Here is a 53,082-nt window from a genome sequence, read left to right on the forward strand (position 1 = left end):
TCGGTCGGCAGGGCGTTGGCGGCGGTTTCGGGCAGCTTGACCGGCACGCCGACGACCATGAGCGGCGCGGCGACCATGAAGATGATGAGCAGCACCAGCATCACGTCCACGAAGGGCGTGACGTTGATTTCGGCCATGGGGCGGGCGCGGCCGCCGTGGCGACGCCCCCTGCGGCCCCCGCCGCCCTGCTTACCAATGACGCCAGCGCCCATTCGTCAGGCGTCCAGCTGGCGCGAGAGGATGGTTGAGAATTCGTCGGCAAAGGCCTCGTAGCTGCCGACCAGACGGTCCGCATCGGTGGAGAGCTTGTTGTAGAAGATCACCGCCGGGATCGCCGCGACAAGACCGAGCGCGGTGGCGAGAAGCGCCTCCGCGATGCCAGGCGCGACGACGGCGAGGGAGGTGTTCTGGCTTTCCGCGATGCCGATGAAGGCGTGCATGATCCCCCAGACCGTCCCGAACAGCCCGACAAAGGGCGCAGTGGAGCCTACGGTGGCCAGCACCGGCAGGCCGGATTGCAGCCCCTCGGCCTCTTTCGCGATGGCGACGTCCATGGAGCGGTCGATGCGGGCCTGGGCGCCGGCGATCATCTGGCCGTCCTCGCGCTGCGAACGGTGCCATTCGGTCATCCCGGAGGCAAAGACGCGATGCGCGCGTCCGGGCGGGTTCGGCCCGATCTGTTCGTAGAATTCGTCCAGCGGCTCACCGGACCAGAAGGCGCGGTCGAAGGTGTTCGCCTCACCGCGCGCTGCGCGGTAGGTGATGATCTTCTGGATGATGATCGACCACGACCAGAAGGACGCGGCGATCAGCATCAGCATCACCAGCTTCACGGTGAAGGTTGCACGTGCAAATAGCGCCCACATGGAAAAATCCGCGTGTTGCGCGAGGGCCAGGGTTTCGCTTTCCATTCCGCCTGCTCGTCAGAAACAATCTATCGGGCCGTTCTTTGCGGCCTCGTTGACCCGTTACATACCGGATCTCAAGCGGGATCGCCAACACATTGGCGCGAGCGCACGTTACATCAGGGCATTAATGCATCAGCAGGCGGATATTCGCCGGGAGCCGGGCGGGATGGCCGGTTTCGTTTATGGCGACAACGGTGACATGGGCGGTGAAGAGCGTCTCCCCGCCCCGCATGACGTCCTGTTTCAGCATGATGCGCGCGCCGGTGACGGCTTCGGTGGAGGTGAGCACCTCGAGTTCGTCATCGTAATGCGCGGGGTGGAGGTAGTCGGCCTCGATCCGGCGGACGGCAAAGACCACGCCGGTGTCCTCTTTCATCCGCCGCTGGTCGATGCCGAGGGTTCGGATCCATTCGCTTCGGGCCCGTTCGATGAAGCGGAGGTAGTTGGCGTAGTAGACGATCCCGGCAAGGTCGGTGTCCTCATAGTAGACGCGCAGGGTGAAGCGGTGAGTCATGCGGGGGGCCTTCCGGGGGGTGTTCTGGGGGGGGGTGTCCTGGGGTTACGCCGCCAAGCGTGATGCAATTACCGGGCAAACAGTCGGCACGATCCGACGTGCCGGCGGGCGGGATTTATCATCCGTAGGGTTATTCACGATCTTCCTACCCCTCCATCCGCGACATCCGCGCGAACAGCCGGAGCGCATGCACCGGGTCCGTCGCACTTTCCGGCATAACCGGATCATAGGCCGATTGCAGCAGCCCCGCCGTGTTCGGGTGCAGCCGCGCCACCGCGTCGCTGCCCCGGATCAGGGGCGAACGGGTGGCGAAGGCGTGCGGACCCCAGTCGAGCAGCATCTTTGCGGCCTGTTCCAGACCGATCTCCTCGGCCGGCAGGCGGGCGCTCTCGGCGGTGAGGCGCAGGAAGACGAAGGCCGCGCGGATCGCCCCGCCCTCGTCGAAGCGGAACAGCCTGTACTGGGTCGCCTGCGCCGCGATCAGTCGGGGGACCAGCGCACCGAGTTCGGGCAGCATCCGGTCCAGGTTATCGAGCCCCGTCAGCTCCTCCCAGTCCTTCAGGAAGAAGATCATGAGATTGGTGCCCAGCTCCGGATCAACCTCGGCCATCTGGTGACCGGCGGCCATCACCACAGCCTCGATCGCGCCCTTGAGCGGGGGGAGGCTCTGTTCCTCGACGCCGAAGATCACCGGCACGATCGGGCGGCCCCATCTGGCGAAATGGTAGCTGCCATCGTCACGGGTGAAGAAGCGTGCGATTTCCTCGGGTTCGGGCGGGGACATGACGGTCATCGGGCGGTCCGGTTCCTGCGGGTCCCCGGACTTTTGCCCGCTGTGACGATGCGCGCAAGCGAAACCGGGATCAGCCGTCGAACAGCGTTCCCTGCCCTGCTGCCCGCGGCGGTTCCAGCCCGATGTGCCGCCAGCCCTTTGCCGCAAGCATCCGACCCCGCGGGGTGCGCTGGATCAGGGCCTGCTGCAGGAGGTAGGGTTCGATCACCTCTTCCACCGCGTCGCGGCTTTCCGACAGCGCGGCGCAGAGGGTTTCGATGCCGACGGGGCCGCCCTGGTAATCCTCACCAATCATCTTCAGATAGCGCCGGTCCGCGCCGTCCAGGCCCAGGTGATCGACGCCGAGCCGGGTGAGAGAGCTGTCGGCCAGTGCGCGGGTGATGGTGCCGTCCCCCTCCACCACCGCGAAGTCGACGACACGGCGCAGCAGGCGGCCGGCGATGCGGGGGGTGCCCCTTGCCCGCCGCGCGATCTCGCGCGCGCCATCGGGGTCGGCGGGGGCACCCATCTTGCGGGCGTTGCGGGTGACGATCTCGTGCAGTTCGTCCTCCGTGTAGAACTGAAGCCGGGTCGGGATTCCGAAACGGTCCCTCAGCGGCGTGGTCAGGAGGCCGAGCCGCGTGGTCGCACCAACCAGCGTGAAGGGCTGAAGTTCGATGCGCACGGTGCGCGCGGCGGGACCTTCGCCGATGACGAGGTCGAGTTCGAAGTCCTCGAGCGCGGGATAGAGCACCTCTTCCACCGCCGGGTTCAGGCGGTGAATCTCGTCGATGAAGAGAACGTCGCGGGCTTCGAGGTTGGTCAGAATGGCGGCAAGGTCGCCCGCCTTGGCCAGCACGGGGCCGGAGGTCATGCGGAAATTCACGCCAAGCTCGCGCGCCATGATCTGCGCCAGCGTGGTCTTGCCGAGTCCGGGGGGACCGTGGAAGAGCGTGTGATCCATCGCCTCTCCCCGCTGCCGGGCGGACTGGATGAAGACCTTCAGGTTCGCGCGCGCCTCCTGCTGGCCGATGAAGTCGTCGAGCGTCTGCGGACGCAGCGCGCGGGTATCGTCGGCGTCCTCGGGCAGGCGGTCGGGGCGGAGGGTGGGATCGGAGCTCATATCAGCGCGACTATAGTCCTTCGGCACGAGCGGCGCGCCATCCCATCACGCAGAAACCGAGCATGGCGAGGTTGGCAACGAAGTCGATCGCCATCCCGGCCGAAAACAGCGGTTCGACGTAAAGGAACCAGTAGTTGAATACGAAGAAGGGCAGCAGGGCGAGCCCGTAAGCCAGAAAGCTCCACCGCGTGAACCGGGAGGTCAGGATGAAGATGGAGCAGAGCACGGCCTGAGCGCCGAACGCGCCGAGCGCGACACTGAGGATGCGATCGTCCAGCCGGACCTCGGGGCGGAAGGCGACCCACTGCACCGACGTGGGACAGAGCAGCGCCCAGGCCCCGAGGATCAGGAAGGGAACGGCAATCAGGACCTGCCAGGTTCGGGCCGATCGCGTCATGCCGTGTCCTTTGGTGCAAGCGCCTTGAGCGCCAGCCTGATCAGGGCCGGGGTTTCGGCGTCGGGGCTGTCTCCGGCCGCCTGCGCCACCGCCGTCGCGGCCTCAGACGGGGAATAGCCGAGGTTGGCGAGAGCCGAGAGCGCTTCGGCCTGTGCTGCGCCCGAGGTACGGGGCGGTGTCGCCTTTGCCGCCGGGGTGACGGGCACCGGCTCGATCACCGCATCATCGTCGGCGGGGGAAGCGGGGGCGGTTCCGCCCATGGCCATGACTGCGGGGGCCTTGTCCTTCAGTTCCAGCACGATGCGCTGCGCGGTCTTGGGGCCGATCCCCTTGGCCGCCTTGACGGAGGTCTGGTCGCCGAGCGCAATCGCGCGCGACAGCCCGTCCGCGCCAAGCGCGCCGAGGATCGCCAGCGCGCCCTTGGCCCCGACCCCCTGCACGGAGGTCAGCAGGCGGAACCATTCCTTCTCCACCAGCGTCGGAAAGCCGTAGAGCTGAAGCAGGTCCTCGCGCACGATCAGGTCGGTGTACAGCGCCGCCGCCTCTCCGGCGCGGGGCAGCGCGGCGAGGGTTCGGTCCGAGACGAAGACGATGTAACCGACGCCGCGCACGTCGATCAGGACGTGATCGGGGCCGCGCATGTCGATGCGCCCTGCGAGACGGCCGATCATGCGCGTGCCCCGGCGGCGCGGGACAAGGCGGCGGCCGACCCGAGGTGATGGGCGTGGCAGATCGCGATGGCCAGCGCGTCCGCGGCATCGGGGCCCGAGAAGTCGACGCCGGGAAGCTGCAGGCGAACCATGTGCTGCACCTGCTCCTTCGCCGCATGGCCGACACCGACAACGGATTTCTTGATGGTGTTGGGCGCGTATTCCCCGACACTCAGCCCGTGCTGCGCCGGGACCAGCATCGCGATTCCCCTCGCCTGCCCCAGCTTCAGCGTGCTGGCCCCGCTGGAGTTGACGAAGACCTGTTCGACAGCGGCGGCGTCGGGGGCGTGCAGGGTGAAGACCGCGCTCAGCGCGACATGCAGGGCGTGCAGGCGGTCAGCCATGTCGGTACCGGTTCCGTGGCACTGGCCATTGGCCACGTGGCTGATTCGGCTGCCCTGGACGGAGATCACGCCCCAGCCAAGGCTGCGCAGGCCCGGATCGATGCCGATGACTTTCAAACTGCCCCCTCGCTGCCCTGCGGCGTTGTCCTTTTGGCAACAGATAGCACGAAACGGGAACATCCGCCAATAGCCAAGCTGCGGTCCCCGCAGGGCGGAAAAATGACCCTCGGACTGCGGCTCCGGCGCGGGCGGCTGAATTGCGACCCGAGAAGGCACAAAAACGACTCGGCCGAGGCCTATAAATTAACCACCCGTCAATGCTTTAGGCAAATCTGCGAGCCATGCAGCCATGGCATGGGCGTCATGCAAAAACGCTGCTTCCATGGGCGCATATGCTCCAATATTGGGCGGTTTGAAAACTTAGCGCATCACCAGAGAAAGACCTGCATATGTCCGTCTACAACATGACCCCCAAGGCCAGCACCGGCCTCGTTTCCGTCTACGGCCACCTCGGCCGTGCCGTATCCAACATCCACCTCGCCATCCGCGACTGGAACGATCGTCGCATCACCCGCAAGCTGCTTGGCAGCCTGACCGACCGCGAACTGGCCGACATCGGCCTGATGCGCGGGGAGATCGACAGCCTCTCCTGACTGTCTCTCCACATCTGGCGATGAGTTCGGACCGCGTTCCCGCAAGGGACGCGGTCTTTGCTTTTGCGGCGTGTGGTGGATCGCGGATGCAAATGCCCGGCGCGGGGACCGGGCTGCACGGGTGTCAGGCGAAGAAGCGGATGATGTCGTAGACCAGGATGGTCACCGGATCGATACGCATCAGATAGGCGCCGATGCGGTCCATCGCGTCGCCGGCCTGCATCGCATCCAGCTTGGCGCCGTAGACCCCGAAGCCAAGCGTATAAAGCAGGAAGCCTTTGAAGGTCAGCAACACGAAGGCCATGATCATCACCGCGCGCAGCGGGATCATCCTGCCAATCTTGCGGCGGCGCACCCCGGTCGGGGTGAGCTTCATCAGGCCACTGGAATCGACCTCCAGCCGGTGCCCTTCGTCGAGCGCGGCCTTCTTCTCGTCCAGCCGCGCAAGGCGGCGGTCGAAATGCGCGAACCCGTCCTTCATATCCGTCCTGCTCCTGCGGATTTTTCTCTGACAGGCAGGTTAGGTAAGGATTGCGGCCAGAATTTGACCGAAGCGGGTCAGAGCGGGCGTTGCAGAAGCAGTGTGGTCCAGTCGCCGATCTGCTCGGCCTCGACCTGCGCGACTCCGGCGGCGGCATAGGCGGCGGCGACCTCCGCAGCCTGCTCGTTCAGCAGGCCGGACAGGATCGCGTGGCCTCCGGGTGCGAGGTGCCGCGCGAGGTCGGGCGCAAGGTCGATCAGCGGTCCCTTCAGGATATTGGCGAAGATCAGACCATAGGGCGCCTGCGCGGCGATTTCTGGATGGTCGAAGCCGGTCGCCTCGAGGCAGGTCACGCGGCCGGCCATGTCGTTTGCGGCAAGGTTGGCCTCCGACACCTCCACCGCCACCGGGTCGATGTCCGACGCAACGGGCGTGCCGGGCCAGACCTTCGCGGCGGCCATGGCCAGCACGGCGGTGCCGCAGCCGATGTCCGCGACGCGGTCGGTGCTGACGCCCCGGGTGACCAGCCGGTCCAGCGCGCGAAGGCATCCCTGCGTGGTGTCATGGTGGCCGGTGCCGAAGGCCATTGCGGCCTCGATCAGCAGGGGGACGCAGTCGTCGGGCACGGTATCGGCGTCGTGGCTGCCGTAAAGGTAGAAACGCCCGGCGCGCACGGGGGCGAGTTCGCGCTTCACCTTGGCGACCCAGTCGGTTTCCGGCAGTTCGGAGACGACGAAGGGCTTCGCCCCGTTGATCGTCGCCAGCAGGGCCAGCCCGGCTTCGTCCGGCTTCTCCGTGAAATAGCCGCCGACCTCCCAGAGACCGGAGTCGTCCTCGATCTCGAACACGCCGACCCCGTAGGGTTCGGGAGTCAGGGTCTCCATCCCCTCGCCAAGCGCCTCGGCCGCCTGTTTGCCGGTAAGGGTGGTGTAGGCGGTGAAGGTGGGCATGTCGGATCCTCTCTGGTCGTCCCCGCGCCTAGTCGGGACGCCGCGCGGCGTCAAGCGCCGCTCACTCTGCCGGGGCGGGCAGCGCGGGGGTGAAGATCGTCTCGTGTCCGGGCTGCGGGTGCCGCGGGATCAGCAGCGCCAGCAGGAAGGAACAGGCGGCAAGACCGGCCGCCAGAAAGAACACCGCGCCGGGCGACAGCAGCCAGAGCGCGCCGAGCGCGGCGGGCAGGAAGACCGCGGCGATATGGTTGATCGTGAAGGCGACGGCGGCGGTCGGCGCGATGTCACCGGGATCGGCGATCTTCTGGAAGTAGGTCTTCAGCGCCAGCGCCAGTCCGAACAGCAGGTTGTCGATGACATAGAGCGCCGCCGCCAGGGCCACGCCCCAGGCAAAGTAGTAGATGCCGCCATACAGCAGGAAGACGATGACCAGCCCGACGTATTCGAACCGCAGCACCCTCGCCTCGCCGAAATAGGCCACGGCGCGGCCCATCTGGGGGGCGATCAGCATGTTCGCGACGAGGTTGATGAGAAACAGGCCCGTGACCTCGTGCACGTCGAAACCGAAGCGTTCGACCATCATGAAACCGGCGAAGACGACGAAGATCTGCCGCCGCGCGCCCGCCATGAACTGCAGCAGGTAATACAGCCAGTAGCGGCGGCGCAGGATCATCTTCTTGACCTGCGGATTGGGCGCCTCGAACTGCGGATAGGCGATCATGGCGAATATGGCGATGGCCGCCGTGACCCCGCCGGAGATCAGGTAAACGATGTTGTAGGTCAGCCCGAGCGGATCCCAGAGCAGCATGATCAACCCGTAGGACACCAGCGTCGCCGCCGACCCGGTGGCCAGCAGCTTGCCCAGAACCTTCGGCGCCTCGGCCCGCGTCAACCACTGCAGCTGCAGCGACTGGTTCACCGTCTCGTAATAGTGGAAGCCGATGGAGCTGAGCATGGTGATCGTCAGGATCCCGCCAAGCGACGGAAACCAGGCGGTGATCGCCGTCGCCACGCCGAGCAGCGCCAGTGAAACAAGGCCAAGCACCTGTTCGCGCACGAAGATGATGATGGCGATGACCCCGATGGCGAGAAATCCGGGGATCTCGCGCACCGTATGCAGCCAGCCGATGTCCTGCCCGTCGAACTGGGCGACCTCGATGACGAAGTTGTTCAGCAGCGCCGACCAGGTCGCGAAGGCGATCGGCATGGCGGCGGCCATGAGGAACAGCAGGGTCCGGGGCCTGCGCCAGAGCGGCAGGTTGCCGGCATCTTCGAGTTTGATTGCGCGAGTCATGTATTTTGCCTTACGCCCATTTTCCGGGCTTGGCGAGTACTCGCGCACGCACACCGGCCTCTTTGGTTTTGCAAATATCCTGGGGGGAGCCGCAGGCGGGGGGCAACGCCCCCCTCGCTATACGCAGGCCGTCAGAAGAACGATTGCGGGTCGATGTCGACCGCGACGCGCAGGTCGCGGTCGGGGCGCAGCTGGCCGACCCATTTCGCCATGGCCGCCTGCAGTGCGACGCCCTTGTCGGCCTTGACCAGCATGCGCACCCGGTGGCGGCCCCGGACCCGCGCGATCGGTGCGGGGGCGGGCCCGAAGACCTGCGCGGAGATCGCAGCCAGCGGCGCGGTGCGGCGGGCGAGGTCCTGTCCGGCGCGGAAGGCCGCGGCCTCGTCCGTGGCCGACAGGATCACCGCGGCGAGGCGGCCGTAGGGGGGCATGCCTGCCAGGCGGCGGGCCTCGGCCTCGGCTGACCAGAAGGCCTCCTCGTCTCCGGTCAGGATGGCGCGGATCACCGGGTGGTCGGGCTGGTGCGTCTGGAGCAGCGCCTCGCCCGGGGTCTCGGCCCGCCCGGCCCGACCCGCAACCTGGCGCATCAGCTGGAAGGTGCGCTCGGCAGCCCGCAGGTCCGAGCCCTGCAGCCCGAGGTCGGCGTCGATCACACCGACCAGCGTGAGCCGGGGGAAGTTGTGCCCCTTGGCCACCAGCTGCGTGCCGATGACGATGTCGATGTCGCCTTCGGCAATGTCGGCAATCGCCTGCTTCAGCGCGCGGGCAGAGGTGAAGAGGTCCGACGACAGCACAGCCGCCCTGGCCTCGGGGAAGGCCACCGCGACCTCCTCCGCCAGTCGCTCGACGCCGGGGCCGACGGCGGCGAGCTTGCCCTCGACCTTGCAGGAGGGGCAGGCTTCGGGCAGCGGCTTGGTCTCACCGCACTGGTGGCAGACGAGCCGCTTGAGAAAGCGGTGTTCGACCATGCGTGCGTCGCAATGGTCGCAGCCGATCTGCTCCCCGCAGGCCCGGCAGACGGTGACCGGGGCATAGCCGCGCCGGTTCAGGAACAGCAGCGACTGTTCGCCCTTTTCCATCCGCGCGGTGACGGCGCGGGCGAGGGAGGGGGAGATCCAGCGACCGGGGCTCAGGTCCTCGGCCCGCATGTCGATGGCGCGCATCTCCGGAAGGACGGCGGCACCGAAACGCGCGTCGAGGTCGACACGGTCGTATTTGCCCGCATCGGCATTGGCCCAGGTTTCGAGCGAGGGCGTGGCGGAGGCCAGCACCACCCGCGCCCCGGCGATGGAGGCGCGCAGTACCGACATGTCACGCGCGTTGTAAAGCACCCCGTCCTCCTGCTTGTAGGAGGTGTCGTGTTCCTCATCCACGACGATCAGGCCAAGGTCGCGGAAGGGCAGGAACAGGGCGGATCGCGCGCCGACCACCAGCTGTGCCGCCCCCTGCCCCACCATCTTCCACGCCCGGCGGCGTTCGGTCATCGTCACGCCGGAATGCCATTCGACAGGCTTCGCGCCAAAGCGCTGTTCGACGCGGGCAAGGAACTGTTCGGAGAGCGCGATTTCTGGCAGCAGCACCAGCGCCTGACGCCCGGCGGCGATGCAGGCGGCGATGGCTTCAAGGTAAACTTCCGTCTTGCCGGACCCGGTGACACCGCGCAGCAGAGTCGTGCCGTATCCGCCCCTGCGGACGCCCTCGGCGATGCGCCCGGCGGCCTCGGCCTGACCATCGGTCAGGGCGTTGCCACGGCGGTCCGTGTCCATCGGCGGATAGGGGGTGTCGCGGGGGGCCTGTTCTTCCCGAACCGCGCCCTGCTTGACCATGCCCTTGACGACGGAGGAGGTGGCGCCGGCCATGTCGCTCAGTTCCTTCAGGGTGAAGGAGAGGCCGCCGTAGTCGTTCAGCACGTTCAGCACGCGGCGACGGGCGTCGGTCATGCGGTCGGGATCGGTGTCGCCAAGGCGATAGACCTTCTGCATCGAGGGCGGGTCGGACAGGCCCGGCGCGCGGGTGGCGAGCCGCAGCATCTGCGTCATGGGGGTCAGCGTGTAGTCGCCGGCGCGGATCAGGAATTCGCGCATTTCGTCCCGCATCGGGGCGGCGTCCAGCACGCGGGTCACGGGACGGATCTTCGCGGGATCGAAGTTGCCCTGTCCCGGCCCCCAGATCACGCCGAGCACCTGCCGCGGACCAAGCGGAACCTGAACGAAAGCCCCCTGCGCGCAGCCGCCCTCCGGCGCGCGGTAGTCGAGCAGCCGGTCCAGTGGCTGCGTCGTCAGGACGGCAACGAGGTCATCCGTATCGTAGAAATCCGGCTCCACCTGCCCCCCGGTCCTGCGCGCTGCCCTGTTCTAGGCAACCGGGACCCGGGGGACAAGCGGACCGAGGGAGCGGGTGCTCAGCGTCTCCGCCGAAGCAAGCCGAGGCCGAGCAGCGCGGAAGCGAGGATCGGCAGGCCCGCGGGCAGCGGCACGGCGGGCGTCGGATCGACGGCCCAGGACCCATTGGCACCGGTCCGGCGCCCTTCGTCCCAGTTAGCGAAATTGAAGCCGACACAGCCGGTCGGCTCCGTGCAGGCCAACTCGATTCCCTGATCCCATTTCGGCGTTCCAACCTCACCCGCAAAGAAACCGGAGCGCGTGATCAGGCGCTTGAAATTGTTGTCAGGAAAAAACGGGTTGAGGGAGTTCGGCACGGCGATATTCTGCAATTCGATCGTCCAGTCTGCGATATTGCCGGACGCGTCCGTGATGACCTCGAAACGCACGATCTCGTCCACGCCCATCGTGTAGGTGTTGCGACCATCGGTGAAGCTGAAGCCGGTCAGCAACCCCGTGATGTCCGTGGACGTTACATATTCCGGGAGCAGCGCGGCGGTCGTAAAGCTGCCGCTGATCTTGTCCGACGTGGTGTAGGTTCCGGGCACGGCAGCCGAATCCACGATCGTGTCGAAGGCGAGACCAACGTATTCGTAGGTGGCGGCGGCGGCAGAGGTCGCGGTGACGGCGCAGAAGGCCATGGTCGCAAGGGTGGTTGCCAATTTCTTCATACAAAATCCTCCTGAAAACCGGGGCGATGCCCCTTCGTGAAGCTTACCACAGGTCAACTGTTTTACCGAGTCCCGCGTGCCCCGCCGCATCGGGCTGCGCCGTTTCGACCTTTCGGCTCCGACCGTCATGCGCTAACAGTCCGCGAACCGCTCCAGACCGAAAGGGCCGATCATGAAGTTCTTCGTCGATACCGCAGACGTTCCCGCGATTGCCGAACTCAACGACCTCGGCATGGTCGACGGGGTGACCACCAACCCCTCGCTCATCAAGAAGTCCGGCCGCGATATTCTTGAGGTCACGAAAGAGATCTGCGACCTCGTCGAGGGCCCGGTCTCTGCCGAAGTCACCGCAACCGACGCGGACACGATGATCGCCGAGGGGCGCAAGCTGGCCAAGATCGCCGGCAACATCGCCGTGAAGGTCCCGCTGACCTGGGACGGGCTGAAGGCCTGCAAGGTGCTGACGGAAGAGGGCAACATGGTGAACGTGACGCTCTGCTTTTCGGCCAACCAGGCGCTGCTGGCGGCCAAGGCGGGGGCGACGTTCATATCTCCGTTCATCGGGCGGCTGGATGACATCAACCTCGACGGGCTGGATCTGATCGCCGACATCCGCACGATCTACGATAACTACGGGTACGAGACGGAGATACTCGCGGCCTCGATCAGGACGGTGAACCACATCTCCGACTGCGCGAAGATCGGGGCGGACGTCATCACCGCACCTCCGGCGGTCATCAAGTCGATGGTCAGCCATCCGCTGACCGACAAGGGGCTGGATGCTTTCCTGGCGGACATCAAGGCGGCGAAGATTTCGATTCTGTAAGGCCGAGCGAAGGAACCATCCTCACCGCGCAGGGTCATCCTCGGACGTGATCCGAGGATCTCCGGACGCGGTATCCTCCCGTCAAGCCGGAGGATGACGGCCCGCGGGGGTGGCGCGGGGTGACGGGAGAACCTCGGAGCGGGTCCGACGATGACGCGCATCCACGAAGTGCTACCAAAAGCCCTGTTCCCCTCAGGACTCACCCGGCAGAGATTTTCATCCTGAACAGCATTTGATCCCCACATCGCCGCCGCCTCTGCTATGCTCGGCAAAAAACGAACCGAGGCAGTGATGACCAGTTCCCCGAACATTGACGCCACCCTGCGCGAGAAGATCCTCGCCGAGCCTGCGGCGATTCTCGACGACCGCGACCTGATGCACGCGCTGATCGCGGCCAACGACCGCGCCATCGGCAGCAATGTCGTGGACCTGCGCGGGATCGCGATGGAACGGCTGGAGGCGCGGCTGGACCGGCTGGAGGACACGCACCGGTCGGTGATCGCCGCGGCCTACGAGAACCTCGCCGGGACCAACCAGGTGCATCGCGCGGTGCTGCGGATGCTGGACCCGATGGATTTCGAAGCCTTCCTGCGCGACCTCGCCGGAGAGGTCGCGGACACGCTTGGCGTGGATCACATGCACCTTGTCCTTGAAACCGTGCAGACCGGCGACGACCCGGCGGTGAACCGGCTTGGCGGCGTGCTGCGCGTGGTACGGCCCGGCTTCTGCAACGACTATGCCGACGGCGGGCGCGGGGCGCCGCCGCGGCAGGTCACGCTGCGGCAGGTGCAGGCGGGCAATCGCACGATCTATGGCGAGGCGGCGGATTACGTGCGCTCGGAGGCCTGCCTGCGGCTCAACTTCGGCCCCGGGCGGCTGCCGGGGATGCTGGTCATGGGCGCGGAGGATCCGCATCAGTTCACGCCGCAGCACGGAACCGACCTGCTTGGCTTCTTCGCCGGGGTGTTCGAACGGCAGATGCGGCGCTGGCTGGACTGATGAGCCTGGCCATTTCCGAAGCGGCGCGCGATGCCCTGGAGGAATGGCTCTCGGGGCTGAAGTCGCTGCGCGGGGCGTCCCCGGCGACGCTGGATGCCTACCGGCGGGACCTTGCCGATTATCTGTCCTTCATGGCCGGGCATCACGGCGGACCGCAGGGGATCGCGGCGCTTGGCCGGGTGACGACATCGGACATGCGGGCCTGGATGGCGCGGGAACGCGGCGACGGGCTGGGCGCGCGTTCGCTGGCGCGCAAGCTGTCGGCGGTGAAGACCTTCTACCGCTGGCTCGCGCAGCGCGACGGGCTTGAGGTGACGCCGGTGCTGTCGGCGCGCTCACCGAAATACCAGCGCTCCCTCCCGCGGCCGCTGGCGGTCGATGCGGCGAAATCCGTCATCGACGCGGTCGGCACCGCCGACGGGCCGCCCTGGGTGGCGGCGCGGGATGCGGCGGTCATCACCCTGCTCTACGGCTGCGGGCTGCGGATTTCGGAGGCGCTGTCGCTGACGGTGGACGACCTGCCGCTTGGCGAGAGCCTGCGCATCACCGGCAAGGGCGGGAAGGAGCGGGTCGTGCCGCTGATCGCCCCGGCCCGGCGCGCGGTTGAAGCCTACGTGGCCATCCAGCCCCACGTGGTGACGCCCGGTGTGCCCCTGTTCCGTGCGGTGCGCGGCGGGGCCCTGTCGGCCCGGACTGTGCAGAAGGCCATGGCGCAGGCACGCATGGCGCTTGGCCTGCCGTCCTCTGCCACGCCGCATGCGATGCGCCATTCCTTCGCGACCCATCTGCTGAGCGCGGGCGGGGACCTGCGGTCTATCCAGGATCTGCTTGGCCATGCCTCACTGTCGACCACGCAGGTCTATACGGCGGTGGACACGGCGCGGCTGATGGAGGTGTACGAGGCGAGCCATCCGCGGGCGAAGGCACGGTAACGGGCGGCCCTCGCGTGGCGTCATCCACCGGCTTGACCGGGGAGGCTCCCCGGCATGAAGTCCTTGGATCATGCCCGGGGATGACCGCGGCGCAGGTACTTCACGCCGCCGCGGGGACTGTCTCCAGCCAGTCCGCCAGAACGTCTGAAACCGCCAGCGGGTCCTCCAGCGTCGGCAGGTGGCCGCAGCTGTCGAGACAGGCGTAGCTCGACAGCGGTGCGAGTTCCGCCATGAAGGCCTGCCGTTTTGGCGTGACCAGGGTGTCGTGGCGGCCGGCGATGATCTGCACCGGGCAGGTCGCGCGGTAAAGCGTTGACTGGTGATCCTTGCGCCGTTGCAGCGCGCGGGTGTGGGTCTGAAAGCCGGACAGGCCCCTTTCCATCGCCATCTCGGTATAATACTCCACCACCCCGGCGCGGGCCGGTCCCGGTGCCAGAGTCTCGGACGGGAGGGTGGCGCGGATGGCTTCCTCAAGACGCCCGGCGCGGGCCCGGATCAGCAGCGGCTCCCGGTCGGCGGAGACCTGCGGCGGGTCGGGAAAGACATCGGTGGAGATCAGGCAGAGCCGCTTCACCCGCTCCGGCGCCTTCCGCAGGATGTCGAGCGCCACGGTCCCGCCAAGCGACGCGCCGACCAGCACGAAGCGCGGCGGCAAGTTGGGCAGCAGGGCGGAAGCCATTTCCTCGCACCGTTCGCCGATCAGGGGGGCGTGGATGACGATGTGATCGCGGGACAGGGCAAAGGCCTGCGCGAGAAAAAGTCTCTGATCGCTGAGGTATCCCGGAAGGAATACGATCGGAACCGACATGGAAGGCCTGCTCTGCCCCTTTTTGTGGGAATCGTCGCATATCTGGGCAGCAGGTCAAGCCCCGCGGGCGTTATCTTTCTGCAATTGCGGCGGAAACCTGCATGACCATATCCTCGATCAGCGTCAGGCATTCGGGTGTGGAAAAGCGGTGGTCGGCCCCCTTCACCAGCGTCAGGCGGATGTCGGGGCCGGTCGCCCGGTCCATCAGACGGTGCGCGACCGACAGGTCGACGTCGGCGTCGGCGGTGCCCATGAGGAAACGGGTCGGAAAGGGCAGCGGGACGGGCGCGCGCAGCAGCAGGTGGTTGCGGCCGTCCTCGATCAGTTTCTTCGTGATGATGTAGGGCTCGCCGTATTCCGAGGGCAGCGCGACCTGTTCGACCATCTCGAGCGCGGTGCGCTGCGCCTCGTCGAAGCCGGCCCACATGCTGTCCTCCGTGAAGTCGGGGGCGGCGGCGATGGTGACAAGCCCGGCGATGCGGTCGGGGATGCGGCGGGTCATCAGGAGCGAGATCCAGCCGCCCATTGAAGACCCGACGAGGATCTGCGGGCCCTTGGTCAGCGCCTCTATCGCGGCCTCCGCGTCCTCGGCCCAGTCGCCGATGCAGCCGGCGGTGAATTCTCCGTCGCTTTCGCCGTGACCGGAATAGTCGAAGCGCAGGAAGGCCCGGCCCTCGCGTTTCGCCCAGTCCTCTAGCGCGACGGCCTTGGTCCCCTTCATGTCCGACTTGAACCCGCCGAGGAAGATCACCCCCGGCCCGTCGCCTTCGGTGCGCCGGTAGGCGATGCGGCGGCCCTGCGGCGTGCTGAGGTATGCGGGGTCGGTCATGTCGCTCTCCCTGTCGTCGCGCGGGACGGGTGTGCCACGGGCGGGGGCGCGGTGCAATGTCAGGTCTTCTCGACCTCCCGCAGGGTCAGGGCAAGCGCGCCGCCCGCCGCCGCCATCGCCGCAAAGCCCGCCACCGCCCATTCCGGCGCGACGGTGCCGAGGGTTCCACCGAAAGCGCCGACCGCCAGAAGGATCAGCCCGATGGAGAGGTTCGCCACGGCGGCATAGGTGGCGCGGTCGTCTACCGGCGACATGTCCACGAGGTAGGTGGACCGCCCCTGCCGGACCCCGTGGTACGCCAGCATCAGCACGAAAAGCACCGCCGGACCGGCCCAGGCGGTTGTGGCGAGGCCCAGTGCGGCCAGCCCCAACATCGCCGCCAGCGAAGTTGCCGCGATCGCCCCGGTCAGCGCCAGCACGATGCGGGAGGAGCGGTCGGACAACCGCCCCCAGACAAAGGAGCTGAGGAAGGAGGCCAGTGCGGAGGCCAGCACAAGCGCGCCGAGCTGGGAAAGCACGGTTTCGCCTTCTCCGGTCAGGACGACGATCCAGGGCGGGGCGAGCGCTGTGGAAACGAGCAGGCCGCGCACGAGGATGAATCGGCGCAGCGTGGCGTCCCGGCGCAGGACCGTGATGACCGGCGGGAAGGTTGCATCGGGATCAGGTTCCGCCTCCGGCTCCTCGAGCCGGGAGAACAGCGCGGCGGCGGTGAGCCAGAGCAGACCGGCAAGGGCGATGGCGATCAGCACCGGCGCGCGGTCCTGCAACAGGCCCGAGACAAGCAGAAGCGCGAAGATCACCACCCCGGCGGAGGCGACCGATCCGGCCAGCCCCGTCACCGCCCCGCGCCGGGTCTTTTCCACCGTGCGCCCCAGAACGTCCTTTGTCGAAACCGAACAGGCGGCGCGGGACACCGCCAGCAGGGCGAGCAGGCCGCAGATGGCCAGCCCCGCAGCCATTCCTTCCAGCAGAAGACCCGCCGCCGCGATTCCGAGGGCGGAAATCCCCTGCCCCGCCGACCCGGCAACCCAGATCCATTTGCGCTGACGCATCCGGTCCGTCAGCCCGGCAAAGATCACCTGCGGCAACAGCGCCCCGGCTTCCCGGATCGGCACCAGCGCGGCGGCCAGCGCGCCGGGCGCGCCGAGGGCGGTAATCAGCCAGCTGAGAACGAGCTTGGGGTCGATCAGCCCGTCGGCAACCTTAGTCAGGCTGAAGGAGCCGACGAAGCGAAGGCCGTTCCGGGCCTCCTGCGGGTCGGATGTGTCCTCCGCTCCGGTGATGCGGGAGAACAGGCTGCCGGGGCCGGTGTCGTCTGTGGCGGTCATGTCTCTCTCCGTTTTCATCACGCCTCCCGGCTTGACTTGTCCGGAGCAGCGATTCACTTAGGGCGGACCGACATACCCGCAACCGGGCGTTCCGTGGGCGCCAAACCGACGAGGAGGACTCTCATGTCCCAGATCACCCTCACCTTCCCCGATGGCAATACGCGCGAGGTCCCTGCCGGGATCACTCCGGCGCAGGTGGCGTCGGATATTTCGACCTCTCTCGGCAAGAAGGCGATCAGCGCGACCGTCAACGGCGCGCATTACGACCTCCAGTGGCCGATCGAGGGCAATGCCTCCATCGCGATCCACACGCTGCAGGACGACGCGCAGGCGCTGGAACTGATCCGTCACGACCTTGCGCACATCATGGCGCGGGCGGTGCAGGAGATCTGGCCGGACGTGAAAGTCACCATCGGGCCGGTCCGCGACTACGGGTGGTTCTACGACTTCGACCGGGCAGAGCCCTTTACGCCCGAGGACCTCGGCCAGATCGAGGCGAAGATGAAGGAGATCATCAACGCCCGCGACGCAGTGAAGACCGAAGTGTGGGACCGCGCCCGCGCCCGCAAGCACTACGAGGATACGGGCGAACCCTACAAGGTCGAGCTGTTGGATCGCATTCCGGGCGACGAACCGATCCGGATGTACTGGCACGGCGACTGGCAGGACCTCTGCCGGGGGCCGCATCTGCAATCGACGGGTCAGGTTCCGGCGGATGCGTTCAAGCTGACCCACGTCGCCGGGGCCTACTGGCTTGGGGATTCCTCCCGCCCGATGCTCCAGCGGATCTACGGCGTGGCGTTCAAGAATCGCGACGCGCTCAAGGCGCACATGACCATGCTGGAGGAGGCCGCAAAGCGCGATCACCGCAAGCTGGGCCGCGAAATGAACCTGTTCCACATGCAGGAGGAGGCTCCCGGGCAGGTCTTCTGGCACCCGAACGGCTGGACGATCTACACGACGCTTCAGGACTACATGCGCCGCAAGCAGCGCAAGGGCGGCTACGTGGAGGTCAACACGCCGCAGGTGGTGAACCGCAAGCTCTGGGAGGCCTCGGGCCACTGGGAGAACTATCAGGAAAACATGTTCATCGTCGAAGTGGACGAGGATCACGCGCGGGAAAAGACGATCAACGCGCTCAAGCCGATGAACTGCCCCTGTCACGTTCAGGTCTTCAACCACGGCATGAAGTCCTACCGCGACCTGCCGCTGCGCATGGCCGAATTCGGGTCGTGCAACCGGTATGAACCCTCGGGCGCGCTGCACGGGATCATGCGGGTGCGGGGCTTCACGCAGGACGACGGGCATATCTTCGCAACGGACGATCAGATCGAGTCGGAATGCGCGCGGTTCATCGCCTTTCTCGCCGAGATCTACGATGACCTCGGCTTCCACGACTGGACGATCAAGCTGTCCACCCGCCCCGAGAAACGTGTCGGCAGCGAGGAAAGCTGGGACCGGGTCGAGGCGGCGCTCGGCAATGCCTGCAAGGCGGCCGGCTATGACTATGAGCTGCTGGAGGGCGAAGGTGCCTTCTATGGTCCGAAGCTGGAATTCACCCTGACCGATGCGATCGGCCGGGAATGGCAGTGCGGCACCTTCCAGGTCGACCCGAACCTGCCCGAACGGCTGGATGCGGAATATGTCGGCGCGGACGGTGAAAAGCACCGGCCCGTGATGCTGCACCGCGCCGTGCTCGGCTCGTTCGAGCGGTTCATCGGGATCCTGATCGAGAACTCGGAAGGCAAGCTGCCGCTGTGGCTGGCGCCGCGGCAGGTCGTCGTGGCCTCCATCGTGTCGGACGCGGACGCCTACTGCCTTGAAGTGGTGGACGCGCTGAAGGCCGCCGGTATCCGGGCCGAGGCCGACCTGCGGAACGAGAAGATCAACTACAAGATCCGCGAGCATTCGGTCGGCAAGGTGCCCTATATCCTTGCCTGCGGGATGAAGGAGGTCGAAGAGCGCACGGTCTCCGTGAGGAAACTGGGCGAGAAGCAGACCTTCGGCGCCGGTCTGGACGAGATCGTCACGCGGCTTCGGGGTGAAGCGGCGGCACCGGATCAGCGGTAGCGGCATCGCACCGGAAAGGGGGCCACGAAGGCCCCCTTTGCATTTGCATGAGCGGCTTCAGGGCGCCCCGCCTCTCAGGCAGCGACGGCGATTCCGTCGAGGTCGCGCATCGCCACATCGTCCAGCGCGACCCCGGCCGCAGCGATAATATCGTGCAGATGCGTGACCGAAGATGTGCCGGGGATCAGCAGGATGTTCGGAGACCGCCGCAGCAGCCAGGCCAGCGCCACCTGCCGGGACGATGCGCCGACACGCGCGGCGATCTCGGACAGGCGGGTGGACTGCAGCGGGGCGAAACCTCCGAGCGGGAAGTAGGGCACGAAGGCGATGCCATCTCGTGCGAGCGCATCGACAAGCGCATCCTCCGCCCGGCTGGCAATGTTGTAGAGGTTCTGTACGCAGACGATGTCCACCATGCTCCGCGCCTCGGCCACCTGTGCGGGTGTGGCGTTGGAGATGCCGATGTGGCGGACCAGACCCTCGCGCTGCAGGTCGGCGAGGGCCAAGACCTGTTCCGCGACCGATCCTTCTGCGGTGCTCATGGCCGAGGCCATGACGCGCAGGTTTACCACGTCCAGCGCCTCGAGCCCGAGGTTCGTCAAGTTGTCGTGGACCGCCTGCCGCAGCTCCTTGGGGCTGTCAGCGCGCAGCCAGCCGCCTGCGGCGTCGCGCCGTGCGCCGATCTTGGTGACCAGCGTCAGGTCGTCGGGATAGGGGTGCAGCGCCTCGCGGATCAGACAGTTGGTCTGGTGCGGGCCGTAAAAATCGCTGGTGTCGATATGGGTGATCCCTGCGTCCAGCGCGGCGCGCAGCACAGCCTTGGCGGATGCGGGGTCCTTCGGCGGACCGAAGGCACGGGGACCGGACAGCTGCATGGCGCCATATCCCATACGCGTCACACTGCGGTCGCCAAGGCGGAAGGTGCCGGATGTCTCTGCGGGTTTCATGAGCTGTTCCTTTCGTGCCAGCCGTGTGCGACAGATATATGAAGCAACCTTCACATTCTGAATTCGCATTCCATGGTCCCCGAGATGACCGACCTAAACCCCCGGAAAGCCCCGGTTCAGCGACGCTCCGCCGCCACGGTGGAGGCGCTGCACACGGCGGCGATTCAGGTTCTGGTGCGCGAGGGTCTCGCCCGCTGCACGACGACGCGCGTGGCAGAGCGGGCCGGGGCGTCGGTCGGCAGCCTGTACCAGTATTATCCGAACCGCGACGCGCTGCTGTCGGCGGTGCTGGAGGAGCATCTGACAAGGGTCGCGGATGCCGTGGCCGGGGCCTGCATCGCAGCACGCGGCTGTCCGATCGGCGAGATGGCGGGGACGCTGGTGCGGGCCCTGCTGTCCGCGAAGCTGGCGGATCGGGAGGAGTCGCGCGCCCTGTACTCGGTGGCGGGGGAACGCGGCGGGCCGATGCTGGTGCGGGCGGCGCATGACCGGATGATCGCCGACGTGGCGTGCCTGCTCAAGACCGCGCCGGACCGGAGGGTGCGGCAGCCGGAGGTTGTGGCCTCCGTCCTGCTGAATGCCTTGTTCGGGCCGATCACCTCTGTCCTGAAGGACCAGACGCCCGCCCGGCTCGAGGCGCATCTGGAGGCGGAACTGATCCGCGTCGCCTCGTCCTACCTGAGAGCCGCGCCGACCGGTTGACGCCGCCGGCTCACCACCTGAGCAGCCGCGCCCCGACAAGGGCCCCCAACCCGGTCGCGATCAGGATCCCCGCCGAATACCACGTCGCGTAGAACAGCGGCGAATCCTCGTTGCAGAACGTCGAATAGACCGTCGTCGCGATGCCCGCGGCCGCCAGTCCCGCCAGCGCGCCGCTCAGGGCCGGACGGGTCGCCGCGCCGGAGCGGAGGGCGGCGAGGAACCCGGCGTAGAGCGGAACCGACAGGACGACGATGAAGGGCAGGCAAACCGGGATGGAATGGCCGAGGAAGTCGCGCAGCCGCGCCTGTTCCGGTGTCGTGACGAAGGCCCAGAAAAACAGGGCCGCACCCGCCGCCGGGACCAGCCAGATCGCGCGGCGGGTCCGGCCAAGCGATGCTCCGGGGCGGACGGAGCGCAGCGTCAGCACCACGGCCAACAGCCCCAGCACCAGCGGGAGTACGGTCTTCGCCGCCACCACAGGATCGCTTTCCGCCGAGAACAGGGCGTAGCGCGGTCCAAGCAGCCAGAAGAACAGGACAAGCGTCACGGCAAGGCCCGCCAGCAGACCGATCCCGGCGCGCAGGCCAAGGGGGGCGGCGGGGGCTGGGGCCGGGTCGCTGGCCAGCAGGGTTATCAGATCGTCGGTCTTCATCTCTTCGGTATCGTCTCTGTCTTCCGTTTCGGGGCGGCCTGATCGGGACCCGGCCTAATCGGCCCGGTCCGCCTCCGCCCCGGCCAAATCCTTCAGTTTCACCAGTGCGCGGTGATAGGCCACCCGCACCGCCCCCTCCGTCATGCCAAGGCGGGCGCCGACTTCTCCGGCGCTCTGCCCCTCGATCCCGACGGAGCGCACGATTCCCGCGGAATGCGTGTCGATCCGTCCGAGCAGCTGCGCCAGATCGCGCGCCGCCGTCGTGTCTCCGGTCTCTTCTGGCAGCACCTCGGCCACCGTCTCGATCGGCACCTGCCCGCCCTGTCCGCGCCGCCTGCGCCCGGCATCCGCCGTCTTGTAGCGCGCGATGGCATAAAGCCAGGGCGTGACCGGGTCGGCCTCGCGCCATGTATGGCGTTTGGCGTGAACCGCAAGCAGGACCTCCTGCACGATGTCCTCCACATCCTCCGCCCCGCCTGAGCGCTGGCGGCAGATGGTGCGGACGACGGGCGCGACCTCGGCGAGGAACGCGGCATAGGCCGCGCCGTCGCCCCGGTTCGCCCGGCGCAGAAGATCGCTCCAGTGCTGGTTGCGATCCGGCATTCCCCTCTCCATTCGCTCCCCGACCGGCAAACGTTACAGCGATCCGGGAATCGATGGCAATTTCTTCACTCGTTCGTGAGCGATGTAACGATCCCGCCGGACACCGCGAATGGAGGAGCATGGACGCCAATCAAGGCGCCAGTCACATCGCTGCCCGAGGGGCGGCGCACAACGGAGAGAAGATATGAAATCGAACAAGGCCGTCTACGCCACCGCATTTGCAGCCGCCGTTTCCGCAACCGCCATGGTGTCCGCCACCACCGCCTCCGCTCAGGAAGCGGTGAAGTGCTACGGCGTGTCGATGGCCGGCAAGAACGACTGCGCCGCCGGGGCGGGCACGACCTGCGCCGGGACCTCCAAGGTCGATTACCAGGGCAACGCCTGGACGCTGGTCAAGGAGGGCACCTGCGAAACCGCAGAGCCGGTTCTGGCCGACGGCACCAAGGTCATGCTGCCCGAAGGCAAGATGGGCGGCCTGATGGCGCTGGAGCGTGACCTGCCGCAGGGCTGAGGTCTGTCGGACGGGCGGGCATCGGTCCGCCCGTCCGGTTCGCCGGGGCGGCGGGTTGAAGCCCGCGCTGCGGTGACATGACAGATGGGCAAGGCGGGGAATCCTCTCGCCTTGCCACCCCGCCAGACGAGGACCCCGCCATGACCCATGCTTTCCTTCCCGCCGGTGCCGGCGTCGGCTACAAGCCCCGGCACTACGCGGAGATCATGTCCGATCCCGGCCCCGTCCGGTGGCTCGAGATCCACGCGGAGAACTACATGGGCGACGGCGGCCGTCCGATAGCTCAGCTTCGCCATCTCTCAGAACGTTTCCCAGTTTCCGTGCACGGTGTCGGCCTGTCGATTGGCGGCGAGGGTCGTCTCGATCCGGACCACCTCGCCCGGCTGAAACACCTCTGCGACTGGCTGAACCCGGCGAGCTTTTCCGAACACCTCGCCTGGTCGACCCACGATGGTGCCTTTCTGAACGATCTCCTTCCCCTGCCCTATACCGCCGCCACGCTGACCCGCGTCGCCGATCACATCGACGAGGTACAGGAGGTTCTGGGGCGGCGGATGCTGCTGGAGAACCCCTCCTCCTACCTCGCCTTTGCGGAAAGCGAGATGTCGGAGACCGACTTCCTGCGCGACATCGCCGCGCGGACCGGGTGTGGCCTTTTGCTGGACGTGAATAACGTCTTCGTCTCGGCCACCAACCTCGGGCTGTCGGCGCGCGATTACGTGGCCGCCTTTCCGATGGACCGGGTCGGCGAGATCCACCTCGGCGGATATGACGAGGAAGAGGACGACCATGGCGCGCCGCTGCTGATCGACAGCCACGGGCGCGAGGTGGCCGATCCGGTCTGGGCGCTGCTTGACGACGTTCTGGCGCGCACCGGCCCCGCCCCGCTGCTGATCGAATGGGACAATGACGTGCCCGACTGGCCCACACTGGCCGCCGAAGCCGGACGGGCGCGCGACGCACTGGTGCGCGCGGGCGAACGGGCGGCGGCATGACCACGCAGGGCCTCTTTCGCAGCGCGTTGCTGGACCCGTCGTCCGACATGCCGGTTACGCTGACCGATGGTGCGGGGCGCCCCGCCGGGCGGCGCTTTTCGGTCTATCGCAACAATGTCGCCGTCGGACTGACAGAGGCGTTGATCGACGGATTTCCCGCCTGTCACGCCCTCCTCGGGGACGAGATGTTCCGCGCCATGGCCGGGGCGTTCCTGCGCGCGCATCCGCCGGCCTCCCCGGTGATGGCACGGTTCGGAGAGGCGCTGCCGGAGTTCATGGACGCCGCCCCGCAGCTGTCGAAGATGCGCTGGATCGGCGATGTCGCGCGGCTCGAATGCGCGCTGCGGCAAAGCTACCACGCCGCAGATGGCACGCCGCTGTCGCCGGAAGACCTGGCCGCGATCCCGCCCGAAGCTTTGGGCGACACCCGCTTCGGGCTGGTGCCGTCGGTGCGGGTGCTGCTGTCGGACTGGCCTGTGCTGTCGATCCGGCGCCGCGCGCTCGACCCCGCCGCCCCGCAGGCGCAGCCCGGGGCCGAAGACGTGCTGATTCTGCGTCCCGTCTACGATCCCGAACCTCATCTGATGACCCGCGGGGACCTGCCCTTTGTCGAAAGCCTGCGCCGGGGCGCCACCCTTGCCGAAGCCGCCGCCTCGGCAGGGGATGACTATGACCCGACCCGCCTGCTGACCCTGCTGATGCAGAGCCACGCCCTGACCGCACCGGAGAGCTGACATGACCGACCCGACCACCCCGCTCGCCCGCCTGTCGCCCGCGCTGCCCCTGCTGGCGCGCCTGACCTTCGCGGCGGTGCTGCTGCCCTACTTCTGGTCCTCCGCGCTCACCAAGATGGGAAGCGGGGCGTTCGGGCTGTTCAGCCCCTCCCTCGGGGCCTATGCGCAGATCTTCCCGAAGGCGATGGAGGCGGCGGGCTACGACCTGTCGAAGCTCGGCGTGTTTCACTGGGCCGTGGTGACAGGCGGCATGTGGGCAGAGTTCATCCTGCCCGCGCTTGTCGTCGCCGGGGTGCTGACACGGCTCACGGCATTCGGGATGATCGGCTTCGTCGCTGTGCAGACCCTGACCGACCTGTTCGGACACGGGGCGATCGGGCATCCGGAAACGCTCGGCGCGTGGTTCGACCGGGTGCCGGATTCGCTGATCCTCGACCAGCGGGCGCTCTGGGTCTTCCTGCTGGCGGTGCCGGTGGTACTGGGCGGCGGATGGCTCTCCGCAGACCGGCTGATCTTCAGAAATGCGCCTTCGGTTCGTCCGGTCGCCCCGCAGCCAGCGCCATAAGGGCCGCGACGCCGCAGAAGGCCATCGGCCAGATGGTGAAGAAGCCAAGCCCGAAGCCGGTGTACATCCCGAAGACCGAGATCAGAAGCAGCAGCCCGCCCCAGAGCGCACGCGCCTTCACCATGCCCGCCCCGGCAATCGCCAGCATGGGCGACAGGACAGAGGCGATGCGGATCGCCTCGACGTCGCGAACCTGTTCGAACAGGCCCTCGACTTCACCGAACTGTTCGATGGCGGCGGTGTAGCCGTAGCTGAAGACACCGATCAGCAGGCCCATGAGCCCGCCGACGAGACCGAGGATGAGGGCGGCGTTGCGCATCGCTCAGACCCCGAGGTCCGCGCGGGTGGCGGCGGTCCAGCCAAGCAGCATCCGGTCGCCCTCCACGATCAGCGGCCGCTTCATCAGCGTCGGGTGATCGGCCAGAAGGTCCAGGGGCGGGCGGGCGCGGGCGTCTTCGGACAGGCCGCGCCAGGTCGTGGAACTGCGGTTCACAAGCGCATCCCCGAACCGCTCCAGCGCGGATTCCAGGATCGACCGGTCGAGCGGCGATTCCCTTACGTCAACGAATTCCGCCTCCGGCAGCGCCTTGCGCGCGGCCCGGCAGGTATCACAATTTTTCAGGCCGTAGAGCTGCATGGCTTTCCTTCCTTAGGCAGTCCGGCTGACATAGGTAACAAATCGCCAACATTCACCCCGGTTTTGCTTGCTTTTTACATCGGGTCTCCATTCTCCTACCTTATGGCACGGGCGACCGGAGCTGCCCTCTGGCGGAGTTTTCCGCATCCGGTCGCAGGAATACCCCGCAATTCCGCGGGGCGACGACAGAAGGAGACGCGGCATGCCGGTTGGCACCGTTAAGTGGTTCAATACGACGAAAGGCTACGGCTTTATCGAGCCGGAAGAAGGCGGCAAGGACGTTTTTGTTCATATTTCCGCCGTGGAGAGATCGGGTCTGACCGGGCTCGCCGACAATCAGAAGGTCGGTTACGAGTTGCAGGACGGGCGCGACGGTCGCCAGATGGCCAGCGACCTCAAACTCCTCTGACCTGAGTTCCGTTCGATCGTTACAAGGTTTCCGGGCCCGGTTTCTGGCCCGGCCGCTTCAGGCCGGATCCTTGGATGCGGTTTCCATCCAGGCTTCGCCCATGGCGACGATGCAGCTTTGCCCGCTGGCGTAGGTGATGACCATCGCCCAGTCGCCCCTTTTGTCCGTCCAGACCTCCACCACCTGCTCGGGACCGCGCAGCCCCATGCTCTGCCGTTCGCTGTGCAGCTGGCGGGTCAGCTTGTCCTTCATGCGCGCGGTCGGTTCGCAGATCACGTCCGCAATCGGATTGGCCGCGGCGGGGCCGGCAAGGCATAGCAGGATCAGGAGAGGTCGGATCACGGGGCTGGCGCCTGTTCTTGTTGTTTGATCCAAAGTGTAACAGTTTGATGACGAATGGCGAGTTAATTTCGCCGGGGCCAAATAAAAAAGGCGCGCCGGTGGCACGCCTTTGCAATCATTGGTTGTCGTCCGTTCAATTGCTGGGCGACTTGGAGTCCCAGTAGCCCGGCGACTTGGAGTCATAGACCACGCGCGGCGCGGGCTTGTAGTAGCGTTTGCGCTGCGCAACCGGGTGACGCATGTAGTCGGAATAGGTGCCCGCCTGGTTCGGTACGCCGCAGCAGATCACGCCGCCCATCTGGATCGGCTGAAGACCCGAGGGGCAGTAGTTCGCCGCCGGATAGGGGAACAGCTTGGCATCCGCGGCGGCCGGAGCGGCCATGGACAGCAGACCGAGGCCTGCAAACATCATCAGTTTCTTCATCGGTCTGCCCTCGTGAAACATCAGCCTTCTGGCGTCATCGCCATCAGCTTAACACCCTGAGAGCGAAACGCAAAAGGAGAATGCACAAGATATAGCGTGCCCCTCACCGGAACAGCGCGCGGGTGATGAGCACGCCAAGCAGCGCCGCGGTCCCGGTCAGCACCGTTCCCCAGGCAAGGTCTGCCGCAACCATCCTCGGCGCCCAATCCTTCAGCGTGGCATAGTTGGTGAATTCGTAGGTCCCGTAGGCCATGGCTCCGATCAGCGCGCCATTCGCAAGGGCCTGCCACGGCGCGTTGTCGCGCAGCGCGGGGACGGAGACGAACCACACCACGCCAGCCACGTAGAACAGGTAGAACACGGCGGCGGGGCCAAGCCGCAGGTCATCGAGCAGGAGCGGCGCGATCCGCGTTTCGAACAACGGACGCATGACGTTTTTCAGCATGATCGCATCGAGGCCGAGGAAGATCACGGCAGTGGAGAGATAAAGGGTGAGGGTCTGCATGGCGGGCGCTCCTTTGCGGTGTGTACGGGGGAGCGGGGCGGGTGGATTGATCAAAGACCGAGATTTTGGCCTGTTCGCGGTACGTATTGGCTATGACCGTGAGTTATGGAATTCGAGATACCGTACGTTTGTCCCGACACGAGGGGGCTGCCCGGTTCGAGCTTGTCGAAACTGTGTGATTAAGAAATCCGGCGGTGATCCGTACGGCACCGTGAGGATCCGGATACCGAACACGGGGTTGAGCAGATGGCGTAAAGGGTGCGGAGTTGGACAGCGGATTGCCTTGATTTGGTTTGAGATTGACAGCCGCCACCTAAGATCAGGAACAATTCCGGGCAGCAAGAAGCCCACCCTACATTTCACTCACCGCATCAACTCCCGCACCACATACCCCACATCCCCCTCCCCGCGCCGGGACGCCACCTCCCGCCATTCTCCTTCCTGAACCTCCGGGAAGTACGTGTCCGCGCCCTCCACCGCGAGGTCGACTTCAGTCAGCAAAAGCCGCTGCGCCAGGGGCATCATTTCGGTGTAGATGCGGGCGCCGCCGATGCCGTAGATGCGGAAATACCCCTCGGCCAGCGCCAGCTTCACCGCCTCCGCAACCGAGCCAACGACGTGTTCCGCCAGGTCCCGGTCGCGAGACACCACGATATTCAGGCGGCCTTTCAAAGGCTTGACCGGCAGGCTCTCCCACGTGGCGCGGCCCATGATGATCGCGCCTCCGGTGGTTTCGCGCTGGAACAGGGCGAGGTCGGAGGGGAGGTGCCAGGGAATGCCCCCGTCCTTCCCGATGGCGCCGTTGCGGTCGCGGGCTGCGATGAGGGTGATCATACCGCCACCGGTGCGCGGATCGCCGGGTCGGGGCTGTAGTTCAGGAACTCGAAGTCCTCGTAGCGGAAGTCGAAGATCGACCCGACGTCGCGCGTCAGGCGCAGGGTCGGCAGCGGGTGCGGCGTGCGGGTGAGCTGGAGTTTCACCTGCTCCATATGGTTGGAATAGATATGCGCGTCGCCGATGGCATGCACGAAGTCGCCGGGTTCGTAACCCGTCACATGCGCCAGCATCACCTGCAGCAGCGCGTAGGAGGCGATGTTGAACGGCACACCGAGGAACATGTCAGCGGACCGCTGATAAAGCTGGAGGTGCAGCTTCCCGCCCGTGATGCGCACCTGCCAGAGGGTGTGGCAGGGCGGCAGCGCCATCTGGTCGACCTCCGCCGGGTTCCAGGCCGACACGATCAGGCGGCGGGAGTCGGGCGACTTGCCGATCATCTCCACCAGCTTGGCGATCTGGTCGATTTCTCCGACCGGGGTCGGCCAGTGGCGCCACTGGTGGCCGTAGACCGGGCCGAGGTCGCCGTTCTCATCCGCCCATTCGTCCCAGATCGAGACGCCATTTTCCTTGAGGTATCCGATATTTGTGTCCCCGGCGAGAAACCAGAGAAGTTCATGCACGATGGATTTCAGGTGCAGCTTCTTGGTGGTGACCAGCGGGAAACCGTCGGCCAGCGGATAACGCTGCTGCATCCCGAAATAGGATATCGTGCCGGTGCCGGTGCGGTCGGTGGACGGCGTCCCGTGGTCCAGAACGGTCTGCAGGGCATCGTGGTACTGGCGCATCGTCGGCTCCTCTCGGGCGGCGGGGGTCCGGCGAATCCCGGACCGGTCAGGGGCGGAGACATCATTATATGGGATCTCCGCCGGGATGGAACACAATATGCGGTAGGGCATTTGCGCCTCACCATGGGCAATAATCGTTGACAGGATTGACTTTATTCCGCGTCTGGCGGAACCTGTGGACAAAATAAATGCGCCCGAACGGCCATGTGAGGCAGACAGTATGAACAGGATGACCACGGCAGCACTGCTGGCCGCGCTTGCATTGGTGAGTTGCGGCGACGGCACGAACCCTTTCGACGATCCCGCCGAAGAGTCCACGGACCCCGAGGACGACGGCTCCCTGCCCGGCACGACCAACCCGACCGCAACCAGCGCCATCCAGCGCTACGAGGCGGAGACGGAGTCGGGCGGCGGCACCGCGCTCAGCTACGAATACCGCAACGACACGGGGCAGGACGAATTCTACGTCGACAACCTGCCCTTCGACGCGGACAACACCTATTCGCGCGGGGTGGCAATGTCCTCCATCGGGCCGTCGGGCGCGTATCAGGTCTATGAAAGCGACCCGGTGGCGGTCGACCCGGTCACGTCGAACACCGTGGGGACGTTCTCCTACCGGGCGATCTACGGCAAGTCGACGACTGGCAAGGTCCAGTTCGCCATCGTGCGCTCGGGCAACTACGTGGACTACGGTTTCGGCGGCTTCGTCTACCAGCGCAACCTGCAGGCCGATGACGGAAGCTCTGCCGGGTTCGTCCTTCCGACCTGCACCGGGGCCTGCCAGGCGGATTTCGCCGGCGATTACGCGGGACTGAGGGTGTTCGAAGGCAGCGGCGGGCTGGAGTACGTGCAGGGCAACGCCGTGCTCAAGGTGGACTTCGAGGATTTCAACAACGGCAAGACCGGCGCGGTCTTCTACGTGCGCAACCGCCGGGTGTTTGACATCAACGGCAATGACATCACGGCGGGCTACCTGGCCGCACTGGAGGGTCAGGATACCTCTACCACCATCACCAACTCCGAGGTACTCGCGGGCAACCTGCCGAACCTTGTGTCGGCGGTGAATTCGGACGCGGCGGACACCAACGGCGAAGTCAGCGCATCGGTCACCAGCTACGTGACGGACTCCGACGGCGGGGTGACGAACCTCGACACCGGCAACTTCTACGCGATCATGTCCGGCAGCGGCGCGAACGGCGAAGTCGTGGGGATCGTGGTGGTCGAACAGGAAGACCCGCGCTCCAGCGGCAGCGTCACGGCGCAGGAAACCGGCGGCTTCATCCTGTACCGGCAATGATCCGTCGGACCGGGCTGCGCGCGGCGCTGGCCCTGTCGCTGGCGCTCGGCCCCGCCCTTCCGGCGGGGTCTGAGGGCCGGGTTCTGACGCCCGGCCAGATGCGCAATCTCGCTGCCGTGGCGCTGGATGCGCGCGATCCCGGCACCGCGATGACCCTGACTTCCGCCCTGCTCGAACGGGACCCCGAGGATGTGCAGGCGCTGCTGATCCGGTCGCGGGCGGCGCGGGATGCCGGGGATTACCGCTTGGCGGAGAAGACCGCGCGCCAGGCCTGGTCGCTTTCGCAGGATGACCGGACCCGCCATGCCGCATCGCTCGCCATGGCGCAGGCGCTCAGCTCGCAGGGCCAGCGCACGCGGGCGCAGCTCTGGCTGCGGCGGGCGGCACAGGTGGCCCCCAGCCCGGCGGCCAGGGCGGCGGCGGTGCGCGATTTCCGCTACGTGCGGTCCCGCAACCGCTGGTCCACGCAGCTGCAGTTCAACGTCGCGCCGAAATCCAACATCAACAACGGCTCCGCCCGGTCTACCTTTACCGAGATACTCTTTGGCCGGGAATACGAACTCCCCCTGCCCGGCGCAGCGCAGGCGCTTGCGGGGACAGAGCTTTCGGTCGGTGTCGCGACCCGCTACCGCGCGGCAGAAACGACGCGCCGGGCCACCGACCTGACCTTTTCGGCGGGCTACACCACCTATGCGCTGACCGAAGGCGCAAAGACGCTCGCCCCCGGCGCGAAGGGATCGGACTATGCGCTTGGCACGCTGACCACCGGGATCGCGCAGAAGTGGCTCAGCAAGGACGGGCGGACGGAATACACGCTCGACGGCTCCGTCGGGCGCAGCTGGTACAGCGGCGACCCCTACGGCAACCATGTCGAGGCGGAAGCCGGTGTGAACCGGGCGCTGGACCGGAAGACCCGGCTCAGCTTCACCGCCAAGGCAGAGATCACGCGGGGACCAAACGCGCCGCATTCAGACGCCGTCACGCTGTCCGCGCAGCTTGGCCGGGCGTTGGAGGGCGGCGGACAGGTCAGCCTCTGGGTCAGTGCCACGGAAAGCCGGTCCGACGTGAATGTCGCCCGCTTCACCAACTATGCCGCCGGGATCCAGTATGCGCCGGACATGAAGGTCCTGGGCGCCTCGCCCCGGTTCGGGCTGGGGCTGCGCAAGCGGGACTACCCCGTATCCTCCTTCGCGCCGGGCCATCGCAACGATGTGGAGCAGAGCGCCTGGATCGACCTGACCTTCCGCGAGATCGACTATTTCGGCTTTCACCCCACGGTGCGGGTGCAGGCCAGCCGAAGCAATTCGAACATCAACCTTTTCGATATCGACCGCTCCGGCATCTCCTTCGGGATCGGCTCGTCCTATTGACCGCTCGACAGCGGGGCCTGAGCCTCTATCCTCATCCCGAACGACAATTCGGGAGTCACCTATGAAAGTCCGCTATCTGCACACCATGGTCCGCGTGAAGGACCTGGAAAAAAGCATGGCATTCTACGAACTGCTCGGCCTGAAGGAAACGCGCCGGATGGACAGCGAACAGGGCCGCTTCTCGCTGATCTTCATGGCGCCGGAGGGGCACGAGGACTGCCCGGTCGAACTGACCTACAACTGGGACGGCGACGACGGCCTGCCGTCGGACAGCCGGCATTTCGGGCACCTCGCCTATTCGGTCGGCAATATCTACGAGATGTGCCAGCACCTGATGGACAACGGCGTGACGATCAACCGGCCGCCGCGGGACGGGCGGATGGCATTCGTGCGGTCTCCGGACAACATCTCCATCGAACTGCTGCAGGAGGGCGGGTCGCTTGAACCGGCGGAACCCTGGGCCAGCATGGAAAACACAGGGCACTGGTGATCCGCGCGGCCGGCCTCTCCCTCGCGCTTTCGCTCTGGGCCGGGGCGGCCTTGGGAGAGTGCCGGCTCGCGCTGCTGCTGGCGCTGGATGTCTCCGCCTCCGTCGACAGCGAGGATTACGTGCTTCAGCGCGACGGGCTGGCCTCCGCGCTGAACCTGCCCGAAATTCGCAACGCGATCCTGAACGGCGCGCCGGGCGACGTGGCACTGGCGGCCTTCGAATGGAGCGGGCGGTACCAGCAGACGGTGGTGGTCGACTGGACCCTGCTGACCAGCGATGCGGCGATCGACGGCGTGATCGCGCGGATCGCCGGGGCGAAGCGGTCGTACAAGGAGTTTCCGACGGCGCTCGGCTACGCGCTCGGCTACGCGGCGGGCATGCTGCAACGCGCCCCGCGCTGCGACGCACAGGTGATCGACGTCTCCGGGGACGGGACGAACAACGAAGGCTTCCAGCCGCTCAGCGCCTACATGCACTTCCCCTTCGACGAGGTGACGGTCAACGGTCTGGTGGTGATGGGGCGCGAGCCCGAGGTCGTGGAATTCTACCGGACCGAGGTGCTGCGCGGACCCGGCGCCTTCCTTGAAATCGCACGCGGGTTCGAAGATTTCGGCGACGCCATGGCGCGCAAGCTGTTCCGCGAGGTGAACGGTCTGGTGCTTGGCTTCGACGCGGGGGCGGAATGGTCGCCCGGCTGATCCTGCTGCTCGGCCTGCTGGCAGGGCCGGCGCAGGCGGACTGCCGGCAGGCACTTCTGCTGGCCCTGGACGTGTCGGGATCGGTCGATGCGCGGGAATACCGGCTTCAGCTGGACGGGCTTGCGGCGGCGCTGGACGATCCGCAGGTCCGCGCGGCGTTTCTGGCGATGCCGGACGCGCCGGTGCGGCTGATGGTGATGGAGTGGTCGGGTCCGGACTTCCAGCGTCGGGTCGTGGGCTGGCGGGACATCACCGGGACCGAAGCGCTTGGCGGGGTCATCGCAACATTGCGCGGGACGGGCCGGGCGGAGGCCGATCTGTCGACCGCGATCGGATCGGCGCTGATCCGCGGCGGGGCGGAGGTGCAGGCGCAGGCAGACTGCTGGCGGCGGGTGATCGACGTTTCGGGGGACGGCAAGTCCAACGTCGGCCCCCTGCCCGGGTCGGTCGGGACGCCGCTGACCGGTGTCACCGTCAACGGGCTGGTGATCGGAGAAAAGGTGCCGACGGCCGGAGAGGCGCGCTTTCCCGAGATCGGCGAACTCACCGCCTATTACCGCGCCTATGTGCTGCGCGGCGAGGGTGCATTCCTTGAGACGGCCTACGGGTTCGAGGATTTCGAAGCCGCCATGGTTCGGAAGCTGTTGCGCGAATTGCAGGTTATCGCGGTGTCGGAGGCGATGCGCAGCGACGGGGCCGGACTTCCCGCTCCGGAACACCGTCCGGGGCCGCGGCATGGGACAGGTGCTGAACACGGTCCGAAGGTGACGCGCTAACGCCGCGCCACATGGCGATCCGTCTGCACGACACTTGGCGACAAACCGTCGGCCATGCCTCTGGCGATGGCCCGACCGCGCGGCCTCCGGCAACGACCCCGCTGTGCCACTTCTTGCAATGCCACTCTGCGCTGATCTTGGCTACGGCCTCCTTGCGCCGTCTCTGGCACCGATCCGACGACGTTTCTTAAGGTAGACATCCGTCGGCGCTGCCTCTTCAACGAAGCGCCTGTATTGCCCCCGAACGACGTTCCGTCGCCTTGCCTTTGGCGACTATCCGTTGGAACTGTCCCGGACGATGTTTCCTCTGTCCTGCCTCGGGCATCGGCTGCTCTTCGCCGTCTCAGGCACCGATCCATCGACACTTCCCACAGCAGACATTGGTCGGCATGGCCGTTTCAACCATGCGCCCGCGCTGCCTCTCGCGACATTCCGTCGGCGCTTTCCATGGCGATTATCCGTCGACGCAGACCGGGACGTCGGTCTCGCTGTGCCGCCTTCAGGCACCCACAGGGTACCGCATCGCGATGGAATCAGGCCGCGGCGCATGTCCGCGGCCTGTCGCCTTCGACTCACGTTGCCGCCGCACCCTGCGACGGCCCCTTTTGGAAGCGATTTCCGGCTTCCTTTCCCAATGTCCCTTCTGGACAGTCACCCACTGGGGTGATCTGCAGGTCCCGATCCGTCAATAGATATAGCGGATCTGGTCGGACCAGTAGCGTTCGACGCGCCGCAGGGAGGCCGTCGTCAGATCGATCCCGGCAGCGTCGAGGATGCCCCGGCTTGCGATTTCTTCTGACTGGCGCGCGAACAGGGCCGACACGGTATCCCGCACCTCCCGCCCTCTGGGTGTCAGCCGGACCCGGACGGAGCGGCGGTCGATTTCGCACCGCTGATGGTGCATGTAGCCCATTTCGACCAGCTTCTTGAGGTTGTAGCTGACGTTGGACCCCTGATAGTAGCCGCGCGACTTGAGTTCGCCCGCCGTCACCTCGTTCTCGCCGATGTTGAACAGCAAGAGCGCCTGAACCGCGTTGATTTCCAGAACGCCGACCCGTTCGAATTCGTCCTTGATGACGTCAAGCAGCAGCCGGTGGAGTCGTTCCACCAGCGACAGCGCGTCGAGGTAGGTGGCAAGAAAGGCCTGTTCGCCCGCGGGCAAAGGTGTGGGATCGTGCATGGACATGGCTTAACCGGGTCTCCGTCACTTGCTGCTCGGACGGAGATTGGGGGAGAAACCCCAATAAACCGTTAAACGGCCTCAGAAAGTCCGGTCCGGTCCCGAGGAGGCGGTTTCGGCAATGCGGGCGATCATCGGCGCGATCTCTCCGGGGGCCGGGGCCTGGCCGGTGACCCAGAGATAGAGGTCCTGGTCGTTCTCGGACAGGATCACGTCATAAAGGTCCAGCTCCGCCTCCGTCATCGTCGCCAGGTGATGATCGGCGAAGCGCATCATCAGGATGTCCATTTCCTTCATGCCCCGCCGCATGGAGCGCATGGCCATGCGCTTGATCCGGTCCTCGCGCGGTTCGGCCATCAGACGCCTTCCTTCAGCGCCGCGCGCAGGCGCTTTTCCAGCACGCCGAGCCGGGCGACCTTGGCATCCATGTCAGCGCGCAGGTCGCGGACCTCTCCCAGAAGGGCAAGCACGTCGCGCGGCAGGTCGTTAGCCTCGCCCGGCGGTTCGACGCCATCGCCTTCCCCGGTCAGCAGCCAGGGGAGAGAGACGCCGAGCAGCCCGCTCAGCATCGACAGACGGTTGGCGCGGGGTTCGGAATGGTCGTCCTCCCAGCCCCTCAGGGTGCTGAGCTTCACGCCAAGCCGCTTGGCCAGATCGGTCTGGGTCATTCCGGCGGCTTCGCGCGCGGCCGAGAGCCGGTCCCCGAAGGTGGCGCTTTCGGCGGCGTACCAGCCGGTGGTGTCGTCGGTCATGCGATGCTCTCCTCCGATCCCGCTTGAGGGCCGTTTCCATTGCTTCTATGACAGGACCGACCGAAACTCAAACACCGGGGGCCCCTCCCATGCCTTTCCTTTCCGACACCCTGTCGCGCGTCAAACCCTCGCCGACCATCGCCGTCACCAACAAGGCGCGGGAACTGAAGGACGCCGGCAAGGACGTGATCGGGCTTGGTGCCGGTGAACCGGATTTCGACACGCCCGAGAACATCAAGGCTGCCGCGATTGCGGCAATCAACGAGGGAAAAACGAAATACACCGCCGTCGATGGCATTCCCGAGCTGAAGAAAGCCATCTGCGCCAAGTTCAAGCGCGACAACGGGCTGGACTACACGCCCGACCAGGTGACCGTCGGAACCGGCGGCAAGCAGGTGCTCTACAACGCGCTGATGGCGACGCTGAACCCGGGCGACGAGGTGCTGATCCCCGCGCCCTACTGGGTGTCCTACCCCGACATGGTGCTTCTGGCGGGTGGTGAGCCGACCTTCGTGGAAGGCCAGCTTCAGACGAAATTCAAGATCACCGCCGAACAGCTGGACGCGGCCATCACGCCCAAGACCAAGTGGTTCATCTTCAACTCGCCCTCCAACCCGACCGGGGCCGGGTATTCCAGGGCAGAGCTCAAGGCGCTGACCGACGTGCTGAAGAAGCACCCGCATGTCTGGATCATGACCGACGACATGTACGAACACCTCGCCTACGACGATTTCGAATTCTGCACCCCGGCACAGGTCGAACCGGAACTCTACGACCGGACCCTGACCGTGAACGGCGTTTCCAAGGCCTATGCGATGACCGGCTGGCGGATCGGCTATGCGGCGGGCCCGAAGGATCTGATCAAGGCCATGGGCAAGATCCAGTCGCAGTCGACGTCCAACCCCTCCTCCATCTCGCAATGGGCGGCGGTGGAGGCGCTGAACGGGTCGCAGGATTTCATCGCGCCGAACAACGAGATCTTCAAGCGCCGCCGCGACATGGTCTGCGAGATGCTGAACGCGGTCGACGGCATCACCTGCCCGGTGCCGGAGGGGGCCTTCTACGTCTATCCCTCGATCGCCGGGCTGATCGGCAAGACCTCGGCCAAGGGCGTGAAGATCACGGATGACGAAGTCTTCGCGACGGCGCTGCTGGAGGATACCGGCGTGGCGGTGGTCTTCGGCGCGGCGTTCGGTCTGTCGCCCAACTTCCGCATCTCCTACGCGACCTCGGACGAGGCGCTGAAGGAAGCCTGCACGCGCATCCAGGATTTCTGCGCGTCCCTCAGCTGATGGACCGGGTCACGGCGAACCTGCCGGCCCGGGACTTCGACGCGACCGAAGCCTTCTATGGCCGCATGGGGTTCGTGCGGCGCTATCGCGACGAGGGCTGGATGATCCTGGCCCGCGACACGCTCGAGATCGAGTTCTTTCCGCATCCGGAGGTCGATCCATACGGCAGCTGGTTCAGCGCCTGCATCCGCGTCGATGCGCTGGACCGGCTTTACGCGGAATGGCGCGCGCTGGACCTGCCGGACGACCACAGCTCGATCCCGCGCATCACGGGGATCATGGACCGCCCCCCTGTGCCGCGTATGTTTGCCCTGATCGACGCGGACGGTTCGCTGCTCCGCGTTCTGGAAAACGGCTGAGCCCCGCCTCTTGAGCCGCCCGGCCCCGCCGCCTATGGTCCGGCAAACCGACCGGAGCACACATGTCCACCGAACTCCCCCCGTATTTCTTCCGCACCCGTGAAAACGGAGCGATCGTCTTCCGCGTGCTGACAGAGGACCGCGCCCGCCGGATCGAGCTGGACCAGATCGCCACGGTCAACATTCGCAACGGCGAAATCAAGCCGCAGGGCGACCGGGAGCTGACGGAGGAGGACGCCGCCGCCATCGCCGACTGGATGGAGGAACGGGTCGACGTGCTGGCCGCGCGGGACATCGACGATATCCTGCGCGCCGTGGACATGCTGAACCAGACCGCGCACTGGGCGCAGGCGAAGGCGACGGACGATCAGCTGGATATCGTGACCGACGCGATGCTGCTGGCGATGCACGACCTGCGCACCGTGCTGGTGCGCAAGAAGGCGGACCGGGTGCTCAGGTCGCGGGGGATGGCATAGGCGGCACCGGCTCGGGCGGCAGGGACAGGCGGAGCCGCGGGTAGACGCGGCGCCAGAACCACAGCATCAGCAGCACCGCCGCCAGGCCCAGGCCCGCGGCCAGCCCCAGCCAGACGCCGACCCCGCCGAGGCCAACCGGGAAGCCAAGGGTATAGGCGACCGGCAGGCCGACAAGCCAGTAACTGATGGTGGCGATGATCATGGGCACGCGGGTCTCCTGCACCCCGCGCAGCACCCCGATCGCCATGACCTGCATCGCGTCCGCCAGCTGGAACAGCGCCGCCGCGCCAAGCAGGACGGTGCCGATGGCGACGACCTCCTCCCGGCGCGGATCGGCGGGGTCGAGGAACAGGCCGATCAGCGGCCCCGGCAGGGTCACGAACAGCACGATGGTGATGGCCGCCGCACCGGCGGACATGGCGATTGCGGTCAGTGCGCCGTCCTTCATGCCCTGCCAGTCCCTCCGGCCCAGAGCGCGGCCCGCGCGCACCGTGGCGGCGTTGGACAGACCGAGGTGGATCATGAAGGTGACTGAGGCAATCTGCAGCGCGATGCCGTGCGCCGCCAGCGGCAGCGCGCCAAGCCAGCCCAGCATGACGGAGGAGGCGGAGAAAAGCGCGACCTCGGCCAGCATGGTCAGCCCGATCGGCACGCCAAGGGCAAAGACCCGGGCAAAGGCCTCCCAGTCCGGGCGCCACATGCGCTGGAACATGTTGTGCTCGGGCAGGCGGCGGCGGATGTAGGCGATCATCAGCAGCATGGAAGCCAGCTGCGTCACCACCGAAGCCGCCGCGGCCCCGCGGATCCCGAGCTCGGGGAAACCGGCGTTGCCGAAGATCATCAGCCAGTTGCACAGGGCGTTCACGCCGACGGCCGCGAGGGTGACCAGCAGGATGATCCGGGTCAGTTCCACGGCCGACAGGAAGCTCTTGAACACCATCAGGATGATCGCGGGCCAGAGGCCGAAGCCGGCGATCACCAGGTACTGTCCCGCCAGCGCCGCGACCTCGGGCGTCTGGCCGATGGCCGCGAAGATGCGGGCCGAGAACAGCATAAGCGGCAGGGTCACGAGCGCGTAGAGCGACACCAGCCAGAGCGCCATGCGGGTGGCCCGGCGGGCCTGCGTGGTGTCGCCGCGCCCCTCCGCTTCGGAGACCAGCGGCGTCACCGCCCAGGCAAAGCCGGACCCGGTGATGAAGACGACGAAGAAAAAGCCCCCGGCCAGCACCTGCGCGGCGAGGGCGGTGATGTCGTACCAGCCGAGCATGACCGCGTCCGTCAGGGTGATCGCGAACTGCGCGACGTGGCTGCCGACCAGCGGCAGGCCAAGCCCCAGGAGGGCGCGGGCGTGTTCCGTGTATCCGGGGCGGTTTTCCATCGCAGCCCATTACGACGGAGGGGCGGTCCGGGCAAGGAAAAGCGGGGGTTGCAAGGCCGTGATTGCGGCGGCGCCCGGCCCGTTGCGCGGTCAGACCAGCCGCAGGGCCAGCGACAGGGCGGCGGCGGCGATGACCGCCCCGGCGGCGCATTCGGTCAGCGCCATCAGCCGCGCGGCGCGTACCGGATCGGGCAGCAGCGCGCCAAGCCGGTCGACGGAGGAACGCCGCAGCCAGGCCGCGGCCAGCGCCGTGGCCACCGTGATCGCCGCCGTGCCCAGCCCCATGGCAAAGGTCCCGGCGATCCCGGCGCCCATGATGTCCATCCGCCAGGCGATGATGAGCACGAAAAGCGCGCCGGTGCAGGGCCGGACGGCAATCGCCGCGACCAGCACGACCGCATCGCGAAGGGATCGGACCTGTTCGGCCTGCGCGGGCGTGGGGCCATGAGCGTGGCCGCAGCCGCAGGCGTCGTCATGGGTGTGTGCGTGAGCATGGGTGTGGCCACGACGGGCGGCGCCAACATGGTCATGGTCATGGTCATGGTCATGGTCATGGTCATGGTCATGGTCATGGAGGGCCTGCCCCCCCTGCCCCGCCGCCGCAAGCCCGCGCAGACCCCGCACGGCCAGCCAGCACCCGACCAGCGCGACGGCCACGTAGGACAGCAGCGACAGTTCCCGGTCCGCCAGCCCGGTCACCTGCGTGCGGGTCCACTGCAGCGCGCCGATCCCCGCCAGCACCAGCAGCACCGCCGTCGCCGACTGCGCGAGGCTCGACACCAGCGCCAGCGCGGCCAGTCTCAGTGCGGCGATCCGGCGTCCCAGCCCGTAGCCGCCGATCAGCAGCTTGCCGTGCCCCGGTCCCGCCGCATGAAAGACCCCGTAAAGGAAGCAGACGGACATCAGTCCCCAGAGCGCTCCGGCATCCCCCTGCCGCAGCGCGCGCAGGGTCCGGGCAAGCACGGTCTGCGCCTCGCGCTGGCCGTCCCTGGCCCAGGCCCCTAGCGCGTCCAGCCCGCCACCCGGCCAGAGCCAGACCACCGCCGCCGCCGCCAGGAACAGCGGTGCCCAGGCGATCACCCGCCCGAACCGCACCGGATCGTCACCTTCTGCGCGAAGAGATGGCCAAGCAGGGGCACCTCCTCCGCATCCTCGGGAAAGGCCGACATGACCTCCTGCGCCTCGCGGTAGGCGGCGTCCTGATCGGGGTTGCCGATCTCGGCCCGGCACCGCGCCGCACCGCGGCCCGTCAGATGCACGCCGCCGGTCAGGTCGTAGGCGGTGTAAAACTCCGGATCGTAGGCCTGCAGGACCAGCCCCTCCGCCGGCACCGCAGGGCCGAGGGGGCGGCGATGGACCGAGACCAGCCGCGCCTCCGTCACGTCCGAGGATACGGGCTCCCGCTCTCCCAGGGCGATCTCCTCCCCGTCGGGAGCGGTGAGGTAAAGGTCGCCGGGATAGCCCTCTATCCACTTCATGTCCCAGCCGTCGATGACCGCCATTTCATCGGCCGTCAGTTCCCCGTCGGCATCGTCGTCCACCCCCATGTCCTGCATCATGAGGAGCGAGAAAAGCTCATCGTACAGCCAGCGGACCTCCACCGACTCGACCTCGGCACGGTCGTTGATCCGCAGGGTCAGGGCGGTGTCGACAAAGATGTGGGGATGCGCGGCGGCCGGGCCGGCAAGGCCCGCCATCACGGCAAGAGCGGTCTGGATCCGGCCTGTCATGTCACCTCCGGGCGGCGGCCCGGGCACCCCGCCAGCCGTCCCGCCCTGATTACCGCGCCCCCCGCAGCGCGGCAAGATGATGCCGCCGCAGCAACCGCGCGCAGGCGGTCTGCCGCGTCGCGGCGTGACATACTGTCGCGTATCTCCTAGCGTAAAGCAAAGCCGCGCGAGTCAGCGCAAGATTTCCGCGCGGCCGAAAAACGGGAGGAGACTATCATGAAATCATTCGTGAAACCGGCGTTTGCCGGACTGATGACCTGCGCCCTGCTGGCGGGTTCGGCGCTGGCCGAAAGCCATGCCAACATGGACTGGACCAAAAGCAAGTACGGACCCGACGACGAAATCGGCGCCGCCAACCTGCTGACCCCGGAACGCGCGAAGGCGGCGGCATCGCTGGTCACGACCGGCAAGACCTATTCGCTCGGGCTGACGCTGGACAACACGGTCCCGGCCTTCGCGCCGCGCTCCATGTCCATCGCGATCCTGCAGCCGGGCCAGGTCAACAACTCAGGCCTCGGCGCGACCAAGACGACCTATAACGACGACATCTTCATGGGCTGGCTCGGCATCGGGTCGCAGATCGACGGGCTGGGCCATATCGGCGTCGATCACATCTATTACAACGGCAACAACGGGTCGGACTTCGTCATGGGCGACGGGATGACCAAGCTCGGGATCGAGAAGGTGCCGCCGATGGTCACGCGCGGCGTCCTGCTCGACATGGCCAAGTTCTACGGCAAGGAAATGCTGGACGAAGGCACCGCCTACACGCGCGAGGACATCATGGCCGCCGCCGAGCAGCAGGGGGTCGAGATCCGCGAAGGCGACGTGGTGCTGTTCCATTCCGGCTGGCTCGACCTGCTGAAGGAGGAGACGCGGGATGCCGCCCGCTACGGTTCGGTCGAACCCGGGCTCGGCAAGACCGGGGCGGAGTATCTGGCGGAGATCGGTGTCGTCGCGGTCGGCGCGGACACCTGGGGTCTCGAGGCCGTGCCGTTCGAGGAAGGCGTCGGCGTCTTCGAGGTGCACCAGATCCTGCTGGCCCACAACGGCATCTACATCCTCGAGAACATGGTGACCGAAGAGATGGTCGCCGATGGCGTGACGGAGTTCATGTTCGTGCTCGGCCACGCCAAGGTGAAGGGTGCGGTGCAGATGATCATCAATCCGGTCGCGATCCGGTAGGAGGCAACGGGTCGCAGACGGGTACGCGGGCGGTTCCGTAGGGGGCCGCCCGTTCTTGTCTGCGGCTCGTGTCGCTCCGTCCGGGGATGCACTCAGTCCGGCAGCCCCGCCCGCACCAGGGCATCCAGCCAGCGCTGCCTCGGACCCTCGCTCAGCCAGTTTCCGGCATTGGCCGCAACCTCGCCGGCGACAGTCCATTCGGGCCGCGATTCCAGGTAGGCCGCAAGGTCGCGCCGCGCAGCCCCGATCTCTCCGGTGCAGACATGGATCACGGCGCGCAACTTGTTGATCTCAATCGGCGCGGAGGACAACCTGTCCATGGTGGCCTGCGCGCCGTCGCAGTCATCCGTCTGCCACTGGGCCCAGGCCCGCACCCATAGCGTAAGCACACCCGGCAAGGGATCGATCCGGTCCACCCGCGCCACTGTCTCAAGCAGCTTCCCGGTCTCGCCGGCATATATGTAGCTCTGCGCCAGCGCATTGAGCACCTGCGCAGAGGAGGGGTTCTGCTGCCGCGCCCGCTCCAGCACGGCAATTGATCCCGTGATATCCCCGCGCTGCATCAGCACACGCCCCAGGGCATAATGGGTCATGTAGTTCTGCGGGTTCAGATCGACCGCCTCGCGCGCGGCCGCCTCGGCTTCGGTCAACACCGGCTCCGGGCGGTTCAGATCCCATCCGAACCGCACGCCGTTGCGCAGCATCAAGGCGCGACCGACGTAGCCCCATTCCACATCCGGAAACTCCGCGATGCTCCGGTCCACATAGTTCAGTGCGGTCAGCCACTTCTCCCGCGAGGGTCCGCTCTGGAACAGCAGCCAGGCGCGGTTGCCGAGGATCAGCGCGTCGATCTCTCCGCTGCGGCGGGGCGTGCGGGCACTGGCCTCGATCACCGATCCGCCGACCAGATTGGCAATTCGGTGTGCGATGGCGTCGTTGGCCTCAAGCGCCTCGCCGATCGGGATTTCGAAAGCGTCGACCATGCGCAGGGTGCTGTCCCCCGCGTCGACCAGCTGCACCGAAAGCCGCACCACGTCACTGGCAAGGCTCTGCGTGCCCTGCACGATGTAATCGGCATTGAGCGCCGCTCCGATCTCGCGCAGGTCACGGGTCTGGTCGCGAAAGCGAAAGCTGGACTGGCGCGCGATCACGTCGAATTCCGAATAGCGCGCCAGGGTGGTGATGATGCTTTCACCAAGCGCGTCGCCGATTGCCGGCGCGTCGGCGGACGACGTGTCACCCGCGCTCAGGTCCGCGAATGGCAGCACCGCAAGCACGACCCTGGAAGCCGCATCCGGTGCCCGGCCCGGCCAGAACAACGCATAACCCGCCACCAGCCCCAGCAGGACGACCACGCAGACCAGCGCCGCCGTCCGCCGTCCGGTGCGGGCCGCCGGAGTCGCGACCCCGGTCTCCCGTTGCGGGACCAGCCGGTATCCCTTGCGCGGGACGGTCCGCACGATGGTCTTGTCATCGTCCTTCAGCGCCCGCCGGATGTCCGCGATGCACTGGATCAGCCCTTCCTCCGCGCCTTCCCGATTGTCCCAGACCCGGTCCACGATGGTGCGCCTCTCCACCGTCTCGCCCGGTGTCGCGGCCAGTTCCTGCAGCACTTGAAGCGACTGGTGGCGCAGATCGACGGCCGCGCCGGATGCGTCGCTCAACGCCCCTGTCAGCGGATCGAACCGGCACGCCCCAAGCCTGATTTCAGAACTTTTCATAAGTTCTCATTTGCCTGAAAGGCCCCTTCCTCGTCAGTGCTTGCCCAGGCCGACCGCCGCGGCGGACCGGCCTGTCCCCGACAGAGCCGATCCCGCGTCACTTCAGATGTCGCGATCCTACAGGGGGAGACCCGATGTTCAAAACACCCGTTGCAGCCTTGGCCGTTCTGGCCACGACGACCCTGACCCCGCCGCAGAGACGGCGACCATCCCGGGCACCGGTCCATCGGACACAGACCTTCTGGTCCATCTCGAGTGTTCCGAGACCGCCATGCACCGCCTGCTGTCCTTCGATGAGGCGCGGCAGTGCGGGCGGGCGTTCCAGCGGGTCAAGCTCTCCTTCGTTCCCGGCGTCGATCTCGCCGCCTATGATGCGCTCTCGCCCGAGGCCAAGGCGGCCGCAAACCTCACCGGGTACCAGCGGTATGTCGGGTGGTCCGAACTCAATGCCGCGAAACTCGACCTTCTCCGCGACCGGGTGAGGGCCGTGCGGGCGCTGGCGGCAGACTGACCCGTACCGGGCCCGCCGCGAAGGAACCCGGTCGCCTGACCAACGGAATTTTACAAAATGACCGGATTCGTCCATCTGGTCATTTTCCATCCTGCCCATCATTCATCCTTTTGGTTGACTCATTCACGCGACTCATGTAATTCACCCTTATGGATGAACGACAAGAGCAGACCCGGCTGACCGAAATCCTGAAAGCCACGTCCGACCCGACGCGGCGCGAGATCATGACAATCCTCGTTCAGGAAGGGCCTCAACGCGTGACGCGCCTCGCTGCGCATTTCGACATGAGCCTCAACTCGGTCTCCAAGCACATCAAGGCGCTGGAGCGGGCAGGCCTCGTGACGCGCCGGACCGAGTGGCGCGAACACCTGATCGCGCCGGAAATGGAGCCGCTCAGGCTCATCGACCAATGGTTCGGGCAGTTGCGCTCGGCCTGGGACCTCAGACTCGACCGGCTGGCCGAGATCGTCACGAAGGAGACGGACCAATGACTGTAGACCTTGCCCTGAAACTCACCCGCACCATCCCCGCCGCACCGGAAAAGGTGTTCGACGCCTGGCTCGACCCGCAGGTGATGGCGCTGTTCCTCTGCCCCGGCGAGGGCACGACCTCTCAGGTCACCAACGACCCGACGGTCGGCGGACGCTATGACATCCTGATGGAAGGCGGACCGCATGGCGAAGGCGTGCCGCACTGGGGCACCTACCGCCGGATCGACCGGCCCGAGGTTCTTGAATTCACATGGAATTCGCCCCACGCCGAACCCGACAGCATCGTGACCCTGACCTTCAAGCCGGTCTCCGGCGGGACCGAGGTGACGCTGGTGCATGACCGCTTCCCCTCCGACGGCGCGCGGTCGGGTCACGAAAAGGGCTGGACGTCGATCCTCGAGAAGCTGGAGGCCCGCTTCGCCTGATCCGGACGGGGAGGGTCGCGCGCCCTCCCCCTTCATCTTGCCGGAAATACCCCCGCCGGAGGCTCCCGGAGCCGCCGCCCGCGCCCGGCCCGGGACAACGCGCTTGATCCGCCATCAACGCCCCGCCACACTCGCCGCATGATCCGCCACGACCTGACGCTCAACGGCCAGACGATCCACCTGCGCGACACCGGCGACCCGGACGCGCCGGCGCTGCTCATGCTGCATGGGTTCCCCGAATACGGCGGGGCCTGGGGCGGGCTGGCGGCGCTGCTTTCGGACCGCTACCGCTGCCTCTTCCCGGACCAGCGCGGCTATGGCCGGTCCTCCGCCCCGGCAGAGGTGGAGGCCTATCGCATAAAGCCGCTGGTGGAGGACATGGCAGCGCTCATCACCTGGCTTGGCCGTCCGGTGACGGTGATCGGCCATGACTGGGGCGCGGCGGTGGCCTATGCGCTGGCGATCGCGCGGCCCGATCTCGTCGGGCGGCTGGTGATCCTGAACGGCGTGCATCCCGGCCCCTTCCAGGCGGCGCTGGCGACGGGCGGAGCGCAGGCGGCTGCGTCGCAATACATGCACGCCCTGCGCGCGGAAGGGGCGGAGGCGCATTTTTCGGCGGACGGTCACAGGCGGCTGCTGCGGCTCTTTGCCGAGAACATGGACATGTCCTGGATGACGTCCGACCTGCGCGAAACCTATGTCGCGGAATGGTCCCGGCCGGGGCGGCTCACGGGCATGCTGAACTGGTACCGCGCCTCGCCCGTGGTGGTCCCGAAACCGGGTGAGCCGGTCGCGATCCCGCCGCTGCCCGCCGACAGGTTCCGCGTGACCATGCCGCATCTGCTGATCTGGGGCCGGGGCGACACCGCGCTGCTGCCCGAGGCGACGGAGGGGCTAGAATCCTATTGCGCCGACCTGACACGGGTGGAGGTGCCCGGCGCGGACCACTGGATCGTGCACCAGCGGACGGAGGAAGTCGCGCATATCATCGGCAGCTGGCTGGCCGGGCAGACGGCGGGGTGATCCCACTGATGCCCCGCCGCTGCCGATCCGCACCACTCCCCCCGCCAACCGGAGCCCTGCCATGTCCGCCTTCGACACCCTGATCCCCGATGCCCAGGATTTCTGCCGTCGCCTCGCCGCGGACAACACGGCGGAGTTCTACAAGGCCCACAAGGAGGACTATCTCTCCCGCCTCAAGCGCCCGGCGGAGCTGTTGCTCGACAGCCTCGCGCCGCGGATCGCGGAGGTGACGGGCGGGACGGTCACGACCAAGCTGTTCAGGATTAATCGCGACCTGCGTTTCGCGAAGGGGCAGCCGCCCTACAAGGACTACCTGCACATGCTGTGGTATTCCCCGGCCGACGGTCCCGCGCCCATGGGATGGTTCTTCGGGATCGAGACAGACCGCGTGCGGGTCGGCGCGGGGTACATGGGTTTTGACGGACCGGCCCTGACCCGCTGGCGTGAGGTCATGGCCGGGCCGGAGGGGGCCGGGATCGCCGCGGGTATCGAGACGCAGCTTGCCGCCGGGGCCGAAATGCGCGACGCGGCGTTGAAACGGGTGCCGTCGCCCTATCCGCAGGACCATCCGCAGGCGGCGTTCCTGAAGCGAAAGGGCATGGGACTCTTCCGGACGATGCCCGCCCCCGCCGCCGATCTGCCGGGCGCGCTGCTGGCGGAATATGCAGGACTCTGGCCCGCGTTCGCGACGCTCACCCGCGCGATGAGCCGCTGACGCAGCGGCACGGCCACCACATCTTGCCCCCTTCCCGGGCAAATTGGCCTTCCCTAGTTGTCTATCCACAGGATTTTTGCCCAATCAGGCGGCGTTGAGGGGGATTCACGGCCTCCGGACGCTTGTGTTGCAGGGGGCTGCGCTGCCATAATCCCCGTCAAACAAGGAAAAGAGCAGCCGATGGCCGACGACCTACTGACCGAGACCGCTCCGGAGACCTACGACGCCTCCTCCATCGAGGTGCTGGAAGGGCTGGAGCCTGTCCGCAAGCGCCCCGGCATGTATATCGGCGGGACGGACGAACGGGCACTGCATCACCTTGTAGCCGAGATCCTCGACAACTCCATGGACGAGGCGGTGGCGGGTCATGCCAACCGGATCGAGGTGGAGCTTCACGAGGATTATTCTCTGACCGTGCGCGACAACGGGCGCGGCATGCCCTTCGATCCGCACCCCAAATTCCCCGGCAAGTCTGCGCTCGAGGTCATCCTCTGCACTCTGCACGCGGGCGGCAAGTTCGGCGGCAAGGCCTATGAGACATCGGGCGGCCTGCACGGCGTCGGCGCCTCGGTCGTCAACGCGCTGTCGGATTCCATGGTGGTGCAGGTGGCGCGCGACCGGAAGCTTGTGGAACAGCGGTTTTCACGCGGTGTGCCCCTTGGCCCGCTGCAGGAGATCGGCGCCGCCCCGAACCGGCGCGGCACGACGACGACCTTCCACGCGGACGAGCAGATCTTCGGCCATCACCGGTTCAAGCCCGCGCGGCTGTTCAAGTCGATCCGCTCCAAGGCCTATCTCTTCTCGGGCGTGGAAATCCGCTGGAAATCCGCCATCGACGATGGAGAGACCCCGACCGAGGCGACCTTTCACTTCCCCGGAGGCCTGTCGGACTACCTGAACGAAACCCTGACCGGGGCGATGACCTATGCCGACGCCCCCTTTGCGGGACGGGTCGATTTCCAGGGCCGCTTCGGCGTGCCGGGCCGGGTGGAATGGGCGGTGAACTGGACGCCGGTGCGCGACGGTTTCATCCAGTCCTACTGCAACACCGTGCCCACGCCCGAGGGCGGCACCCATGTCGCGGGGTTCTGGGCGGCGATCCTCAAGGGCATCAAGGCCTACGGAGAACTGGTGAACAACCGCAAGGCGGCGCAGATCACCCGCGAGGATCTGATCTATGGCGGCTGCGCGCTGGTCTCCTGCTTCATCCGCGAACCGGAGTTCGTCGGCCAGACCAAGGACCGGCTGGCCACGGTGGAGGCGCAGCGGCTGGTGGAAAACGCCGTGCGCGATCATTTCGACAACTGGCTGGCGGCGGATACGAAATCGGCGGGCGCGATCCTCGACTATCTGATCCTGCGGGCGGAGGAGCGTCAGCGCCGCCGTCAGGAGAAGGAGACTCAGCGCAAGACCGCCACCAAGAAGCTGCGCCTGCCCGGCAAGCTGACCGACTGTTCCGCCACGAACCGCGAGTCGACCGAGCTGTTCCTGGTGGAAGGTGATTCCGCAGGCGGGTCGGCCAAGATGGCGCGGGACCGGAAGCTTCAGGCGCTGCTGCCGCTGCGCGGGAAAATCCTCAACGTGCTTGGCGCGGCGTCGTCCAAGATCGGCACGAACCAGGAAATCAACGATCTCTGTCAGGCCATGGGCGTCGGCATGGGGACCAAGTTCAACGTCGAGGACCTGCGCTACGACAAGATCATCATCATGACCGATGCGGATGTCGACGGCGCGCATATCGCGTCGCTGCTGATGACCTTCTTCTTCACCCAGATGCGGCCGCTGATCGACAAGGGGCATCTCTACCTCGCCTGCCCGCCGCTTTACCGGCTGACGCAGGGCGCGCACCGCGTCTATTGCGCCGACGAGGCGGAGCGGGACGAATGGCTGGCCAAGGGGCTGGGCGGCAAGGGCAAGATCGAGGTCTCCCGCTTCAAGGGTCTGGGCGAAATGGACGCCAAGGACCTGAAGGAAACCACGATGGACGTGAACTCCCGCAAGCTGATCCGCGTCACCGTGGACGAGGAGGCGCCGGGCGAGACCGGCGATCTGGTCGAACGGCTCATGGGCAAGAAGCCGGAGCTGCGGTTCCAGTACATCCAGGAAAACGCGCGGTTCGCGGAGAACGTGGACGTCTGATCCGGCAGCCGGGGCGACTCGGGTGCCGGGCCGGGTGCGGTGTCGCGTGGCGGTGCCCTGCCATCTGACGGCCACATTGGCGGCTGTGGCGGCGGGACGACCCGTCAACGCGCCTCCCGAATGACGTGGAAATGCACTGTTTCCAGGTGTGCAACCACGGGTAAAGGCAGAATTCCGCCAACCGTCACAGCGGCCGCAACCCCTTGTACACAGGACCACAACCGTTCGACGGCGGATCGCGGACCGCCCGTGTGGTGCCTCTGACGACAAGTTTCTGCCGTCTTCCCGGTTCCCCCATTTTTCCGACACGGTCCTGCCCAGATCCGCCGCGACCCTGACGATCGAACCTGAAAACGGGCGATCAACGCCTCTGGGTAGGAACATGAAGAAGCTGCTGCACCGCCTGCGGTCCGATGAGAGCGGATCCGCGACAATCGAAGCGATCATCTGGATCCCGATCTTTGTCTGGGTCCTTGTGGTGATCGTGAACGCCTCGGTCGTGCTTTACCAGAAGAACGAGGCCTATCGCATCGTCCAGAATGCCAACCGGGTCCTGTCCACCGGCTACATGAAGACCGAGGCGGAGACCGAGGCCTTCATCCACGACCGTCTTGCCGGCATCGCGCCCGAGGCGGTCGTCACCACCCGCATCGTCGACGGCATCGTCACCTCGGACGTCAGCTATACGCTCGACACGCTGTTCATGCCGCATGTGGTCCGCGACCTGATGAACCTGAACGTATCGATCACCGCCCAGCACTTCATGGAATACTGAAACATGCCCCGATCCCTCCGCATCTTCCGCGCCCTCCGCACCTTCCGACAGACCGAGGACGGCAGCATGACGCTGCTGTCCCTCTACATCCTGGCCGGAGTCATGACGGTCAGCGCCATCGCCATCGACTTTTCCTACCTGCTTTCGGCGCGCAACCAGCTGCAGGTGGCCGCCGATGCGGCCGCACATGCGGCGCTTTACCTGCGGGAGACGAACTCTGCCGATCAGGCGCGCTCCAAGGCGGTGCAGGTCGCGCAGTACAGCATGCCCGAGGCTTCGTACGGCGCGGTCCTGCGCCCTTCGGACGTGGAATTCGGGTCATGGGACTATGCCAGCAAGACCTTCACGCCCGACCCGGATTCGGTCACGGCGGTGCGGGTGGTGCCGGGGCGCGACGCCACGCGCGGCAACCCGGTCACCGCCTACCTGTTCCGCTTCCTGAACAAGCCGCTCTGGGACGTCACCGCACAGGCCGTCTTCGTGATCCACGATCCCCACTGTTTCCGCGAAGGCTTCGTAGGCGAGGATGTGGTGGACATCCAGTCCAACAACGGCTTCTCCAACGGCTTCTGCCTGCACTCTAACACCTATGTCTCGGTCAATTCGAACAACACGTTCGAGGCGGGCACCGTGGTGTCGATGCCGGACAAGGAGGACATCGACCTTCCCCGTTCAGGCTTCGTGTCGAACGAGGGCCTGCATGCCGCGCTGCGCAACGGCTATTACCGGCTGCGGGTGCTGCGCCAGATGGAGGACATCTACGACGACCTCTATTTTGCCTATGGCAAATTCCTGCCGGACTACATCACCAGCAACGTACCGCTCAGCCTGTCGAAGAACAAGCTTGCGACGACGGATTTCGTCGCGGGCCGGGTGCACCGCATCACCTGTTCCGGCAACGCGCTGCAGATCGAGGCTGGGAGCTACCTCAACAAGGTCGTTCTCGTCACCGACTGTCCCGTCAAATTCGGCAGCAAAGTCACGCTGGAGGATGCGGTCGTCTTCACCCGCTCCACCGACGACAAGAGCATCTCTGCCGCCTCCGCGCTGCAGATCGGGCGCAACGATCATTGCGCCGTCGGCGGGGGGGCGCAGATCCTGACCTATGGCGGGCTGGAGGTGCCAAGCGACCTGCGCTTCTACGGCGGGCAGGTGATCGCGCGGCTGAACGTGGATTTCTCGGCCAACTCCGGCGGGATCGAGGGGGCGTCGATCATCTCGGGCTCCACCATTTCGGGCACGTCCAACATGACCATGGGGTTCTGCGGAACGGGGATGGAGGACAACTTCGCGGTGCCCTACTTCCGGCTGGCGTACTGAGCCCCCTCACCCCCGAGGGAGATCGGAAGATGCGAAGAAGGTGCCGCCCTTGCCACGCAGTTCCCTCTCCCCCTGGGGGAGAGGGCTAGGGTGAGGGGGAACCTACCCCGCCACCAGAACCCCGCCGTCCAGCCTGACCACCCGGTCCATCCGCTCGGCCAACGCCATGTTGTGTGTTGCGACCAGCGCCGCGAGGCCGGTCTGGCGCACGAGGTCCATCAGCGCGCCGAACACCCGGTCCGAGGTAGCGGGGTCGAGGTTGCCTGTCGGTTCGTCCGCCAGCAGCACGCGGGGCCGGTTCGCCAGCGCCCGGCAGAAGGCGACGCGCTGCTGTTCGCCGCCGGAAAGCGCGGCGGGGCGGTGGTTGGCGCGGTCGGCGACACCAACGGTTGCCAGAAGTTCCGCGGCGCGGGCCTTGGCCGCCCCCGGCGCGGTGCCGTTGGCGAGTTGCGGCAGGACGATGTTCTCTGCCGCCGTGAACTCGGGCAGCAGGTGGTGGAACTGGTAGACAAAGCCCACATCGGCGCGGCGCACGGCCGTGCGGCGGCGGTCGGGCAGGTCCTGCATGGCCTCGCCACCGATCCGGACCTCTCCGGCGTCGGGCGTGTCGAGCAGACCGGCGATATGCAGCAGCGTCGACTTGCCGGCACCGGAGGGCGCGACCAGCGCGACCGCTTCGCCCGCGCGCAGCGACAGGTCGAGCCCGCGCAGCACGCGGATCTCTCCGGGCTGGCCGGGGTTATAGACCTTTTCGATCCCCTTCAGCTCCAGCACCGGGTCACTCATAGCGCAGGGCCTCCACCGGGTTCATGCGCGCAGCCCGGCGGGCGGGGAAGATGGTGACGACAAAGGACAAGCCAAGCGACAGGGCGACGGCCGACAGGACGTCCTTCCACTGGAGCAGCGCCGGCAGGGCATAGATGCCGCGGACCGACGGATCCCACACGTTGCCGCCGGACATGCGGTCGACAAGCGCGAAAATTGGATCGATGTAGATGGCGAAAAGGCAGCCGAGGACCAGACCAATCGCCGTGCCGATCAGCCCGGTCGATGCGCCGCAGAGGAAGAAGACCCGCAGCACGGAGGCCTCCGTCAGGCCCATGGTGCGCAGGATGCCGATGTCACGCCCCTTGTTCTTCACCAGCATGATGAGTCCCGAGACGATGTTCATCGACGCGATCAGGACGAGGACCGAAAGGATGATGAACATCACGTTGTCCTCGATATCCAGCGCGCGCAGGAAGGACCCTGAGGCATCGCGCCAGGTCCAGATCAGCGCCCGCTCCCCGGCGGCGCGGAGCAGGTCGTAAGCCATCCGGTCAACCTCTTCGGGCCGGTCGACCATGATCTCGATCTCATCGGCGACGCCTTCGCGGTTGAAATAGCTCTGGGCCTCGGTGAAGGGCATGTAGACGCGCGTCTGGTCGATGTCGTAGCGTCCGGCGGTGAAGATATAGGTGATCTCGTAGGTCTTCACGCGGGGCGAGGTGCCGAAGGCGGTCTTCACCCCGTCGGGCGAAATCAGCTTGATCCGGTCGCCAAGCGTCAGGTTCAGCGCGCGCGCGACGCCGGAGCCGACCGCGATCCCCTCCTCCCCTCCGAAGGTTGCAAGGTCGCCTTGCGCGGTGTCCGGGTTGGCGATGCGGGGTATCGTGGCCAGATCCTCGGGCGCGATGCCGAAGACCTCGACCCCCGTCGTCGCGCCGCGGGCCGAGGCCATGACCTGCCCCTTCACCAGGGGCGCGGCGCGGGTCACGCCGGGCACGGCGGCGATGCGGGCGGCCATGTCGGTGTAGTCGGGAATGGTGCGGTCAAGGCGCCCGGCCTCGTTCGGCTCCCCCGCGTTGTAGATCGTGACATGGGCGTTGGCGCCAAGGATCGTGTCGACGAATTCGGCGCGGAATCCGGCGCGGACCGAGAGGGTGATGATAAGCGCGGCGACCGCCAGGGAAATGCCGATGAGGGAGATCCAGGTCATCACGGACACCCCGCCCTCGGCCCGGCGGGCACGCAGGTAGCGCCAGGCGATCAGCCATTCGAAGCGGGAAAACGGGGGCGGGCTGGCCGGCATGGGCACTCCTGTTCGCGGTCCGTCACATCTGCTGCGCGGGGCCGCGAAGGTCAAGCGCGGCGGGTGATCGGGGGGACACGTCTCTGTGGGCCCTTGCCCGGCGCGACCGGCGCCTTTTGGGCGGGACGGTGCAGGGGCGGTTCGCGGCGGGGCGCGCGGCGGCGGCGGAAGGGCATGGCCAGCAGGCGCAGGAGGGTGGAGAGCGCCGACAGGGCCAGCGCCCCGGCTACCAGCCCGATCCCGCCAAAGCTCACCCCGGCGAAGGTGAGT

General features: G+C 66.7%; 64 protein-coding genes (2 of these 64 only partly in view). 28 read left to right on the plus strand and 36 right to left on the minus strand.

Annotated elements, in window-relative coordinates; all coding sequences use genetic code 11:
• The 8 genes from tolR to ruvC all read right to left on the minus strand — a co-directional run.
• On the minus strand, positions 1-212 hold the 5' portion of the coding sequence (gene tolR / locus IEV87_RS11200; protein WP_188477760.1) for a protein TolR. The gene continues 262 nt to the left of window position 1, outside the view; only the first 212 of its 474 coding nucleotides appear in the window; it begins with the start codon at positions 210-212; the stop codon falls past the left edge of the window.
• Positions 213-215: 3 nt separating this feature from the next.
• Positions 216-911 (minus strand): protein TolQ, encoded by a 696-nt coding sequence (tolQ, locus tag IEV87_RS11205; protein ID WP_188477761.1) that lies wholly within the window; start codon positions 909-911, stop codon positions 216-218.
• Positions 912-1,032: 121 nt separating this feature from the next.
• The gene (gene ybgC / locus IEV87_RS11210; RefSeq protein WP_188477762.1) at positions 1,033-1,422 is read right to left on the minus strand and encodes a tol-pal system-associated acyl-CoA thioesterase; all 390 of its coding nucleotides are present in this window, start codon (positions 1,420-1,422) and stop codon (positions 1,033-1,035) included.
• Positions 1,423-1,567: 145 nt separating this feature from the next.
• The gene (locus IEV87_RS11215; RefSeq protein ID WP_308419899.1) at positions 1,568-2,215 is read right to left on the minus strand and encodes a hypothetical protein; all 648 of its coding nucleotides are present in this window, start codon (positions 2,213-2,215) and stop codon (positions 1,568-1,570) included.
• Between the two features lie 70 nt (positions 2,216-2,285).
• Positions 2,286-3,317 carry a Holliday junction branch migration DNA helicase RuvB gene (gene ruvB / locus IEV87_RS11220; RefSeq protein WP_188477763.1) on the minus strand — a complete coding sequence of 344 codons (1,032 nt, stop codon included), beginning with the start codon at positions 3,315-3,317 and terminating at the stop codon, positions 2,286-2,288.
• 10 nt (positions 3,318-3,327) lie between these two features.
• Positions 3,328-3,714, minus strand: coding sequence for a hypothetical protein (locus IEV87_RS11225; RefSeq protein ID WP_188477764.1), 387 nt, complete (start codon positions 3,712-3,714; stop codon positions 3,328-3,330).
• Positions 3,711-4,385, minus strand: a complete 675-nt coding sequence (gene ruvA / locus IEV87_RS11230; RefSeq protein ID WP_188477765.1) for a Holliday junction branch migration protein RuvA — start codon at positions 4,383-4,385, stop codon at positions 3,711-3,713. The genes IEV87_RS11225 and ruvA overlap by 4 nt, the downstream gene beginning before the upstream one ends.
• Positions 4,382-4,885: a crossover junction endodeoxyribonuclease RuvC gene (gene ruvC, locus IEV87_RS11235; protein WP_229737536.1), complete on the minus strand. Its 504-nt coding sequence runs from the start codon at positions 4,883-4,885 to the stop codon at positions 4,382-4,384. The genes ruvA and ruvC overlap by 4 nt, the downstream gene beginning before the upstream one ends.
• A 332-nt stretch (positions 4,886-5,217) precedes the next feature.
• On the opposite strand from ruvC, the gene IEV87_RS11240 reads away from it, so the two are divergent.
• Positions 5,218-5,421, plus strand: coding sequence for a DUF1127 domain-containing protein (locus IEV87_RS11240; RefSeq protein WP_188477767.1), 204 nt, complete (start codon positions 5,218-5,220; stop codon positions 5,419-5,421).
• A 124-nt stretch (positions 5,422-5,545) separates the two neighbouring features.
• Here IEV87_RS11240 and IEV87_RS11245 read toward each other — a convergent pair whose 3' ends face one another.
• The 5 genes from IEV87_RS11245 to IEV87_RS11265 form a co-directional block, all read right to left on the minus strand.
• The gene (locus IEV87_RS11245; RefSeq protein ID WP_188477768.1) at positions 5,546-5,902 is read right to left on the minus strand and encodes a hypothetical protein; all 357 of its coding nucleotides are present in this window, start codon (positions 5,900-5,902) and stop codon (positions 5,546-5,548) included.
• Between the two features lie 77 nt (positions 5,903-5,979).
• A complete protein-coding gene (locus IEV87_RS11250) occupies positions 5,980-6,852 on the minus strand; it encodes a 50S ribosomal protein L11 methyltransferase (RefSeq protein WP_188477769.1) in 873 nt (290 codons plus the stop codon).
• Positions 6,853-6,913: 61 nt separating this feature from the next.
• Complete coding sequence (locus IEV87_RS11255) at positions 6,914-8,146, minus strand: MFS transporter (protein ID WP_188477770.1); 1,233 nt, start codon at positions 8,144-8,146, stop codon at positions 6,914-6,916.
• A gap of 131 nt (positions 8,147-8,277) precedes the next feature.
• Positions 8,278-10,470 (minus strand): primosomal protein N', encoded by a 2,193-nt coding sequence (locus IEV87_RS11260; protein ID WP_188477771.1) that lies wholly within the window; start codon positions 10,468-10,470, stop codon positions 8,278-8,280.
• A 77-nt stretch (positions 10,471-10,547) separates the two neighbouring features.
• Positions 10,548-11,198 carry a hypothetical protein gene (locus IEV87_RS11265; protein WP_188477772.1) on the minus strand — a complete coding sequence of 217 codons (651 nt, stop codon included), beginning with the start codon at positions 11,196-11,198 and terminating at the stop codon, positions 10,548-10,550.
• Positions 11,199-11,370: 172 nt separating this feature from the next.
• Between IEV87_RS11265 and fsa the strand changes: the two genes are divergently transcribed.
• From fsa to IEV87_RS11280, 3 genes are all read left to right on the plus strand, one after another.
• Complete coding sequence (fsa, locus tag IEV87_RS11270; protein WP_188477773.1) at positions 11,371-12,024, plus strand: fructose-6-phosphate aldolase; 654 nt, start codon at positions 11,371-11,373, stop codon at positions 12,022-12,024.
• 291 nt (positions 12,025-12,315) lie between these two features.
• A complete protein-coding gene (locus IEV87_RS11275) occupies positions 12,316-13,023 on the plus strand; it encodes a DUF484 family protein (RefSeq protein ID WP_188477774.1) in 708 nt (235 codons plus the stop codon).
• Positions 13,023-13,955: a tyrosine recombinase XerC gene (locus tag IEV87_RS11280; protein ID WP_188477775.1), complete on the plus strand. Its 933-nt coding sequence runs from the start codon at positions 13,023-13,025 to the stop codon at positions 13,953-13,955. Before IEV87_RS11275 ends, IEV87_RS11280 begins: the two co-directional genes overlap by 1 nt.
• Positions 13,956-14,055: 100 nt before the next feature.
• On the opposite strand, the gene IEV87_RS11285 is transcribed toward IEV87_RS11280, so the two are convergent.
• The 3 genes from IEV87_RS11285 to IEV87_RS11295 form a co-directional block, all read right to left on the minus strand.
• The gene (locus IEV87_RS11285; protein ID WP_188477776.1) at positions 14,056-14,763 is read right to left on the minus strand and encodes an alpha/beta fold hydrolase; all 708 of its coding nucleotides are present in this window, start codon (positions 14,761-14,763) and stop codon (positions 14,056-14,058) included.
• Between the two features lie 70 nt (positions 14,764-14,833).
• Positions 14,834-15,592, minus strand: coding sequence for an alpha/beta fold hydrolase (locus IEV87_RS11290; protein WP_188477777.1), 759 nt, complete (start codon positions 15,590-15,592; stop codon positions 14,834-14,836).
• Between the two features lie 59 nt (positions 15,593-15,651).
• Positions 15,652-16,920, minus strand: a complete 1,269-nt coding sequence (locus IEV87_RS11295; RefSeq protein WP_188477778.1) for an MFS transporter — start codon at positions 16,918-16,920, stop codon at positions 15,652-15,654.
• 123 nt (positions 16,921-17,043) lie between these two features.
• Between IEV87_RS11295 and thrS the strand changes: the two genes are divergently transcribed.
• Positions 17,044-18,990 carry a threonine--tRNA ligase gene (thrS, locus tag IEV87_RS11300; RefSeq protein WP_188477779.1) on the plus strand — a complete coding sequence of 649 codons (1,947 nt, stop codon included), beginning with the start codon at positions 17,044-17,046 and terminating at the stop codon, positions 18,988-18,990.
• A 74-nt stretch (positions 18,991-19,064) separates the two neighbouring features.
• Here the strand turns inward: thrS and IEV87_RS11305 are convergent, their stop codons facing one another.
• Positions 19,065-19,937, minus strand: coding sequence for an oxidoreductase (locus IEV87_RS11305; RefSeq protein ID WP_188477780.1), 873 nt, complete (start codon positions 19,935-19,937; stop codon positions 19,065-19,067).
• Positions 19,938-20,021: 84 nt separating this feature from the next.
• Between IEV87_RS11305 and IEV87_RS11310 the strand changes: the two genes are divergently transcribed.
• Complete coding sequence (locus tag IEV87_RS11310) at positions 20,022-20,639, plus strand: TetR/AcrR family transcriptional regulator (protein ID WP_188477781.1); 618 nt, start codon at positions 20,022-20,024, stop codon at positions 20,637-20,639.
• 10 nt (positions 20,640-20,649) lie between these two features.
• Here the strand turns inward: IEV87_RS11310 and IEV87_RS11315 are convergent, their stop codons facing one another.
• Both IEV87_RS11315 and IEV87_RS11320 read right to left on the minus strand, forming a co-directional pair.
• Positions 20,650-21,291, minus strand: coding sequence for an NrsF family protein (locus IEV87_RS11315; RefSeq protein ID WP_188477782.1), 642 nt, complete (start codon positions 21,289-21,291; stop codon positions 20,650-20,652).
• Between the two features lie 54 nt (positions 21,292-21,345).
• Complete coding sequence (locus IEV87_RS11320; protein WP_188477783.1) at positions 21,346-21,894, minus strand: sigma-70 family RNA polymerase sigma factor; 549 nt, start codon at positions 21,892-21,894, stop codon at positions 21,346-21,348.
• A 184-nt stretch (positions 21,895-22,078) separates the two neighbouring features.
• Between IEV87_RS11320 and IEV87_RS11325 the strand changes: the two genes are divergently transcribed.
• The 4 genes from IEV87_RS11325 (at position 22,079) to IEV87_RS11340 (ending at position 24,699) form a co-directional block, all read left to right on the plus strand.
• Positions 22,079-22,405, plus strand: a complete 327-nt coding sequence (locus IEV87_RS11325) for a BufA1 family periplasmic bufferin-type metallophore (protein WP_188477784.1) — start codon at positions 22,079-22,081, stop codon at positions 22,403-22,405.
• 140 nt (positions 22,406-22,545) lie between these two features.
• Entirely contained in the window at positions 22,546-23,400 is an 855-nt protein-coding gene (bufB, locus tag IEV87_RS11330) for an MNIO family bufferin maturase (RefSeq protein ID WP_188477785.1), read from the plus strand.
• On the plus strand, positions 23,397-24,134 hold the full coding sequence (locus tag IEV87_RS11335; RefSeq protein WP_188477786.1) for an HvfC/BufC N-terminal domain-containing protein: 738 nt from the start codon (positions 23,397-23,399) through the stop codon (positions 24,132-24,134). Before bufB ends, IEV87_RS11335 begins: the two co-directional genes overlap by 4 nt.
• Position 24,135: 1 nt before the next feature.
• Positions 24,136-24,699, plus strand: coding sequence for a DoxX family protein (locus tag IEV87_RS11340; RefSeq protein WP_188477787.1), 564 nt, complete (start codon positions 24,136-24,138; stop codon positions 24,697-24,699).
• Here the strand turns inward: IEV87_RS11340 and IEV87_RS11345 are convergent.
• Together IEV87_RS11345 and IEV87_RS11350 are read right to left on the minus strand one after the other, a co-directional pair.
• Entirely contained in the window at positions 24,650-25,018 is a 369-nt protein-coding gene (locus IEV87_RS11345; protein ID WP_188477788.1) for a hypothetical protein, read from the minus strand. The two genes, IEV87_RS11340 and IEV87_RS11345, sit on opposite strands and share 50 nt — an antisense overlap.
• A 3-nt stretch (positions 25,019-25,021) precedes the next feature.
• Positions 25,022-25,336 (minus strand): arsenate reductase family protein, encoded by a 315-nt coding sequence (locus tag IEV87_RS11350; protein WP_188477789.1) that lies wholly within the window; start codon positions 25,334-25,336, stop codon positions 25,022-25,024.
• Positions 25,337-25,538: 202 nt separating this feature from the next.
• On the opposite strand from IEV87_RS11350, the gene IEV87_RS11355 reads away from it, so the two are divergent.
• Positions 25,539-25,745, plus strand: coding sequence for a cold-shock protein (locus IEV87_RS11355; protein ID WP_093446579.1), 207 nt, complete (start codon positions 25,539-25,541; stop codon positions 25,743-25,745).
• Between the two features lie 57 nt (positions 25,746-25,802).
• On the opposite strand, the gene IEV87_RS11360 is transcribed toward IEV87_RS11355, so the two are convergent.
• The 5 genes from IEV87_RS11360 to IEV87_RS11380 form a co-directional block, all read right to left on the minus strand.
• Positions 25,803-26,087, minus strand: a complete 285-nt coding sequence (locus IEV87_RS11360; RefSeq protein ID WP_229737537.1) for a hypothetical protein — start codon at positions 26,085-26,087, stop codon at positions 25,803-25,805.
• Positions 26,088-26,220: 133 nt separating this feature from the next.
• Positions 26,221-26,511 (minus strand): hypothetical protein, encoded by a 291-nt coding sequence (locus tag IEV87_RS11365; RefSeq protein WP_229737538.1) that lies wholly within the window; start codon positions 26,509-26,511, stop codon positions 26,221-26,223.
• A gap of 103 nt (positions 26,512-26,614) precedes the next feature.
• Complete coding sequence (locus IEV87_RS11370; protein WP_188477790.1) at positions 26,615-27,016, minus strand: DUF2177 family protein; 402 nt, start codon at positions 27,014-27,016, stop codon at positions 26,615-26,617.
• 363 nt (positions 27,017-27,379) lie between these two features.
• Complete coding sequence (locus tag IEV87_RS11375; RefSeq protein WP_188477791.1) at positions 27,380-27,850, minus strand: dihydrofolate reductase; 471 nt, start codon at positions 27,848-27,850, stop codon at positions 27,380-27,382.
• On the minus strand, positions 27,847-28,638 hold the full coding sequence (locus tag IEV87_RS11380; RefSeq protein WP_188477792.1) for a thymidylate synthase: 792 nt from the start codon (positions 28,636-28,638) through the stop codon (positions 27,847-27,849). Before IEV87_RS11380 ends, IEV87_RS11375 begins: the two co-directional genes overlap by 4 nt.
• A 229-nt stretch (positions 28,639-28,867) precedes the next feature.
• Between IEV87_RS11380 and IEV87_RS11385 the strand changes: the two genes are divergently transcribed.
• From IEV87_RS11385 to IEV87_RS11405, 5 genes are all read left to right on the plus strand, one after another.
• Positions 28,868-29,935: a hypothetical protein gene (locus IEV87_RS11385; RefSeq protein ID WP_188477793.1), complete on the plus strand. Its 1,068-nt coding sequence runs from the start codon at positions 28,868-28,870 to the stop codon at positions 29,933-29,935.
• The gene (locus tag IEV87_RS11390) at positions 29,932-31,305 is read left to right on the plus strand and encodes a surface lipoprotein assembly modifier (RefSeq protein WP_188477794.1); all 1,374 of its coding nucleotides are present in this window, start codon (positions 29,932-29,934) and stop codon (positions 31,303-31,305) included. The genes IEV87_RS11385 and IEV87_RS11390 overlap by 4 nt, the downstream gene beginning before the upstream one ends.
• A gap of 61 nt (positions 31,306-31,366) precedes the next feature.
• Positions 31,367-31,795 carry a VOC family protein gene (locus tag IEV87_RS11395; protein ID WP_188477795.1) on the plus strand — a complete coding sequence of 143 codons (429 nt, stop codon included), beginning with the start codon at positions 31,367-31,369 and terminating at the stop codon, positions 31,793-31,795.
• Positions 31,789-32,493, plus strand: a complete 705-nt coding sequence (locus tag IEV87_RS11400; RefSeq protein ID WP_229737625.1) for a DUF1194 domain-containing protein — start codon at positions 31,789-31,791, stop codon at positions 32,491-32,493. Before IEV87_RS11395 ends, IEV87_RS11400 begins: the two co-directional genes overlap by 7 nt.
• Complete coding sequence (locus IEV87_RS11405) at positions 32,478-33,269, plus strand: DUF1194 domain-containing protein (RefSeq protein ID WP_188477796.1); 792 nt, start codon at positions 32,478-32,480, stop codon at positions 33,267-33,269. Before IEV87_RS11400 ends, IEV87_RS11405 begins: the two co-directional genes overlap by 16 nt.
• A gap of 685 nt (positions 33,270-33,954) precedes the next feature.
• Here IEV87_RS11405 and IEV87_RS11410 read toward each other — a convergent pair.
• The 3 genes from IEV87_RS11410 to IEV87_RS11420 all read right to left on the minus strand — a co-directional run bounded on the left by IEV87_RS11410 (position 33,955) and on the right by IEV87_RS11420 (position 35,201).
• Positions 33,955-34,455, minus strand: a complete 501-nt coding sequence (locus tag IEV87_RS11410) for a MarR family winged helix-turn-helix transcriptional regulator (RefSeq protein WP_188477797.1) — start codon at positions 34,453-34,455, stop codon at positions 33,955-33,957.
• A gap of 75 nt (positions 34,456-34,530) precedes the next feature.
• On the minus strand, positions 34,531-34,806 hold the full coding sequence (locus IEV87_RS11415) for a succinate dehydrogenase assembly factor 2 (RefSeq protein WP_188477798.1): 276 nt from the start codon (positions 34,804-34,806) through the stop codon (positions 34,531-34,533).
• On the minus strand, positions 34,806-35,201 hold the full coding sequence (locus IEV87_RS11420) for a helix-turn-helix domain-containing protein (protein ID WP_188477799.1): 396 nt from the start codon (positions 35,199-35,201) through the stop codon (positions 34,806-34,808). The genes IEV87_RS11415 and IEV87_RS11420 overlap by 1 nt, the downstream gene beginning before the upstream one ends.
• A gap of 89 nt (positions 35,202-35,290) precedes the next feature.
• Between IEV87_RS11420 and IEV87_RS11425 the strand changes: the two genes are divergently transcribed.
• From IEV87_RS11425 to IEV87_RS11435, 3 genes are all read left to right on the plus strand, one after another.
• Positions 35,291-36,493 (plus strand): pyridoxal phosphate-dependent aminotransferase, encoded by a 1,203-nt coding sequence (locus tag IEV87_RS11425; RefSeq protein ID WP_188477800.1) that lies wholly within the window; start codon positions 35,291-35,293, stop codon positions 36,491-36,493.
• Positions 36,493-36,852 carry a bleomycin resistance protein gene (locus IEV87_RS11430; RefSeq protein WP_188477801.1) on the plus strand — a complete coding sequence of 120 codons (360 nt, stop codon included), beginning with the start codon at positions 36,493-36,495 and terminating at the stop codon, positions 36,850-36,852. The genes IEV87_RS11425 and IEV87_RS11430 overlap by 1 nt, the downstream gene beginning before the upstream one ends.
• A gap of 62 nt (positions 36,853-36,914) precedes the next feature.
• Positions 36,915-37,328 carry a hypothetical protein gene (locus IEV87_RS11435; protein WP_188477802.1) on the plus strand — a complete coding sequence of 138 codons (414 nt, stop codon included), beginning with the start codon at positions 36,915-36,917 and terminating at the stop codon, positions 37,326-37,328.
• On the opposite strand, the gene IEV87_RS11440 is transcribed toward IEV87_RS11435, so the two are convergent.
• The 3 genes from IEV87_RS11440 to IEV87_RS11450 all read right to left on the minus strand — a co-directional run bounded on the left by IEV87_RS11440 (position 37,306) and on the right by IEV87_RS11450 (position 40,436).
• The gene (locus IEV87_RS11440) at positions 37,306-38,706 is read right to left on the minus strand and encodes an MATE family efflux transporter (protein ID WP_188477803.1); all 1,401 of its coding nucleotides are present in this window, start codon (positions 38,704-38,706) and stop codon (positions 37,306-37,308) included. The two genes, IEV87_RS11435 and IEV87_RS11440, sit on opposite strands and share 23 nt — an antisense overlap.
• Positions 38,707-38,796: 90 nt before the next feature.
• On the minus strand, positions 38,797-39,801 hold the full coding sequence (locus IEV87_RS11445; RefSeq protein WP_229737539.1) for a nickel/cobalt transporter: 1,005 nt from the start codon (positions 39,799-39,801) through the stop codon (positions 38,797-38,799).
• Complete coding sequence (locus IEV87_RS11450) at positions 39,783-40,436, minus strand: DUF1007 family protein (protein ID WP_188477804.1); 654 nt, start codon at positions 40,434-40,436, stop codon at positions 39,783-39,785. The genes IEV87_RS11445 and IEV87_RS11450 overlap by 19 nt, the downstream gene beginning before the upstream one ends.
• Positions 40,437-40,652: 216 nt before the next feature.
• Here IEV87_RS11450 and IEV87_RS11455 point away from each other — a divergent pair, with 216 nt between their 5' ends.
• Complete coding sequence (locus IEV87_RS11455) at positions 40,653-41,621, plus strand: cyclase family protein (protein ID WP_188477805.1); 969 nt, start codon at positions 40,653-40,655, stop codon at positions 41,619-41,621.
• 92 nt (positions 41,622-41,713) lie between these two features.
• Here the strand turns inward: IEV87_RS11455 and IEV87_RS11460 are convergent, their stop codons facing one another.
• Complete coding sequence (locus tag IEV87_RS11460) at positions 41,714-43,342, minus strand: winged helix-turn-helix domain-containing protein (RefSeq protein WP_188477806.1); 1,629 nt, start codon at positions 43,340-43,342, stop codon at positions 41,714-41,716.
• Between the two features lie 271 nt (positions 43,343-43,613).
• Here IEV87_RS11460 and IEV87_RS11465 point away from each other — a divergent pair, with 271 nt between their 5' ends.
• The 8 genes from IEV87_RS11465 (at position 43,614) to IEV87_RS11500 (ending at position 50,741) form a co-directional block, all read left to right on the plus strand.
• Positions 43,614-43,853, plus strand: a complete 240-nt coding sequence (locus IEV87_RS11465; protein ID WP_188477807.1) for a hypothetical protein — start codon at positions 43,614-43,616, stop codon at positions 43,851-43,853.
• A gap of 149 nt (positions 43,854-44,002) precedes the next feature.
• Positions 44,003-44,344, plus strand: coding sequence for an ArsR/SmtB family transcription factor (locus IEV87_RS11470; RefSeq protein ID WP_188477808.1), 342 nt, complete (start codon positions 44,003-44,005; stop codon positions 44,342-44,344).
• Entirely contained in the window at positions 44,341-44,769 is a 429-nt protein-coding gene (locus IEV87_RS11475; protein WP_188477809.1) for an SRPBCC family protein, read from the plus strand. Before IEV87_RS11470 ends, IEV87_RS11475 begins: the two co-directional genes overlap by 4 nt.
• Positions 44,770-44,907: 138 nt before the next feature.
• Positions 44,908-45,792 (plus strand): alpha/beta fold hydrolase, encoded by an 885-nt coding sequence (locus tag IEV87_RS11480; RefSeq protein ID WP_188477810.1) that lies wholly within the window; start codon positions 44,908-44,910, stop codon positions 45,790-45,792.
• Positions 45,793-45,853: 61 nt separating this feature from the next.
• Positions 45,854-46,507, plus strand: a complete 654-nt coding sequence (locus IEV87_RS11485; RefSeq protein ID WP_188477811.1) for a DUF2461 family protein — start codon at positions 45,854-45,856, stop codon at positions 46,505-46,507.
• Positions 46,508-46,687: 180 nt separating this feature from the next.
• On the plus strand, positions 46,688-48,646 hold the full coding sequence (gene parE, locus IEV87_RS11490; protein WP_188477812.1) for a DNA topoisomerase IV subunit B: 1,959 nt from the start codon (positions 46,688-46,690) through the stop codon (positions 48,644-48,646).
• A 382-nt stretch (positions 48,647-49,028) separates the two neighbouring features.
• A complete protein-coding gene (locus IEV87_RS11495; protein WP_188477813.1) occupies positions 49,029-49,421 on the plus strand; it encodes a TadE/TadG family type IV pilus assembly protein in 393 nt (130 codons plus the stop codon).
• Between the two features lie 3 nt (positions 49,422-49,424).
• Complete coding sequence (locus tag IEV87_RS11500; RefSeq protein WP_229737540.1) at positions 49,425-50,741, plus strand: pilus assembly protein TadG-related protein; 1,317 nt, start codon at positions 49,425-49,427, stop codon at positions 50,739-50,741.
• A 102-nt stretch (positions 50,742-50,843) separates the two neighbouring features.
• Here IEV87_RS11500 and IEV87_RS11505 read toward each other — a convergent pair whose 3' ends face one another.
• The 3 genes in view from IEV87_RS11505 to IEV87_RS11515 are tightly spaced (at most 50 nt apart) and all read right to left on the minus strand, a layout consistent with a single transcriptional unit that may run on beyond the window.
• Positions 50,844-51,527: an ABC transporter ATP-binding protein gene (locus tag IEV87_RS11505; protein WP_188477814.1), complete on the minus strand. Its 684-nt coding sequence runs from the start codon at positions 51,525-51,527 to the stop codon at positions 50,844-50,846.
• A complete protein-coding gene (locus tag IEV87_RS11510; protein ID WP_188477815.1) occupies positions 51,520-52,812 on the minus strand; it encodes a lipoprotein-releasing ABC transporter permease subunit in 1,293 nt (430 codons plus the stop codon). The genes IEV87_RS11505 and IEV87_RS11510 overlap by 8 nt, the downstream gene beginning before the upstream one ends.
• Before the next feature lie 50 nt (positions 52,813-52,862).
• Positions 52,863-53,082 carry the 3' portion of a DUF2937 family protein gene (locus IEV87_RS11515; protein WP_188477816.1) on the minus strand. 380 nt of this gene lie beyond the right edge of the window, so only the last 220 of its 600 coding nucleotides appear in the window; the start codon falls outside the window, past its right edge; the stop codon is at positions 52,863-52,865.

It is taken from the genome of Primorskyibacter flagellatus (assembly GCF_014638275.1).
Classification (GTDB): domain Bacteria; phylum Pseudomonadota; class Alphaproteobacteria; order Rhodobacterales; family Rhodobacteraceae; genus Pseudooceanicola; species Pseudooceanicola flagellatus_A.

What these genes read in the sequence shown, in the direction of transcription:
- IEV87_RS11485 (WP_188477811.1), top strand. Translation starts at nt 45,854, where the DNA reads ATGTCCGCCTTCGACACCCTGATCCCCGATGCCCAGGATTTCTGCCGT.
- IEV87_RS11350 (WP_188477789.1), bottom strand. Translation starts at nt 25,336, where the DNA reads ATGCAGCTCTACGGCCTGAAAAATTGTGATACCTGCCGGGCCGCGCGC.
- IEV87_RS11500 (WP_229737540.1), top strand. Translation starts at nt 49,425, where the DNA reads ATGCCCCGATCCCTCCGCATCTTCCGCGCCCTCCGCACCTTCCGACAG.
- IEV87_RS11395 (WP_188477795.1), top strand. Translation starts at nt 31,367, where the DNA reads ATGAAAGTCCGCTATCTGCACACCATGGTCCGCGTGAAGGACCTGGAA.
- IEV87_RS11390 (WP_188477794.1), top strand. Translation starts at nt 29,932, where the DNA reads ATGATCCGTCGGACCGGGCTGCGCGCGGCGCTGGCCCTGTCGCTGGCG.
- IEV87_RS11465 (WP_188477807.1), top strand. Translation starts at nt 43,614, where the DNA reads ATGCACCGCCTGCTGTCCTTCGATGAGGCGCGGCAGTGCGGGCGGGCG.
- IEV87_RS11310 (WP_188477781.1), top strand. Translation starts at nt 20,022, where the DNA reads ATGACCGACCTAAACCCCCGGAAAGCCCCGGTTCAGCGACGCTCCGCC.
- IEV87_RS11410 (WP_188477797.1), bottom strand. Translation starts at nt 34,455, where the DNA reads ATGTCCATGCACGATCCCACACCTTTGCCCGCGGGCGAACAGGCCTTT.
- IEV87_RS11365 (WP_229737538.1), bottom strand. Translation starts at nt 26,511, where the DNA reads ATGAAGAAACTGATGATGTTTGCAGGCCTCGGTCTGCTGTCCATGGCC.
- ybgC (WP_188477762.1), bottom strand. Translation starts at nt 1,422, where the DNA reads ATGACTCACCGCTTCACCCTGCGCGTCTACTATGAGGACACCGACCTT.
- ruvB (WP_188477763.1), bottom strand. Translation starts at nt 3,317, where the DNA reads ATGAGCTCCGATCCCACCCTCCGCCCCGACCGCCTGCCCGAGGACGCC.
- IEV87_RS11460 (WP_188477806.1), bottom strand. Translation starts at nt 43,342, where the DNA reads ATGAAAAGTTCTGAAATCAGGCTTGGGGCGTGCCGGTTCGATCCGCTG.
- thrS (WP_188477779.1), top strand. Translation starts at nt 17,044, where the DNA reads ATGTCCCAGATCACCCTCACCTTCCCCGATGGCAATACGCGCGAGGTC.
- IEV87_RS11440 (WP_188477803.1), bottom strand. Translation starts at nt 38,706, where the DNA reads ATGGAAAACCGCCCCGGATACACGGAACACGCCCGCGCCCTCCTGGGG.
- IEV87_RS11285 (WP_188477776.1), bottom strand. Translation starts at nt 14,763, where the DNA reads ATGTCGGTTCCGATCGTATTCCTTCCGGGATACCTCAGCGATCAGAGA.
- IEV87_RS11435 (WP_188477802.1), top strand. Translation starts at nt 36,915, where the DNA reads ATGTCCACCGAACTCCCCCCGTATTTCTTCCGCACCCGTGAAAACGGA.
- IEV87_RS11345 (WP_188477788.1), bottom strand. Translation starts at nt 25,018, where the DNA reads ATGCGCAACGCCGCCCTCATCCTCGGTCTCGTCGGCGGGCTCATGGGC.
- IEV87_RS11245 (WP_188477768.1), bottom strand. Translation starts at nt 5,902, where the DNA reads ATGAAGGACGGGTTCGCGCATTTCGACCGCCGCCTTGCGCGGCTGGAC.
- IEV87_RS11240 (WP_188477767.1), top strand. Translation starts at nt 5,218, where the DNA reads ATGTCCGTCTACAACATGACCCCCAAGGCCAGCACCGGCCTCGTTTCC.
- IEV87_RS11320 (WP_188477783.1), bottom strand. Translation starts at nt 21,894, where the DNA reads ATGCCGGATCGCAACCAGCACTGGAGCGATCTTCTGCGCCGGGCGAAC.
- ruvA (WP_188477765.1), bottom strand. Translation starts at nt 4,385, where the DNA reads ATGATCGGCCGTCTCGCAGGGCGCATCGACATGCGCGGCCCCGATCAC.
- parE (WP_188477812.1), top strand. Translation starts at nt 46,688, where the DNA reads ATGGCCGACGACCTACTGACCGAGACCGCTCCGGAGACCTACGACGCC.
- bufB (WP_188477785.1), top strand. Translation starts at nt 22,546, where the DNA reads ATGACCCATGCTTTCCTTCCCGCCGGTGCCGGCGTCGGCTACAAGCCC.
- IEV87_RS11405 (WP_188477796.1), top strand. Translation starts at nt 32,478, where the DNA reads ATGGTCGCCCGGCTGATCCTGCTGCTCGGCCTGCTGGCAGGGCCGGCG.
- IEV87_RS11215 (WP_308419899.1), bottom strand. Translation starts at nt 2,215, where the DNA reads ATGACCGTCATGTCCCCGCCCGAACCCGAGGAAATCGCACGCTTCTTC.
- IEV87_RS11275 (WP_188477774.1), top strand. Translation starts at nt 12,316, where the DNA reads ATGACCAGTTCCCCGAACATTGACGCCACCCTGCGCGAGAAGATCCTC.
- IEV87_RS11495 (WP_188477813.1), top strand. Translation starts at nt 49,029, where the DNA reads ATGAAGAAGCTGCTGCACCGCCTGCGGTCCGATGAGAGCGGATCCGCG.
- IEV87_RS11480 (WP_188477810.1), top strand. Translation starts at nt 44,908, where the DNA reads ATGATCCGCCACGACCTGACGCTCAACGGCCAGACGATCCACCTGCGC.
- tolQ (WP_188477761.1), bottom strand. Translation starts at nt 911, where the DNA reads ATGGAAAGCGAAACCCTGGCCCTCGCGCAACACGCGGATTTTTCCATG.
- IEV87_RS11475 (WP_188477809.1), top strand. Translation starts at nt 44,341, where the DNA reads ATGACTGTAGACCTTGCCCTGAAACTCACCCGCACCATCCCCGCCGCA.
- IEV87_RS11305 (WP_188477780.1), bottom strand. Translation starts at nt 19,937, where the DNA reads ATGAAACCCGCAGAGACATCCGGCACCTTCCGCCTTGGCGACCGCAGT.
- IEV87_RS11315 (WP_188477782.1), bottom strand. Translation starts at nt 21,291, where the DNA reads ATGAAGACCGACGATCTGATAACCCTGCTGGCCAGCGACCCGGCCCCA.
- IEV87_RS11325 (WP_188477784.1), top strand. Translation starts at nt 22,079, where the DNA reads ATGAAATCGAACAAGGCCGTCTACGCCACCGCATTTGCAGCCGCCGTT.
- IEV87_RS11370 (WP_188477790.1), bottom strand. Translation starts at nt 27,016, where the DNA reads ATGCAGACCCTCACCCTTTATCTCTCCACTGCCGTGATCTTCCTCGGC.
- IEV87_RS11430 (WP_188477801.1), top strand. Translation starts at nt 36,493, where the DNA reads ATGGACCGGGTCACGGCGAACCTGCCGGCCCGGGACTTCGACGCGACC.
- IEV87_RS11505 (WP_188477814.1), bottom strand. Translation starts at nt 51,527, where the DNA reads ATGAGTGACCCGGTGCTGGAGCTGAAGGGGATCGAAAAGGTCTATAAC.
- IEV87_RS11380 (WP_188477792.1), bottom strand. Translation starts at nt 28,638, where the DNA reads ATGCGCCAGTACCACGATGCCCTGCAGACCGTTCTGGACCACGGGACG.
- IEV87_RS11415 (WP_188477798.1), bottom strand. Translation starts at nt 34,806, where the DNA reads ATGGCCGAACCGCGCGAGGACCGGATCAAGCGCATGGCCATGCGCTCC.
- IEV87_RS11375 (WP_188477791.1), bottom strand. Translation starts at nt 27,850, where the DNA reads ATGATCACCCTCATCGCAGCCCGCGACCGCAACGGCGCCATCGGGAAG.
- IEV87_RS11510 (WP_188477815.1), bottom strand. Translation starts at nt 52,812, where the DNA reads ATGCCGGCCAGCCCGCCCCCGTTTTCCCGCTTCGAATGGCTGATCGCC.
- IEV87_RS11290 (WP_188477777.1), bottom strand. Translation starts at nt 15,592, where the DNA reads ATGACCGACCCCGCATACCTCAGCACGCCGCAGGGCCGCCGCATCGCC.
- IEV87_RS11255 (WP_188477770.1), bottom strand. Translation starts at nt 8,146, where the DNA reads ATGACTCGCGCAATCAAACTCGAAGATGCCGGCAACCTGCCGCTCTGG.
- IEV87_RS11420 (WP_188477799.1), bottom strand. Translation starts at nt 35,201, where the DNA reads ATGACCGACGACACCACCGGCTGGTACGCCGCCGAAAGCGCCACCTTC.
- IEV87_RS11280 (WP_188477775.1), top strand. Translation starts at nt 13,023, where the DNA reads ATGAGCCTGGCCATTTCCGAAGCGGCGCGCGATGCCCTGGAGGAATGG.
- IEV87_RS11265 (WP_188477772.1), bottom strand. Translation starts at nt 11,198, where the DNA reads ATGAAGAAATTGGCAACCACCCTTGCGACCATGGCCTTCTGCGCCGTC.
- IEV87_RS11295 (WP_188477778.1), bottom strand. Translation starts at nt 16,920, where the DNA reads ATGACCGCCACAGACGACACCGGCCCCGGCAGCCTGTTCTCCCGCATC.
- IEV87_RS11355 (WP_093446579.1), top strand. Translation starts at nt 25,539, where the DNA reads ATGCCGGTTGGCACCGTTAAGTGGTTCAATACGACGAAAGGCTACGGC.
- IEV87_RS11450 (WP_188477804.1), bottom strand. Translation starts at nt 40,436, where the DNA reads ATGACAGGCCGGATCCAGACCGCTCTTGCCGTGATGGCGGGCCTTGCC.
- IEV87_RS11425 (WP_188477800.1), top strand. Translation starts at nt 35,291, where the DNA reads ATGCCTTTCCTTTCCGACACCCTGTCGCGCGTCAAACCCTCGCCGACC.
- IEV87_RS11340 (WP_188477787.1), top strand. Translation starts at nt 24,136, where the DNA reads ATGACCGACCCGACCACCCCGCTCGCCCGCCTGTCGCCCGCGCTGCCC.
- IEV87_RS11455 (WP_188477805.1), top strand. Translation starts at nt 40,653, where the DNA reads ATGAAATCATTCGTGAAACCGGCGTTTGCCGGACTGATGACCTGCGCC.
- IEV87_RS11225 (WP_188477764.1), bottom strand. Translation starts at nt 3,714, where the DNA reads ATGACGCGATCGGCCCGAACCTGGCAGGTCCTGATTGCCGTTCCCTTC.
- IEV87_RS11335 (WP_188477786.1), top strand. Translation starts at nt 23,397, where the DNA reads ATGACCACGCAGGGCCTCTTTCGCAGCGCGTTGCTGGACCCGTCGTCC.
- fsa (WP_188477773.1), top strand. Translation starts at nt 11,371, where the DNA reads ATGAAGTTCTTCGTCGATACCGCAGACGTTCCCGCGATTGCCGAACTC.
- IEV87_RS11470 (WP_188477808.1), top strand. Translation starts at nt 44,003, where the DNA reads ATGGATGAACGACAAGAGCAGACCCGGCTGACCGAAATCCTGAAAGCC.
- IEV87_RS11385 (WP_188477793.1), top strand. Translation starts at nt 28,868, where the DNA reads ATGACCACGGCAGCACTGCTGGCCGCGCTTGCATTGGTGAGTTGCGGC.
- IEV87_RS11250 (WP_188477769.1), bottom strand. Translation starts at nt 6,852, where the DNA reads ATGCCCACCTTCACCGCCTACACCACCCTTACCGGCAAACAGGCGGCC.